At 59.2% G+C, this 57,464-nt stretch carries 51 protein-coding genes (1 of these 51 running past the window's edge); 25 read left to right on the forward strand and 26 right to left on the reverse strand.

Annotated elements, in window-relative coordinates; translation table 11 throughout:
* The first annotated feature begins 991 nt into the window (after positions 1-991).
* Together J1G18_RS23030 and J1G18_RS23035 are read left to right on the forward strand one after the other, a co-directional pair.
* The gene (locus tag J1G18_RS23030) at positions 992-1,351 is read left to right on the forward strand and encodes a DUF6124 family protein (protein WP_223008622.1); all 360 of its coding nucleotides are present in this window, start codon (positions 992-994) and stop codon (positions 1,349-1,351) included.
* Between the two features lie 140 nt (positions 1,352-1,491).
* Positions 1,492-1,851: a DUF6124 family protein gene (locus J1G18_RS23035; RefSeq protein WP_183781754.1), complete on the forward strand. Its 360-nt coding sequence runs from the start codon at positions 1,492-1,494 to the stop codon at positions 1,849-1,851.
* A 194-nt stretch (positions 1,852-2,045) separates the two neighbouring features.
* On the opposite strand, the gene J1G18_RS23040 is transcribed toward J1G18_RS23035, so the two are convergent.
* Positions 2,046-5,201 carry a hypothetical protein gene (locus J1G18_RS23040; RefSeq protein ID WP_223008624.1) on the reverse strand — a complete coding sequence of 1,052 codons (3,156 nt, stop codon included), beginning with the start codon at positions 5,199-5,201 and terminating at the stop codon, positions 2,046-2,048.
* A gap of 498 nt (positions 5,202-5,699) precedes the next feature.
* On the opposite strand from J1G18_RS23040, the gene J1G18_RS23045 reads away from it, so the two are divergent.
* The 3 genes from J1G18_RS23045 to J1G18_RS23055 all read left to right on the forward strand — a co-directional run bounded on the left by J1G18_RS23045 (position 5,700) and on the right by J1G18_RS23055 (position 12,289).
* Positions 5,700-7,649, forward strand: coding sequence for a hypothetical protein (locus J1G18_RS23045; protein WP_167797067.1), 1,950 nt, complete (start codon positions 5,700-5,702; stop codon positions 7,647-7,649).
* Between the two features lie 157 nt (positions 7,650-7,806).
* The gene (locus J1G18_RS23050; RefSeq protein ID WP_223008626.1) at positions 7,807-9,759 is read left to right on the forward strand and encodes a hypothetical protein; all 1,953 of its coding nucleotides are present in this window, start codon (positions 7,807-7,809) and stop codon (positions 9,757-9,759) included.
* 283 nt (positions 9,760-10,042) lie between these two features.
* The gene (locus J1G18_RS23055) at positions 10,043-12,289 is read left to right on the forward strand and encodes an autotransporter outer membrane beta-barrel domain-containing protein (protein WP_262415655.1); all 2,247 of its coding nucleotides are present in this window, start codon (positions 10,043-10,045) and stop codon (positions 12,287-12,289) included.
* 114 nt (positions 12,290-12,403) lie between these two features.
* On the opposite strand, the gene J1G18_RS23060 is transcribed toward J1G18_RS23055, so the two are convergent.
* The 3 genes from J1G18_RS23060 to J1G18_RS23070 all read right to left on the reverse strand — a co-directional run bounded on the left by J1G18_RS23060 (position 12,404) and on the right by J1G18_RS23070 (position 15,114).
* A complete protein-coding gene (locus J1G18_RS23060) occupies positions 12,404-13,897 on the reverse strand; it encodes a hypothetical protein (RefSeq protein ID WP_223008636.1) in 1,494 nt (497 codons plus the stop codon).
* Between the two features lie 223 nt (positions 13,898-14,120).
* Positions 14,121-14,516, reverse strand: a complete 396-nt coding sequence (locus J1G18_RS23065) for a YbaN family protein (protein ID WP_098967773.1) — start codon at positions 14,514-14,516, stop codon at positions 14,121-14,123.
* A gap of 10 nt (positions 14,517-14,526) precedes the next feature.
* Positions 14,527-15,114 carry a YecA family protein gene (locus tag J1G18_RS23070; RefSeq protein ID WP_007962155.1) on the reverse strand — a complete coding sequence of 196 codons (588 nt, stop codon included), beginning with the start codon at positions 15,112-15,114 and terminating at the stop codon, positions 14,527-14,529.
* Positions 15,115-15,510: 396 nt separating this feature from the next.
* On the opposite strand from J1G18_RS23070, the gene recQ reads away from it, so the two are divergent.
* From recQ to J1G18_RS23085, 3 genes are all read left to right on the forward strand, one after another.
* Positions 15,511-17,640, forward strand: a complete 2,130-nt coding sequence (gene recQ, locus J1G18_RS23075; RefSeq protein ID WP_097090179.1) for a DNA helicase RecQ — start codon at positions 15,511-15,513, stop codon at positions 17,638-17,640.
* Positions 17,641-17,773: 133 nt separating this feature from the next.
* Complete coding sequence (locus J1G18_RS23080) at positions 17,774-18,208, forward strand: MarR family transcriptional regulator (protein WP_027613988.1); 435 nt, start codon at positions 17,774-17,776, stop codon at positions 18,206-18,208.
* Positions 18,209-18,336: 128 nt separating this feature from the next.
* Positions 18,337-20,109, forward strand: coding sequence for a FimV/HubP family polar landmark protein (locus tag J1G18_RS23085; protein WP_210557848.1), 1,773 nt, complete (start codon positions 18,337-18,339; stop codon positions 20,107-20,109).
* Between the two features lie 142 nt (positions 20,110-20,251).
* Here the strand turns inward: J1G18_RS23085 and J1G18_RS23090 are convergent, their stop codons facing one another.
* Positions 20,252-22,453 (reverse strand): patatin-like phospholipase family protein, encoded by a 2,202-nt coding sequence (locus tag J1G18_RS23090; RefSeq protein ID WP_223008638.1) that lies wholly within the window; start codon positions 22,451-22,453, stop codon positions 20,252-20,254.
* Between the two features lie 71 nt (positions 22,454-22,524).
* On the opposite strand from J1G18_RS23090, the gene J1G18_RS23095 reads away from it, so the two are divergent.
* Positions 22,525-22,812, forward strand: coding sequence for a SelT/SelW/SelH family protein (locus tag J1G18_RS23095; protein WP_223008640.1), 288 nt, complete (start codon positions 22,525-22,527; stop codon positions 22,810-22,812).
* Here J1G18_RS23095 and J1G18_RS23100 read toward each other — a convergent pair.
* Together J1G18_RS23100 and J1G18_RS23105 are read right to left on the reverse strand one after the other, a co-directional pair.
* The gene (locus J1G18_RS23100) at positions 22,806-23,699 is read right to left on the reverse strand and encodes a DMT family transporter (RefSeq protein WP_210557844.1); all 894 of its coding nucleotides are present in this window, start codon (positions 23,697-23,699) and stop codon (positions 22,806-22,808) included. The two genes, J1G18_RS23095 and J1G18_RS23100, sit on opposite strands and share 7 nt — an antisense overlap.
* 74 nt (positions 23,700-23,773) lie before the next feature.
* Entirely contained in the window at positions 23,774-24,538 is a 765-nt protein-coding gene (locus J1G18_RS23105; RefSeq protein WP_223008643.1) for an AraC family transcriptional regulator, read from the reverse strand.
* Between the two features lie 136 nt (positions 24,539-24,674).
* Here J1G18_RS23105 and J1G18_RS23110 point away from each other — a divergent pair, with 136 nt between their 5' ends.
* Entirely contained in the window at positions 24,675-25,490 is an 816-nt protein-coding gene (locus J1G18_RS23110; protein WP_007966031.1) for a UDP-2,3-diacylglucosamine diphosphatase, read from the forward strand.
* Between the two features lie 120 nt (positions 25,491-25,610).
* Here the strand turns inward: J1G18_RS23110 and J1G18_RS23115 are convergent, their stop codons facing one another.
* Together J1G18_RS23115 and J1G18_RS23120 are read right to left on the reverse strand one after the other, a co-directional pair.
* On the reverse strand, positions 25,611-26,201 hold the full coding sequence (locus J1G18_RS23115) for an HD domain-containing protein (RefSeq protein ID WP_098967777.1): 591 nt from the start codon (positions 26,199-26,201) through the stop codon (positions 25,611-25,613).
* 26 nt (positions 26,202-26,227) lie between these two features.
* Entirely contained in the window at positions 26,228-26,539 is a 312-nt protein-coding gene (locus J1G18_RS23120) for a DUF962 domain-containing protein (RefSeq protein WP_003222750.1), read from the reverse strand.
* Positions 26,540-26,703: 164 nt separating this feature from the next.
* Here J1G18_RS23120 and J1G18_RS23125 point away from each other — a divergent pair, with 164 nt between their 5' ends.
* A complete protein-coding gene (locus J1G18_RS23125; RefSeq protein WP_210557841.1) occupies positions 26,704-27,759 on the forward strand; it encodes an AraC family transcriptional regulator in 1,056 nt (351 codons plus the stop codon).
* On the opposite strand, the gene J1G18_RS23130 is transcribed toward J1G18_RS23125, so the two are convergent.
* On the reverse strand, positions 27,716-29,170 hold the full coding sequence (locus J1G18_RS23130; RefSeq protein WP_097090175.1) for a TrkH family potassium uptake protein: 1,455 nt from the start codon (positions 29,168-29,170) through the stop codon (positions 27,716-27,718). The genes J1G18_RS23125 and J1G18_RS23130 overlap by 44 nt on opposite strands.
* A 121-nt stretch (positions 29,171-29,291) precedes the next feature.
* Between J1G18_RS23130 and J1G18_RS23135 the strand changes: the two genes are divergently transcribed.
* Entirely contained in the window at positions 29,292-29,858 is a 567-nt protein-coding gene (locus J1G18_RS23135) for a nitroreductase family protein (RefSeq protein WP_134785715.1), read from the forward strand.
* 574 nt (positions 29,859-30,432) lie between these two features.
* Here J1G18_RS23135 and J1G18_RS23140 read toward each other — a convergent pair.
* The 6 genes from J1G18_RS23140 to J1G18_RS23165 all read right to left on the reverse strand — a co-directional run bounded on the left by J1G18_RS23140 (position 30,433) and on the right by J1G18_RS23165 (position 34,894).
* Complete coding sequence (locus J1G18_RS23140; protein ID WP_223008645.1) at positions 30,433-31,773, reverse strand: sensor histidine kinase; 1,341 nt, start codon at positions 31,771-31,773, stop codon at positions 30,433-30,435.
* Positions 31,774-31,954: 181 nt separating this feature from the next.
* Positions 31,955-32,404, reverse strand: coding sequence for a Spy/CpxP family protein refolding chaperone (locus J1G18_RS23145; protein WP_223008647.1), 450 nt, complete (start codon positions 32,402-32,404; stop codon positions 31,955-31,957).
* A 199-nt stretch (positions 32,405-32,603) separates the two neighbouring features.
* Positions 32,604-33,281, reverse strand: a complete 678-nt coding sequence (locus J1G18_RS23150) for a response regulator transcription factor (RefSeq protein WP_183781805.1) — start codon at positions 33,279-33,281, stop codon at positions 32,604-32,606.
* Between the two features lie 7 nt (positions 33,282-33,288).
* Positions 33,289-33,699 carry a translation initiation factor 2 gene (locus tag J1G18_RS23155; RefSeq protein ID WP_095139331.1) on the reverse strand — a complete coding sequence of 137 codons (411 nt, stop codon included), beginning with the start codon at positions 33,697-33,699 and terminating at the stop codon, positions 33,289-33,291.
* 297 nt (positions 33,700-33,996) lie between these two features.
* The gene (locus tag J1G18_RS23160; RefSeq protein WP_007966019.1) at positions 33,997-34,296 is read right to left on the reverse strand and encodes a YciI family protein; all 300 of its coding nucleotides are present in this window, start codon (positions 34,294-34,296) and stop codon (positions 33,997-33,999) included.
* A gap of 1 nt (position 34,297) precedes the next feature.
* Complete coding sequence (locus tag J1G18_RS23165) at positions 34,298-34,894, reverse strand: septation protein A (RefSeq protein WP_027613975.1); 597 nt, start codon at positions 34,892-34,894, stop codon at positions 34,298-34,300.
* An 87-nt stretch (positions 34,895-34,981) separates the two neighbouring features.
* Here J1G18_RS23165 and J1G18_RS23170 point away from each other — a divergent pair, with 87 nt between their 5' ends.
* The 6 genes from J1G18_RS23170 to rluB all read left to right on the forward strand — a co-directional run bounded on the left by J1G18_RS23170 (position 34,982) and on the right by rluB (position 39,999).
* Positions 34,982-35,845: a PHP domain-containing protein gene (locus J1G18_RS23170; protein ID WP_098967785.1), complete on the forward strand. Its 864-nt coding sequence runs from the start codon at positions 34,982-34,984 to the stop codon at positions 35,843-35,845.
* A 13-nt stretch (positions 35,846-35,858) separates the two neighbouring features.
* Complete coding sequence (locus J1G18_RS23175; RefSeq protein ID WP_007966016.1) at positions 35,859-36,488, forward strand: L-threonylcarbamoyladenylate synthase; 630 nt, start codon at positions 35,859-35,861, stop codon at positions 36,486-36,488.
* A gap of 123 nt (positions 36,489-36,611) precedes the next feature.
* Positions 36,612-37,310, forward strand: a complete 699-nt coding sequence (locus tag J1G18_RS23180) for a segregation and condensation protein A (protein ID WP_171061841.1) — start codon at positions 36,612-36,614, stop codon at positions 37,308-37,310.
* Positions 37,311-37,321: 11 nt separating this feature from the next.
* The gene (gene scpB, locus J1G18_RS23185) at positions 37,322-38,299 is read left to right on the forward strand and encodes an SMC-Scp complex subunit ScpB (RefSeq protein ID WP_223008649.1); all 978 of its coding nucleotides are present in this window, start codon (positions 37,322-37,324) and stop codon (positions 38,297-38,299) included.
* A gap of 145 nt (positions 38,300-38,444) precedes the next feature.
* Positions 38,445-38,636, forward strand: a complete 192-nt coding sequence (locus J1G18_RS23190) for a DUF1289 domain-containing protein (protein ID WP_047292462.1) — start codon at positions 38,445-38,447, stop codon at positions 38,634-38,636.
* Between the two features lie 142 nt (positions 38,637-38,778).
* Complete coding sequence (rluB, locus tag J1G18_RS23195; RefSeq protein ID WP_095139335.1) at positions 38,779-39,999, forward strand: 23S rRNA pseudouridine(2605) synthase RluB; 1,221 nt, start codon at positions 38,779-38,781, stop codon at positions 39,997-39,999.
* Positions 40,000-40,197: 198 nt separating this feature from the next.
* Here rluB and J1G18_RS23200 read toward each other — a convergent pair whose 3' ends face one another.
* Complete coding sequence (locus J1G18_RS23200; protein WP_223008652.1) at positions 40,198-41,163, reverse strand: leucyl aminopeptidase; 966 nt, start codon at positions 41,161-41,163, stop codon at positions 40,198-40,200.
* Positions 41,164-41,234: 71 nt separating this feature from the next.
* Complete coding sequence (locus tag J1G18_RS23205; RefSeq protein ID WP_003222780.1) at positions 41,235-41,372, reverse strand: hypothetical protein; 138 nt, start codon at positions 41,370-41,372, stop codon at positions 41,235-41,237.
* A gap of 893 nt (positions 41,373-42,265) precedes the next feature.
* Here J1G18_RS23205 and J1G18_RS23210 point away from each other — a divergent pair.
* Positions 42,266-43,687, forward strand: a complete 1,422-nt coding sequence (locus J1G18_RS23210; RefSeq protein ID WP_027613968.1) for an amino acid permease — start codon at positions 42,266-42,268, stop codon at positions 43,685-43,687.
* Between the two features lie 54 nt (positions 43,688-43,741).
* Here J1G18_RS23210 and glyA read toward each other — a convergent pair whose 3' ends face one another.
* On the reverse strand, positions 43,742-45,091 hold the full coding sequence (gene glyA / locus J1G18_RS23215; RefSeq protein WP_223008654.1) for a serine hydroxymethyltransferase: 1,350 nt from the start codon (positions 45,089-45,091) through the stop codon (positions 43,742-43,744).
* 570 nt (positions 45,092-45,661) lie between these two features.
* On the opposite strand from glyA, the gene J1G18_RS23220 reads away from it, so the two are divergent.
* A complete protein-coding gene (locus tag J1G18_RS23220) occupies positions 45,662-46,267 on the forward strand; it encodes a helix-turn-helix transcriptional regulator (RefSeq protein ID WP_098967791.1) in 606 nt (201 codons plus the stop codon).
* Complete coding sequence (locus J1G18_RS23225; protein ID WP_027613965.1) at positions 46,251-47,126, forward strand: queuosine precursor transporter; 876 nt, start codon at positions 46,251-46,253, stop codon at positions 47,124-47,126. The genes J1G18_RS23220 and J1G18_RS23225 overlap by 17 nt, the downstream gene beginning before the upstream one ends.
* A 62-nt stretch (positions 47,127-47,188) precedes the next feature.
* On the opposite strand, the gene queC is transcribed toward J1G18_RS23225, so the two are convergent.
* Positions 47,189-47,887 (reverse strand): 7-cyano-7-deazaguanine synthase QueC, encoded by a 699-nt coding sequence (gene queC / locus J1G18_RS23230; RefSeq protein WP_097090165.1) that lies wholly within the window; start codon positions 47,885-47,887, stop codon positions 47,189-47,191.
* A 146-nt stretch (positions 47,888-48,033) separates the two neighbouring features.
* Between queC and arfB the strand changes: the two genes are divergently transcribed.
* Together arfB and J1G18_RS23240 are read left to right on the forward strand one after the other, a co-directional pair.
* Positions 48,034-48,447, forward strand: coding sequence for an alternative ribosome rescue aminoacyl-tRNA hydrolase ArfB (arfB, locus tag J1G18_RS23235; RefSeq protein WP_098967796.1), 414 nt, complete (start codon positions 48,034-48,036; stop codon positions 48,445-48,447).
* A 200-nt stretch (positions 48,448-48,647) separates the two neighbouring features.
* Positions 48,648-49,946 (forward strand): hypothetical protein, encoded by a 1,299-nt coding sequence (locus tag J1G18_RS23240; protein WP_223008656.1) that lies wholly within the window; start codon positions 48,648-48,650, stop codon positions 49,944-49,946.
* A 62-nt stretch (positions 49,947-50,008) separates the two neighbouring features.
* On the opposite strand, the gene J1G18_RS23245 is transcribed toward J1G18_RS23240, so the two are convergent.
* From J1G18_RS23245 to phhA, 6 genes are all read right to left on the reverse strand, one after another.
* Entirely contained in the window at positions 50,009-51,208 is a 1,200-nt protein-coding gene (locus tag J1G18_RS23245) for an MFS transporter (RefSeq protein WP_223008658.1), read from the reverse strand.
* Between the two features lie 103 nt (positions 51,209-51,311).
* Positions 51,312-51,494 carry a hypothetical protein gene (locus J1G18_RS23250; RefSeq protein ID WP_025113527.1) on the reverse strand — a complete coding sequence of 61 codons (183 nt, stop codon included), beginning with the start codon at positions 51,492-51,494 and terminating at the stop codon, positions 51,312-51,314.
* Between the two features lie 70 nt (positions 51,495-51,564).
* Positions 51,565-51,696 carry a hypothetical protein gene (locus J1G18_RS28120; RefSeq protein WP_262415657.1) on the reverse strand — a complete coding sequence of 44 codons (132 nt, stop codon included), beginning with the start codon at positions 51,694-51,696 and terminating at the stop codon, positions 51,565-51,567.
* Positions 51,697-52,022: 326 nt separating this feature from the next.
* A complete protein-coding gene (locus J1G18_RS23255; RefSeq protein ID WP_223008660.1) occupies positions 52,023-53,216 on the reverse strand; it encodes an amino acid aminotransferase in 1,194 nt (397 codons plus the stop codon).
* A complete protein-coding gene (locus J1G18_RS23260; RefSeq protein WP_003222798.1) occupies positions 53,216-53,572 on the reverse strand; it encodes a 4a-hydroxytetrahydrobiopterin dehydratase in 357 nt (118 codons plus the stop codon). Before J1G18_RS23260 ends, J1G18_RS23255 begins: the two co-directional genes overlap by 1 nt.
* A 118-nt stretch (positions 53,573-53,690) precedes the next feature.
* Positions 53,691-54,482: a phenylalanine 4-monooxygenase gene (phhA, locus tag J1G18_RS23265; RefSeq protein ID WP_007965510.1), complete on the reverse strand. Its 792-nt coding sequence runs from the start codon at positions 54,480-54,482 to the stop codon at positions 53,691-53,693.
* Positions 54,483-54,877: 395 nt separating this feature from the next.
* Here phhA and J1G18_RS23270 point away from each other — a divergent pair, with 395 nt between their 5' ends.
* Together J1G18_RS23270 and J1G18_RS23275 are read left to right on the forward strand one after the other, a co-directional pair.
* Positions 54,878-56,440: a sigma-54-dependent transcriptional regulator gene (locus tag J1G18_RS23270; protein WP_096796287.1), complete on the forward strand. Its 1,563-nt coding sequence runs from the start codon at positions 54,878-54,880 to the stop codon at positions 56,438-56,440.
* A gap of 374 nt (positions 56,441-56,814) precedes the next feature.
* On the forward strand, positions 56,815-57,464 hold the 5' portion of the coding sequence (locus J1G18_RS23275; RefSeq protein WP_007965507.1) for a flagellar basal body rod protein FlgF. It continues 91 nt past the right edge of the window; the window shows 650 of its 741 coding nt (coding positions 1-650); it begins with the start codon at positions 56,815-56,817; its stop codon lies beyond the right edge, outside the window.

A 57,464-nucleotide genomic window follows, 5' to 3' on the forward strand; every position in this document is an offset into this window, starting at 1 on the left:
GGCCTCCCAGCCGACCAACCTCCCACCTGAATGCACGCATTCCAACTGTGGGAGCGAGCCTGCTCGCGAAAGCGGCCTCCCAGCCGACCAACCTCCCACCTGAATGCACGCATTCCAACTGTGGGAGCGAGCCTGCTCGCGAAAGCGGCCTCCCAGCCGACCAATCCCCAACTGAATGCACTCGGTCAAATTGTGGGAGCTGGCTTGCCAGCGATGGCGGCCTACCAGCCGACCAATCCCCACCTGAATGCACGCATTCCAACTGTGGGAGCGGGCTTGCTCGCGAAAGCGGCCTCCCAGCCGACCAACCTCCCACCTGAATGCACGCATTCCAACTGTGGGAGCGAGCCTGCTCGCGAAAGCGGCTCCCAGCCGACCAATCCCCAACTGAATGTACACACTCCAACTGTGGGAGCTGGCTTGCCAACGATGGCGGCCTCCCAGCCGACCAACCTCCCACCTGAATGCACGCATTCCAACTGTGGGAGCGAGCTTGCTCGCGAAAGCGGCCTCCCAGCTGACCAATCCCCAACTGAATGCACTCGGTCAAATTGTGGGAGCTGGCTTGCCAGCGATGGCGGCCTACCAGACAAAATCAAAACAACAGAGCAAACCCCGCAAATAAACATCACCCCGCAACCGCGTTTAAAGTACACGAACCGTTACGCCATACCGGCTACAACGCCTTGCGCCGTTACCTACGCGTACGCCAGAATCCGCCGGCTTACACGGCTATGGGGCGGGCTATATCGTATCCCTGTCACTGAAAATCAGTGATCGGGTTTGGTAGCCCGTCTTAAATTGTCGTTGTTGCGACACCTTCATTGCTGTTTCTTTTTTGAGATATGGCTTTGTATGGTGGGCATGCGTGGGGCTCATTCGTGAGCGCCGGGTTACCCAATTTGACCGGTCTACCAACCCGCGCATGGCCGCCACCCGCCGTTTGGTAGCGAGGGTGATGGCTCCTATTGTTCAAATTGGAGTTTCATTTATGTTCAAAGCCACACCCAACCCCCCGGACACCTCGATCCCATACGACCCAGCCCTCGACCCGCAGAAGATAAAAGCGGCAACCGACCGCGCCATCAACTTCTACCTCAACCCTGGCGCACTGAAGATCTCGATCCCTTCAACCTCGTCCTGTAAGTCCAACAGAATCTTCCTCATCGACCCCACCGTGGACGAAGAAACCTTGCTCGTCGAAGCCTGCGAATCCTTGGCCGCCGCCAGTTACATGGCCCGCGATATCGACAACCCACAGCGCCGGGCGATGCTGATGCTGCATCAGGTGATCATGCTCAGTGAACTGATGGTCAACCGGGTACTGGACGGCCGCCGCGTGCCGAACTAACTGCTCGGTCCCCTGTAGGAGCTGCCGAAGGCTGCGATCTTTTGATGTTGCTTTTAAAAAACAAGATCAAAAGATCGCAGCCTTCGGCAGCTCCTACAGGTCATCATTCTTCCAAAGTGCCTCGATCGGAGTTCCAGCTGATGTCCGAAACCAAGCCCAATCCGCCAATCACAGACCCGCTATCACCCTACGAATCCCTCAACTCCAGAAAACTCCACGAAGCCGCCGAACGCGCCCTCGACCACTACCTCGCACCCGCGCAAATCATGGCCACACCCTACACCCCCAGCAGCATGTTCCTGGTCAATCCACAAACCGACACCGAATCCCTGCTGGCCAACGCCTGCGAGTCCCTGGCCTCGGCCACGGTCATGCTCGGCGATTTCGCCGGAACGCTGGAGGGGCCGAGTCGTAATACGGTGTTGGGCATTGCGCAAGTGGTGATGCTGGGGGAGTTGGCGGTGAATCAGGTGCTGGATAATGTTGTGCCAAAGGAATAGGCGCTGACAGTTCTGGCCTCTTCGCGAGCAAGCCCGCTCCCACAGTGGATCTGCGTTGGTCACTGGTTAAGTGCCCGGCAAGATCCATTGCATGAGCGAGCCTGCTCGCGATTGCCATCAGATAAATCCCTATCCTTATCCGTTGTATTCAGATTGTCCTGAGTAGGTGGCTGTTGCGGGGTATCAAGCCCGGATTACCTGATGCCGTACCCGTTTGCCGTGTCGCCTCCAAAACCCAGATCTCTTAAAGCCTTCGTTTCTCCTGTGGCCGGATAAATCGCCCAGCGTTTGCCAGTGCCGGCCGAATCAGCCGCCCAGCACCATGCACTTTCTGTCGCTAAGCCCGCATAGGTGCTGATATATGAATGCCACTCCGCCAAGGACGGAATTCGCCCACCCTGATTAGCCGCCGCATTGCTGCATTGGGTATAGGTATTGAACGCGCCGGTTCCGAAGATTCGATACACATTCGAGACTGAAACAGGGTAGGACACCGTCTGGTTTGCACTATCTCGAACCGTAACGACAGCGGTACCGTTGCCTTTGGAAATCACCCGACCATTGGTGATATTCACTTCTGCGGCCGCTGAGTTGCTTGATGAGTATTGATAGGGTGGGACGCCCCCACTTGCCTGCCTGTCGACAAAACTGCCACCCGGAGGATTTGTGGGGGTGTGATCGGACCGGAAAATCCAGCCGCCAAGCGATACAGGCTCGGTATTGATAACCAGAGCAAGAGCCGCTTTGATCGTGTAAGTGCGCACAGGGAAGACCACTGCCTCGCTCTCATCCGTGCTCTTGCCGAACGCGGCTTTGAACTCCATGGTCAGCGGGCTGCCATCTTTGAGGTTTCTCAAACCTGCAAAGGCGATGCTCCGCTCGTAATAACCTTGAGTGATCCATTGGTCGCTGACATATGAGCCTGGTGCTTTATGGATCTCAAGGTTGTAGTTGCTGCCATCAGCGTTCGTCCCTTTCAGACGCAGCCAGACATATTGGCCTGTGGCGATCAACGGCCAGACGCCCATGCGATAGGTGGCATTAGCGGTCAATTTACTCACATCGAACTGTGAACCGGCGCCGTTGTTGTCGGCGTCCATGATCACCGGCAGGATCAAGCTTGAGCCCGGCAGGGTGCCGACATTCAACAACAGCGGCAACGAGGTCCGGGGCACAGCGTTGCGGGTCACGGTGTACGTCACGGTGACGGTTTTGCCCAGGTTGAATGCCAGCACGGTGACCGGCAGTTCGATTGTCAGCGTGGTTTCACTGATGGGTCTTGCCGGGGTAGTGTGCGAGCCGCCGGCGGCAGTGCCGGGTGCGCCGGTCCAGGTCACGCTGAGCAGATCGCTGAGCAGCAAGTCTTGCGAATCGATGTTGACGGTCAGGGCTTCCACGGCCTTGATCGGCTGCAAGGTAGTGCCATCGGCCTCGGCCTGCTGAACCTTCGGCCGGGTCAGCAGCACGGCTTCGCCGACAGTGAAATTCAACGTCCGCGAGTAGCTGACACGTTCCGGCGTGGCGCCTGCCGCCACCCTGAGGATTTCATACATCGCGTCCACAGTGCCGCCGCGATTGGGTTCGATGTGGGTCTGGACGAAGGTCGGGTTCAGGGTGAAATCGATGGCTCTACCGGCATTGAGCGAATTGATCGGCACCGAGTCGCTGGTCTTGCCGGTTTTCGAACCGCGCCAGGTATAGGTGACCTTGTCACCCGCTTTGGTGGGTTCGGCGGCAGCCGGGGCGGTCAGTTTGCTCGAACCGCCGGGCAGGTCGTCGGGTTCGAGTGTTCCGCCGGCCTCACCGAGGACGATGGGCGCGACCAGTTCCAGCAGCGGTTCACCCACCCGCAACAGAGCATGGTGCAGTGACTCGCGCTGAATGATGCCTCCATCGCTGCCCTCGGCCATCAGCACGTAGAACAAATCCAGCGTACCGCCCTCGATAGCTTTGAGGTGTTTGCCTTCGACGATGATCGGGATCGGTTCTTTGTCGTCGATATCGCCCTTGCTAAGGGTGTGCCAGTCCAGTTCCGGGTCGTAGACGCTGAAATCCTGGCGGGTGCCGACCCAGCGCAGAACGATGACCATGCCCTCCTGCATCATCGGATCGAAGGGGATGAAGGCGGTGGTGTTAACCAGATCAGGGTCAAGTGCCCCTTGTTGCGCATCCACGGCAATCGGCGCGAGCAGGCGTCGGGTTTCTCCGATGATACTGACGAAGCGCCCCTTGGAGGCGCGATCATCAGACCCGCTGCGTTCCACGCGATAACTGAACACGGCCTGGGTTTTGGCCAGCAAACGTATGTCGGCGCTTGGCAGGGCCAATTCGTAGATGTTGCCCACGCTGGTGAGTGGCTCGCCGCGGACTTCAACGCTGATCGATTCGCCGTCCAGCGTGGTGCCCTTGCCCAGACCGATGACCACATCACCGATCCGGAAGTCGGGTGCGTCGACCAATACCTGCAAGGTCAGCGGCGCATCTCCCAGTTTGTCCATGTCCACAACGCTATTGAAGGCCTCTTTGACCATGGGAGGCGACAGGCGCGTGTTGCCGGTATCGACGGCAATCTCTACTGCGGCGCACCAGTCTTCGGAACGGTTGTCGACAATGTCGTGTACTTCAAAGGCTACGGCCAGGCTGTCGGTATCGCCGGCTTCGAGGATGGTGGCCTTGTCGACATGGATGACCAGTGGATGGCCTTGCGGGTCATCGATGTGATCCTGGGTCACCCGTGGCGAATACAAAAACCAGCCGCCCCAGGTCAATTTGCAGCGGTCACCCTTGGCCATGTTGGGGTAGGGCAACAGGCTGCTACTGCCGGGTTTGGCCTTGATGATGATGTCGAGGCCGGTTTCGGCGATTTCCTTGTCCACGCCATCGTTGATGATCCGCGGATCGATGTACATGTTCAGCTCGGAATGCCCCGGGTCACTGCCGTTTTCATCCTTGCCGCCGGGTTGCTCGAGTTTGACGAAGATATCGACCGGAGGCAGCGAAGTTTCCGGAGACTGGCTGAATACCTTGACCCGATATTGCAGCGTATAGGCCCCGGTCGCGAACTTCCGGGGCGGGACATACAGGGTGACACGCTCGCCGACATCCTCTGGCTTGACGATGGTGGTCTGGTCGACCTGAACACCGTCGAGCAGCAGCTCGATGTAGTCACCTAAACCCATAAGTTGCCAAGGTGGACAATAGACTTTCAGCCCCTTGTCGGGCGCCAGCAACTGCGCAGCGGCAATATTGATCCCCCACACCCCCCCCTCCAGGGCCGGCTGCGTACGGTCGGGTATTTCCAGTTGCCGCAGAGTCTCGGGGGGCGGGAGGCGAGGGGGCTGAATAAGCATCCTGAAGACTCCAGGGCGTGGGAAGCAAAGGCTCTGGGTTATTTAGGGGCAGGTGGCGAGCGTTGGCTACTGTCAGAAATTACAGGTAAGGACGTATTTGCGATGAACGGTCGTGAGGCGGGGTTTGCATGCCTGAAACTGCTTCCCAGTAGGCGCTGCCGCAGGGTAGTCGACTCTGCGGTGAACCCCAACCTATGGCGAGGGAGTCTGCTCCCGCTGAGGCGCGCGGCGAGTTCATCCCCCATTCTGCTCAACAAAAATGCAGCCTCACGCTGAGCTGACTGTTCAGTTGTTTCCAGCGACTTCCCGACAAACGGTAAGCAAACCTAGTATTTCTGACAGTAGTCAGCTTTTTCCGCCAGGCATCTAATTGGGTCACAAACGTTCCACGCCATCGTCAGTCAACGGCCCGTTTTATCTTCACGACTGCCCTGCGCGAGGACACTGTCCGCTCAATTGCCGTGGAGTTTCGCAATGGTGCCCCCAGAAGAGTCGTCGATGAGTCCGCAACACGCGCGCGGCAATGACGAAACAAGTCTTGTGGTTATTCCAGAACCGATTGTTCCGGATATCCTGAAAGACGAAGAGGGTAATGAGAGCCCGGACGGGCTATTACCTCGCGATGTATTGAGTCGCGATTTGAAAATCACGATTCCGGCGTGGGACTTCTCGACAGAGCCGGAATTCGTAAAAGACGTCGTGTTGGTGGGCTTCAGGCGACGGGGGCTTCCCTTTGATGACGACACGGCGGGGGTGTTCCCGTTCGATATTCCCATTGATCCGGGTGACAAGATTGTTTCGGTGCCTCAAAGGGACCTGGCATCTGGCGTTTACGACCTGTCGTACAAGCTCAAGATTGGTGGCAACGACGCGGAATCGCTGAAAAAAACCATCACCGTCGATAGAGTGCCGCCGGATGACGGCCAGGAACCGGCGATGCTGGATCTGCTGGATCTTGAGGGTGACATCACCGATGACTATTTGGACGAGCACGGTCAGGTTCGTTTCAAAGTACGCCTCTATCTGGACGTGAAGGCCCGTGACCGGGCGATTTATTACTGGACGGACACCAACACGCCACCGGACTTCGAAACCGAAATCCGCGAGCAGGCGTTCAGTCAGTTGGATATCGATAACGATCAACTCATCATCACCGTCTACGCAGACGAAATTCGCCTGCGCGGTCATGGGCAGCGATACATCTATTATCGCTTGCGCGACTGGGCCGGAAACCGTGGACCGCGCTCGCGGCCGCTGCCTGTGTTCGTCGATCTGACCCCGGGGGTGCCCATTCACAAGCCTCCGCGCATCCCCCTGTCGGACAGAGGCTTGATCGATCGTCAGCACGCCCGGGAGGGGGCGGTCAACCAAAGGGCGGTAACGGTCGAAATCGATGCCTATGACAATCCGTTGAGCGGCGATCAGGTACTGCTGGACTGGGATGGCACTGTTCTGCCGCCGCAGGATGTCGACCCGGCCAACTTTCCTTGCGTGATCCCTGTGCCGTGGAGTGCGCTCACAGCCAAGGGGCTGGGTCCGGTGAATGCTCGTGTCACTTACCGCGTGCGCACAAGGGGCGTCGATAGCAAACCATCAATGGAAACCCTGGTATCGGTGAACCTGACGGTGGCAGGCCAGGATCACGCCAATGCGCCGGCGTTGTTGAACCCCAAGCTTGCCTTGCTGGAGATCTACGGCGCCAAATCCAAGGTGCTGAACACATTGCTTACCGAAGATTTCGGCGAGGACGCCGACGGCTTCCTGACCTTGTTCGACGCACCTGAACGAGGACACACGATCGAAGTTTATTGGGGGAGCATCAGTACGCCCGTGGCGAGATACATCGTCCAGACCGGTGACGTTGCCGGCAAGAGAGTGCCGTTCAATATTCCATGGTCGGTCATTGACCAGGACCGCCTGAACCCGGCGTTGCCGGTCCATTACACCACCAGCAATGGCGTCAACCAGCAGTTGGCGCCATTCACGCCCGTCAAGGTGTCGATCATCATTATCGAAGGTCTCCAAGAGCCTTCGTTCCCTGACGCTGGCATCAGTGGGACGCTTGACTGCTGTGCGAAACCGCGTCTCTGGGAGCGGGTGCGCGTGAGGATTGAAGGCAACCCGGTGTTTGACGAGAAGGACATCGTGACGTTGTTCTGGCAGGGATGCGCGGGACCGAATGGCACCACGCCCATTCCCAAGGCCGCGGAACGGTTCTCGACCACCTTGAGTGCGGATCAGGCAAGAAACGGTTTTGAAGTGCATGTGACCGATTACGAAAGATTGATAGCGCCGATGCAAAACCGGGGTTCGGCGTTATGTCATTACACCTTGAAAAAGTTTACGGGTGGACGGGGTGTTTCAAAAAAAGATTTCGTGATTATCAATCGAACCATGGCCAGTGGTGCAGTGTGCTCACCCACTAATGAAACCTGTACGGAACCGTAACGGGTATTTGATTAATTAAAGTGCATTAGCCGTTTTTAGTCGGGACAGTCACGAGTATTTATTCGTGGCTGACAGAGAGTGTTGTGCCCGCGTTTTGGGCGTTAGTTGATTGACAAAATTCCGGGCAGATAAAGCCCGTTTCTGAAGGAGCTGAAAAATGGCAAGTCCGAAACCATTGACGCCCGCTGAACAAAGTCGGGTCGATTATCTGAAAGTTCGCCGTGCTGTTACAAAAGCTGATGCACCCGTCATCAAAGTGCATCCAGATAACCCATTTCTAAGCGATACGTCGGATGATGAAGCCAATCAGATTCCGCTGAGCCAGCAGGGAAAGCCTTTCAAGTGTCTGGTTCCGAGACCTGCTGAGGCTGACGACCCGAAAGAGATACCGGGCTTCATTCATCTGACGTTTGACGGAAGTCCGATAGTCTCTACTCGATACGATTATGTTACGCCGCTGAACCCCGATATTCTTGAAATCGAAATGACGTTTCCTGTCGGATACACCGATAGGCCGGGGACACATGAGTTGGGATACTTTATCGATCAAGGCGGTAATGAGAGCAACTCTGAACCGTTGGAGTGCAATGTTGATAGAACTCCTCCACACCCGTTTTTTCCGGTTACTCTTCCGCAGGAAGTGATAGATGAAGGTATTACCAAAAAATATCTGGACGACATTGGTTTCGTAGCTATTAAGATTCCTGATTATGGAGATATGAGGATTGGCGATTTTATAGAGGTGTTATATGGGGACTCGATACCGTTGGCAGAGGTTGTCGATTCGATCACCCGGATTGATACCACCACTGAGATCGAGCTTGAACTTACCGCTGACCAAGTATTCAAGAAAGGTGAAGGGGATCACGCGCTTTTTTTCAGAGTCACCGACCGTAAGGGAAACCCAAGTGCTATTTCTCCATCAGTCCCCGTTACGGTCGTTCTGACAGACCCACCCGAGGGGCTGTTGCCCCTTGATATTCCGCTGTTGGACGGTGTCGGTGACGGTCTGGTCGATCTGGCGGATGCGCAAAACCCTTTGGGCGTGGGAATCGTTGACGAATACACCCACTACTTGCCGGGAGATGAGTTGGTGGTGACCTACGACGACATTCCGCAGATGGCGAAGCCCATCAGCGGGTTCCCGTGCTACGTCGATATTTCGTTCAAAAACGTGTTCAACAACGACCCTGGTGTAAAAACTGTAGCGGCCCGCTACCAAATCAAACGCGGCAGCACCTATTACCCGCCAACTCCGATTTCCAAAGATGTTCTCGTTGATTTGCGAAAGCCCGGTCTGCCGATTGATCCGGAAAATCCAGACCCGACCAATCCAATTCTGGCGTTGGTGACGGTTCAGGGTGATTCCGGAGGCCTAGTCAATACGTTGCGAGAAGCCGACAAAGATGGGGACGTTACTGTTACGGTCAATACCTATGCCGACGCCAAGGAAAATGACACCGTTCAACTTGAATATGCGGGCCAGCTTGTTTCTGAGGCGGATGGTGGCCTCGTTACGATTCCAAACACTATTCCCACATCGCTTGAGTGGAAAGTAAAGTGGGACGTTATTGCGGCGGCAGGTAACGGTGATCCAACGCACCCGATGGCTTACGTCATCGGTCATTCGCTGAACGACAACGTAGATATTTCAAAACCTCGGAATGTGGATGTGGAGATTCAAGTGGACACTGTCCCTGATCCGGCATTTTTACACCTTGATCCTAACTATACTGACTGGCTGAACTGCAAAGCCTTGCGTCTGGATCCCATCGAGGGTGTGGTGGTCGAGGTGCAGGTCCCGGGCGGGGAATTGGCACTGGCGAATCAAGAGCTGACATTCACCTATCAGGGTTATACCGACGACGGCGGTGCAAACCCCAAACCCGGGACAGACAAGGAGGTGCTCTACACACCGACAGATCAGGAGGCCGCGGCCGGCTTCATTGTGAAGATCCCATACGCGCCCTTGCTCGCGACTCTGAATGCGTGGGGTAGCGTCGGTTATACGGCTGTCATTAACGGGCGCGACGTTCCCTCCAAAGAGCATCTGGTCAAGGTGTACCTGGTCAATCCGGGTGATGGCGGAACTTGCCCGTTGCCTACCTGATTCAATGCGTTTCAAAGGAAACACGGGAGGCCGCTACGCCTCCCGTGTCCTCGCTGAAACGGTTGCTGAAACAGGCGGATCATTCCTCGAGCGGGAAAGGACTTTTCCGTCCGGAGCTAGGACTTCTCCTACATTTTTGCTTGACCCGGATAGGTATTGTTCGCGCCTTACAGTCTTTTGGCGTTTCTTCTGAAAGATGTGAGGTGATGAACATTCAGGAAGCCACGTCATGAACAAAAAACATGTTTCGCTGCAAAAAAATGCTGCGGCAGGACTCTTTAAAATGCTGGTCGTGCTGCCAGCATTTTTTTCTACCGGCGGGCATTCTTTTGCCGCCGTTATTGTCGATAACGGCAATACGCTGAATATCGATGCAAGCACACCACAGAGCGATTATCTGGTACGCAACGCAAGTGTGCTGAACATCGCGGGGGCCAGCACCCAGAGTCTGTCTGTCACGTCCGGATCAACGTTGAATATCAACGGCGCAACGGTCAATGCCGACAGTGGGCTGGTGGGTATCCGCATAACCGGCAGCACGGGTGATCTCACTCGCGCCATCGTGACCAGTGACTTTATGGGGCTGGCGGTCAATCGGTCTATCGGCTCGACCCTTAGCTCCAAGGTCACTGCAACCGACAGTCAATTCAAGGGTGGGGAAATCGGTGCTCAGGTCACCGGCTTGAGCACGCTCACGCTCATCAACAGTCAGGTGACGGGCACAGGGGCTGACAGTACCGGCCTGAACATATTGGGGGGGGATGTACGCGCCTCCGCAAACACGGTTATCAGCGGCGACAAGACCGGGGTGACTATGGGCAGGGATCCCTCGGGCCTGGGCAACAATTCACTGCGGCTCGACAACGCCAGTGTGGAAGGCCGCACCGGTGATGCGATTCTTGTGGACAAGGGCATCAATGCCACCCTTGAGGTGTTGAACCAGTCTTCCCTGACGGGGGGCAACGGCAACGTGCTGACGGTGCAGGGCGCTTCCACCGCGGGCATGTCTGTCAGCGACAGCACGCTGCAAGGCAACGTCAACGTCACCGGCAACAGTACCGCCAATCTCACCTTCGATCAGGGCAACATGAAGGGCGATGTGCTGGTCGAAAACGGTTCGACTGCCAACGTCACCCTGCAGAACAACTCGCAACTGACCGGCCGTCTCGACAAGGTCAACGGCGTGACCGTCAACAGCGGTTCTAGCTGGACCCTGACAGGCGCTGACACTGTAGGAACACTCGCCATGAATGGCGGGACGGTGCGCTTTGGTGCGCAGGATGTGCCAGATACGTTCTACCAGTTGAACGTCGGCACGCTGGCCGGCTCTCCGGATGGTTCCAGTACGTTCGAAATGAAGGGCAATTTCGCCACCGGTCAGCACGACTTCCTCAATGTCACGGGGGTAGCCAGCGGGCAATTCGGATTGCTGGTGGCCGCTTCCGGTCTGGACGCGCTGAACCCGCAGCAGTTGACCCTGGTGCACACCGCCGCCGGCGACGCGCAATTTGCCCTGAGAGGCGAGCATGTCGATCTGGGTACCTGGTCTTATAAACTTGATCGGCGAGAAGTGGGGGAGGGCGGAACGGAATGGTTTCTCGACCCGACCACCAAGACCATCAGCCCCGGGGCGAAATCGGTACTGGCGCTGTTCAACGCTCCGGTGACGCTGTTGTATGCCGAGGCGGCAACTTTGCGCAGCCGCATGGGCGAGTTGCGTTTCAATGGGGGTGACACCGGCCTGTGGATGCGCACCTACGGCAACAAGTACAACATCAGCGCCGCTTCCGGCGTGGGTTATCAGCAGACCCAGCAAGGGCTTTCTCTGGGGGCGGATACGCACCTGGGCGACAGTCTGTGGGTGGCCGGGATCATGGGCGGCTACAGCCATACCAACCTGGACGTCGCACAGGGGACTTCGGGTACGGTTGACAGCTACTATCTGGGCCCTTACGTGACCTGGATGAACAAGCAGAGCGGTTACTACTTTGATGCGCTGCTCAAGTTCAACCGCTTTCAGAGCGATACGAAAGTCGGCATGAGCGATGGCACCCGCGCCAAGGGCAGTTATGACAGCTCCGGTGTCAGCGCTTCGGCGGAGTTCGGTCGCCAGATCAAACTGGAGGATGGCTACTTCATCGAGCCGTACGGCAAACTGTCGACGGCGGTGATTCAGGGGCGCAACTTTGATCTGGACAATGGCATGGAGGCCGACGGCGATCGCAGCCGCTCGGTGCTGGGTGAAGCGGGCACCACTGTGGGCCGCAACTTCAACATGGGCAATGGCATGGTCGCCCAGCCTTATGTGCGCGTTGCGGTGCAGCACGAGTTCATCAATAACAACCGCGTGACGGTCAACGCTGATAATCAGTTCAACAACGACCTGTCTGGCACCCGTGGTGTGCTGGGAGCAGGCGTTGCAGTGGTATTGACCAAGGACCTGCAGGTGTATGCCGGTTACGACTACAGCCATGGCAAGTACATCAAGAAGCCGTATGACTTGAATGCCGGAGTGCGCTGGACCTGGTAAACCGCGTCACGATGTGAATACCTGAAAACGCCTCGCACCTGCGGGGCGTTTTTTTGTGCTGGCCTGCCGGGCAACCCGCTGTCCGGGCCGGCGGGTTGACCTGACACCTGCGACTCAGGTGAATCGCAACACGTTGATTTCCTGATGCCCGGACTCATGCGTGCCCCGCCAGTGCGGCCCGTCACGGGACACCTGGTAGAACAGATTCAGTGCACCGTTCTCCAGCACCCGCAGATTTTTTCCCGGCACGTACAAGGTCACGAGATGATTTTCCACGTCCTCCGGGCTGACGATGTGCCGAGCCTCATACAAGTAGGGAATGCCATTGGCCTTGGTGCCCAGCCAGGCCATGTTGACGATATCGTCCGTGGTCATGCCCGGGTACTGAATGTTCACGGTGGCCGATGTGATATCGGCGCTCACCGTATTGCCCGCGGCTTCGCTTAGGACCGGCGCGGGGATCCGGCCTTCCACGCTGGCGAGTTCGTGCCTGGAGGGGAGCGCAGAGCCGTCGTCCTTTTTGTAGCGCACATACGATACGTCTGCGGTTCCCATGGCAATCGCCCGGACCTGCGCATTCGGAATCTGAAATATGAGGATGCTGGGGAAGCTTTCCACCCTCTGGGATTGTCGGTTGGGCAACGGAGCACCGGTGGGTGGTGTGCCTACCCAGGTCATGGTGACGGTGTCACCCACCTCGAAATCGCTGGTGGAGGCGCGAACATGTACGTTGACATCGCGATTGTTCAATTTGTCGAGATCAATGATGCCGTTGACTGACTCCTGGATAATCGGCTCATCCAGCTGCCGGATTCCGGACATGACTTTGACTGGGGTTCTCAGCGACCACTTCTCGGAGTGGTTGAATACCTCGTCATGGATCCCGTAATGCACCACCTGAGCGTTGCCGTCGCCACCGGCCACAATATCGTCCTGGTGTGCGGTGATCTCGATAGGTGCCGTGCCGGCTGCCTCATCGGCGCTGACGGTATGAGGTGGCAAGAAGGCATTGCCCCATTGCACCTGGATAACGTCGCGCACGGCGATGTTCGGGTAGGGAGGAATAACCATCGGCACACCCTTGGCTGCCCAAACCGCATCCACGCCGTTAACGATGACGTCGCGCGGCAGCTGCACGATGTGCAATTTTGCATGTCCGGGCAAATGGGGTTCATCGTCTTTGCCGCCTGGCAGATCCAGCTTCACCAATATTCGCAAGGGCGTGGCGGGCTCGTCGGGGCTGGTGCTGCCTGCGCGGGTCAGTACGTAGTAGACCTCGTCGACCCAGCCGGGAAGGATGTTCGTCACAGGCAGGAAGAAAAACACCGGTTGGTTGCTGCCGTCTTCGTCATCCTGCAGCACCCGGGTAAAGATCTTGTGGTCCTTGCCCCAATAGATATCGAGCGTGTCACCTTTGCGCATGGGTTCGGCGTAGGCATCGACGGCGCAGAACAAACCGTCGGGAAACTGGTAGTAGGTTTTGCAGTTGATACCGCCGTCCCCATCGACGATCGGCTCTATCATCGCCGAAATCCGCAAGGGACGCAGTTTCAGCCCCGGAACTTCAGTCTGCAATCTTGGAAACAGGAAGGAGTGAAAGTGTGTCATGACGAAAAACCTCAGCGAAGGACATGTGGCTCTGCGAGGAAGGCGTTGATTGATTGGGCCTGATATGGCGAATGTTGCCTACTGTCAGAAATAACAGGTAGGAGGTTTTTTCCGACGATCGGTCAGTGCCAAGGCACTTGGATAACTGGCTCGAAACCCAGGAGATAGACAGCATGAGGCGCTGTATCGGGGATAAATGCAGATGTAGCGGGGGCGGCGGTATTCAGGATTTATCCAAAGTCTTTTGCCGAAGGATGTACACCGTCACCAACACCGCGCTGGTCAACATGAACCCCCGTGCCCACGGCAGCGGCACCAGGTAGCACGAGAACAGAATGCTCGCCCACATCAGCCCGATCGCGTAGACCTTGCCCTTGAGCGGAATGCCGTTGCCGTCGAGGTAGTCGCGGATCCATGGCCCGAGCTTCGGGTGCTCGACCAGCCATTGATAGAAACGCGGAGAGCTGCGCGCGAAACAGGCGGCCGCCAGCAAAAGGAAAGGGGTGGTGGGCAGAACCGGCAGGAAAATCCCGATCACCCCCAATGCCACGCTGAGCCAGCCGACGGCCAGCAGGAAGTAGCGCAACATCAGGGAGCGGTTGCCTATGGGGTTGTCCATAGGCCGGATCTTAGTGGTGACGTGGCTTGAGGATCGCCGGTTTTTCGTCTGGCGCCTGGCACAGCAGGTACAGCGCGGTCAGGGCTTCCGGGATCTGCACGATCATGTCGTCCATCAGGTTGGCGTCCTTGGCGATGTCTTCGAACTCTGGCTGCTCGTCGAACAAGCCCGAACCGACCATGATCGGCAGGAGCATTTCGCTGACTTCTTCTTCAGCGGTTTCGAACCAGGCCGCTTCACGCAGGAATACGCCTTCCATGAAGCCGATGCACCAGCCGCGCAGTTCGGAGTCGTCCGGCTCGTCGCCCAGGTCCAGGTCGCACGGCAGTTCGAATTCTTCGTCGGACGCCAGTTGACGGGCGATGTGTGCCTTGAGACCAATCAGCGTGGCTTCGATTTCTTCGCGCTGGGCTTCGCTGCTGTAATGCGGCTCTTCGGCGAACAGGGCGTCGATCCACTCACGCTCCGGTACGTCTTCTGCACAGATTGACAGGGCGGTCAGGTAACCGTGGGCGGCCACGTAATCCAGCGCCTCTTCGTGCAGCTCGTCGGCGTCGAGAAAGACTTGCAGGCGGGTTAGTTGCTCAGCGAAGGACATTACGGGGCTACCTTGGGGGAATAAACAATGCGGGAATTCTAGGCCTTCTTGAGCGCTCAAGCCAGCCGCACGGCAGATTTGCCGCAATTACAGGCAACACGAATATCCCTGTGGGAGCGGGCTTGCTCGCGAATACGGCGTATCAGACACTTTTGCATCGACCGGCACGCCGCCTTCGCGAGCAAGCCCGCTCCCACAGGGTTTTCGTGTTGGCGGCTAGCGGAGTCTTATCAGCGGCACCCTGTGCCGGGGAACGCTCGGGTATACTGCCGCGTTTTGCGCTCCCTGCTCGTATTGCGGCTGTCATTGCAATGCGCTCTTACGTTTTGTTTAAGCAGCTGTGGCTGTCCTGAACCAGCCTGTGCAGGGATGTTTCGGTAGATTTTTGGAGTTTTTATGCTCGAACAGGCTCAACGCGTCCTCAAGGACATCTTCGGCTACGACAGTTTCCGTGGCCGTCAGGGTGCAATCATTGAGCGCGTGGCCAGCGGCGGTGATGCGCTGGTGCTGATGCCTACCGGTGGCGGCAAGTCCTTGTGCTTCCAGGTCCCGGCGTTGCTGCGCGAAGGCCTGGCGGTGGTGGTGTCGCCGTTGATCGCGCTGATGGACGATCAGGTCGCCACCCTCGAAGAGCTGGGCGTGGCCGCTGCGGCGCTGAACTCCACGTTGAGCGCCGAACAGCAGCGCGATCTGGCGGCGCGGATCAAACGCGGTGAAGTGAAGATGCTCTATCTGGCGCCCGAGCGTCTGGTGCAGCCGCGCATGCTGTCGTTCCTGCAAGGCTTGAACATCGCCCTGTTCGCCATCGACGAAGCGCACTGCGTGTCGCAATGGGGCCATGATTTCCGCCCGGAATACCTGCAACTGGGCCAGTTGGCGGAAATGTTCCCCGACGTACCGCGCATCGCCCTGACTGCCACCGCCGACAAGCGTACCCGCGAAGAAATCGTCACCCGCCTGCACTTGCAGAACGCCGAGCGTTTCCTGTCGAGCTTCGACCGCCCGAACATCTTCTACCGCATCGTGCCCAAGGAGCAGCCGCGCAAGCAGTTGCTGGCGTTCCTTGCCGAACGCCGCAGCGATGCCGGCATCGTCTATTGCCTGTCGCGCAAGAAGGTCGAGGAAGTTGCCGCGTTCCTCAGCGAGCAGGGCTTCCCGGCGCTGCCGTATCACGCCGGTCTGCCCAATGATCTGCGCGCCTACCACCAGAAACGCTTCCTCAACGAGGAAGGCCTGATCATGGTCGCCACCGTGGCGTTCGGCATGGGCATCGACAAGCCCAACGTGCGTTTCGTCGCGCACCTCGATCTGCCGAAATCCCTGGAAGCCTATTACCAGGAAACCGGGCGCGGCGGCCGTGATGGCCTGCCGGCGGATGCGTGGATGGCTTACGGTCTGCAAGACGTGGTGATGCTCAAGCAGATGCTGCAGAACTCCGAGGGCGACGAGCGCCACAAGCGTCTGGAGCAGCACAAACTCGACGCGATGCTCTCGCTCTGCGAAGAAACCCGCTGCCGCCGCCAGACCCTGCTGGCGTACTTCGACGAAGACATGCCCGAGCCGTGCGGCCACTGCGACAACTGCGTCGATGGCGTGCAGACCTGGGACGCCACCGAGCCGGCGCGCCAGGCACTGTCGGCGATCTATCGCACCGGCCAGCGCTATGGTGTCGGCCATCTGGTGGACGTGTTGCTGGGCAAGGACAACGAAAAGGTCCGCAGTTTCGGTCATCAGCACCTGTCGGTGTACGGCGTCGGCAAGGCGCTGAGCGAGAGCGAATGGCGCTCGTTGTTCCGGCAACTGGTGGCGCGTGGTCTGGCCGACGTCGATCATGAAGGCTACGGGGGCCTGCGCCTGAGCGACACCTGCCGGCCATTGCTCAAGGGCGAAGTGAGCCTGGAGCTGCGCCGCGACCTCAAGCCGCAAGTCACCGCCAAGACCGCCAGCAAGAGTCCGGCCAGTCAGCTGGTGCGTGGCGAAGAGCGCGAACAGTGGGAAGCCTTGCGTGCACTGCGGCGCAAACTCGCCGAGGAGCATGGCGTGCCACCGTACGTCATCTTCCCCGACTCGACCCTGCTGGAAATGCTCCGCAGCCAGCCGACCTCGCTGGCCGACATGGCGCGGGTCAGCGGCGTTGGTGCGCGCAAGCTGGAACGTTACGGCGAGGCCTTCCTCGAAGTGCTCGGCGGCGAGGCCGAAGCGCCGAAAGTGGTGGCCGACGTGCGCCACGAACTGATCACCCTGGCCCGCGCCGGCATGACCCCGATGCAGATCGCCGGGCAGTTGCAGTGCTCGGAAAAGAACGTCTACACGATGCTCGCCGAGGCCATCGGCAAGCAACAGTTGTCGCTGGAGCAGGCGCTCGACTTGCCTGAAGAACTGATGGGCGAAGTGCAGGACGCGTTCCTCGACGGCGAGGGCGAGTTGCCGTCGGTCGCCGAAGTGGCCGAGCTGTTCGCCGGTCGCGTTCCGGAGGGTGTTCTTTACTGCGTAAGGGCTGCGCTGCAATCTGAATTCGAAATGTAAGACGGCGATTGCGCCAACCGTCAGGCAGTTGTAACGATTCAGTACAGGTCGGCTCTTGCCTATAGCCAAATGTCATGCTTAGCTGACTAATAATTAGTTTTTCTCTATTTGTCAGTCTACTCATGAGTGTTTTATGCCGTTAACCGATCAACACCGCTTTGGCATGCAATTGGCCCAGATGTCTCGTGGCTGGCGTGCCGAACTGGATCGCCGGCTGGCCGGTCTGGGCTTGTCCCAGGCGCGCTGGCTGGTGCTGCTGCATCTGGCGCGTTTCGAAGACGCGCCGACCCAACGCGAGCTGGCGCAAAGCGTCGGTGTCGAAGGGCCGACCCTCGCGCGCTTGCTCGACAGCCTGGAAAGCCAGGGCCTGGTGCAACGTCAGTCGGTGATGGAAGACCGCCGGGCGAAAAAAATCGTGCTCTGCGCTCCGGCGCTGCCGCTGATCGAACAAATCGAAACCATCGCTACACAGTTGCGTCACGAATTGTTCGAAGGCGTCGACGAGGCGGATCTGAAGGTGTGCATGCGCGTTCACGGGCACATTCTGGGCAACCTGGAAAAATCTTGAGGCATAAACCGCGCGCCGGTTTTTTGAGGGATCGCGCAGAGCAGACTATAAGAACTACTGGGCAATATCGTGTTCGTACCGGATGTGCGAACGCATAGAAACCGGTTTTGCTTATTTAAGGGATGCTCATGCTCGCAAGTCGGCACGTTGTACTGCGCGGTGGCGCCAGATGGCTGCTGGTCGCTGGTGTATTCAGCTATTCGACCTGGTCGATGGCGCTGGGGTTGGGGGACATTACCGTCCACTCAGCCCTCAATCAGCCGCTCAAGGCCGACATCGCCCTGGTGGATGCCGCGGGCCTCAGTGCCAGCGACCTCTCGGCCAGCCTGGCCACCGCGGATGAATTCGCCCGGGCCGGGGTCGAGCGGGTGTTCTTCCTCAATGACCTCAAGTTCACCCCGATCCTGCATGGCAATCGCCAGATGATCCGGGTGACCTCGCGCAAACCGGTCAATGAACCCTTTCTGAATTTTCTGGTGCAGCTCGATCAGCCCAATGGCCGCCTGCTGCGCGAGTACACGCTGCTGATCGATCCGCCCGGATCGCCAAGCATCGTGCCGGCCTCCGACGAGCCCGATCCACGTCCGCAATCTTCTGAATTTCCCACCGTCGAACCTGCCACGGCGGCGCCTCAGGCTGCTCAGGGCAAGCGCGACGCCGCCCCTTCAGCGCCACCCCCTCCGGCGACGGCGGCGCCAGCCAACGATGCCGTGGCCGAGCAATTGGCGGCCAGCGCGTTACTCAATCAGCAGCTGCAAAAGACCGTCGAGGAACTCAACACAAAACTGCAGGCGCAGGATATCCAGCTAGCCGACGGCAAAAAGCAGATCAGTGATCTGCAAACGCGTTTGAGCGAACTGCAACAGCCGCCGGCACCGGCCCTCACGCCGCCAACTCCCGCGCCAGTCACCACTGCGCCTGAAGCTGCCGACGATGGTCTCAACTGGCCGCTGCTCGGTGGCTTGCTGATGCTGCTGGGATTATTGGGTGCCGGGCTGTTCGTACGACGTCGGCGGCAACTGGTGGAGGGCGCGGCGCCACTGGCAGCTCTGCCGGCAGATCGGCAAACAGATCCTGAAGACCCGCCAACCACTCAATCGGCGAGCATCCGCGCAGCCACCGAACACCGTGAAGAACCGGCGGCCGGCGATGTGCTGGAGGCGGTGGGGATCTATCTGGCTTATGGTCGTTTGAGTGAGGCGGTCGGGTTGTTGCGCAATGCCATGGACAAGGAGCCCGAGCGCACCGAATTGGGTGTGCAATTGCTCGAAGTGCTGGGGCGGCAGGGCGACAGCGCTGCTTATGAACAACAGGAACACCGCCTGCGTGATGCCGGGGTGGATCCTCAGCAACTGGCTGCGATCCGAGAGCGGCATTCAAAATTGACCGGCGCTGCGCCGATAACCCCGGTGCTGCCAATTGCCGCCGCCGCAGCGGTGGCGCCTGCGCCACCGGCGGCCGAGGATGATTTCGAGTTGAATCTGGGTGAGCTGTCGATGGCGTCCAGTTGGGATCTTGAAGACAGTCGTTCGACACCTGAGCAGCCCGTAGAGCGGACTGCATCGAACTCCGATCTCGAGATCCTGCCGCCGGACTTCGAGCTGCCCGAAACGGTGGCCAGCGAAGAGGCGGAGCTGGAGTGGATCCCCGAACCGGACGCGCAGCCGCTGGACGATGACTTTCTTAACGAATTCGGCGACCCGGGCGAGTTGCTGGCGCTGGAGCCGCTGGATCTAGCGGCGACTGAGCCGGAACACGGCTCGGAGAAACTCGAACAGGCACAGACCTGCATTGATGATGGGGATATCGACAGCGCGATTGCCTTGCTCAATGAGTTGCTCAAGGAAGGGGATGAACCCCTCAGGCAAACGGCACGGACGTTACTCGCGGGTATTCGCTGATGGTTGAGTCACCGGAATTGTGCGGTGACCGGACTATCGCCTTCGCGAGCAAGCCCGCTCCCACAGTTGGAATGCGTTCCAGTGTGGGAGCGGGCTTGCTCGCGAAGGCGGCCTGGCAGGCAATATAGATCCACCTGAATGATCAGAACGTCTGCCCCAGATTCAAATAAACCGCCTGCTCATTCGCATCATTCAAGCCATACGTGAAATTCAACGGCCCCAACGGCGTATCGAAGCCGATGAACACACTGGCGGCATTGATGTAGCCACTGTCGAATTGATTGTCGTTGTTCCACGCCCGGCCACGTTCCAGCGAAGCTCCGGCATACAGCGGGAAGTCCAGCGGCAGATAGGAACGCGGCGTCAACCGGCGGTAATACACCGGGCGCATCAGGCTGACGTTTTGCCCGGAAATAGAATCCTCGCGAAAGCCTGATAACTGCCGCGCACCACCGAGCAGGAAGCTCGACGTCACCACATTGGCATCGTCCAGCGTTCGGCCATAACGGCCGCCGAGAATCAGTGTGTCCGGGCCATGGCTCATGGCTTTATCGAGCTTGAATTCCCACTGCCGGTAGCGCGTGTCCGAGCCGAGGCCCGGTTCGAATTGCATCAGGGTCAGGCTGACGTCCTTGCCCTCGTGGGGGAAGTAGACGTTGTCCAGCGAGTCGAACGAGTACTTCAGCGAGTAGAACCCTTCAGTGAAGTTTTCTCTCGGCAGGTCCTGATCGCCGATGCGCACATCCGCTTTACCCCAGGCCTCGCCGACCCCGAAGCGGATTTCACCGTTATTGCCGATCTGCCGGCCGAAATTGAGGCCGAAACCGTAGCGTTCGACGCGATATTGGGCGATCGGGTCGTTGTCGAGCACCGCATCGACGTTCTGCGCTTCAAACGCAGCATACGGGGCGACGAAGTAGCGCGAGCCGACGTCCAGCGGCTGATAGAACTCGGTGTAGAGCTCCTGTTTGTCGCCGATTTGTGCGCGGGTCAGCCATTCCGCGCCGAGGCGGTTGATGCCGTTGATGCGGTAGCTGGCGCCGAGATTGAAGGCGCTGTCACCGCGCATGTCGTCTGACAGGTTCAGGCCGACCCGCAGGTAATCGGTGCCGCTGCGTTTGCCCCGGGCGCTGATCACTAGCGTGTGATCCTGGCCCTTGTGCACTACGCGGTACTGCACCTGTTCGAAGTAATCCAGGCCGTACAGCGTGCCCATGTCCGAGTGCAGTCGGCCCAGATCCAGCGGCTCGCCGATCGGCTGACGGATGTAATAGCGAATCACCTCATCGCCGACTTTCGAGTCGTTCTCGACCCTGATCGCGGTGATGATCGGCGTGCGCTGGCCTGGGGCGCGGGCCGCATTGAGTTCGGCGTCTTGAGATTGCTGAGGTTTGAGCTGAGCGAGGCGGGCGTCGAGAATCCGCGTGGCGCGGTAACCGGCGTCAATCATCTCCTGGGCCTTGCCGAAATCGGTCACGCCGAATGCCGCCAGCGCCGGCTGGATCAGCACGTCGGTGGGTTTGAGGGCGGCCAGTTGCTCTTCGGAGTTGCGCCGGGTCATCAGGGTGATCGACTGGTTCAGCACATCGACCACGGTCGTCAGTTGTTTGCGGTTGCGCAGCGGCGTACCGATGTCGACCACGATTGCCACGTCGACACCCATCTCCCGCGCGACGTCGAGCGGGATGTTGTCAGTCATGCCACCGTCCACCAGCAGCCGACCGTCCAGTTCGACCGGGGCAAACACCGCCGGAATCGACATGCTGGCGCGGATCACCTGCGGCAAGTGACCTTTGCGGAACACCACTTTTTCGCCATTGGCGATGTCGGTGGCGACGGCGCGGAACGGGATCGGCAGCTTGTCGAAGTCGCGGGTGTCACTGGTGTGCGCCAACAGGCTTTCCAGCATCAGCGCCAGGTTCTGGCCCTGAATCACCCCCAGCGGCAGGCCGAGGCTACCGTCATCGCGAAAACTCAGCTGCTGTTTCACCAGAAAATCGCGGTCGTCCTGCTTGCGGCGAAACGGCACGTCTTCGCGTGGCGGCGCGTCGGACAGCGCCTGCTGCCAGTCGATGTTCAGCGCGAGTTTTTCCAGTTCATCGATCTTGTAGCCCGAGGCATACAGGCCACCGACCACCGCGCCCATGCTGGTGCCGGCAATCGCATCGATCTTGATGCCTTGCTCCTCAAGCGCCTTGAGCACGCCGATGTGCGCCAGGCCACGGGCGGCGCCACCGGACAGCACCAGGCCGACTTTCGGGCGGGGCGCTTCGGCGGCATGCACGGTGACATTAGCAAAGAGGGGCAGGAAGCCAAGCAGCAGGCAGAACAGCAAACGGCGCATGGTGAGTCTCGGGGCAAGCGATAAAGCCGGCTATTATAGCGGCGCCCTCTGTCTCAGGAGTTTCAGCGCACATGAGCGTGAAAAAAGCGGAAGTCGTCATCACCTATTGCACCCAATGCCAGTGGCTGCTTCGCGCCGCGTGGCTGGCGCAGGAACTGCTCAGCACCTTCGGCGATGACCTCGGCAAGGTGTCGCTGGTGCCGGGCACCGGCGGGGTGTTTCACATCAGCTGCGACGACGTGCAGATCTGGGAGCGCAAGGCCGACGGCGGTTTTCCCGAGGCCAAGGCGCTCAAGCAGCGGGTGCGCGATCAGATCGATCCTGCGCGCGACCTCGGCCACAACGACCGCACTCAGTGAGACGCGGCTTCGGCAGCCACGGTTTTCTTGTCGGCGCTGCCTGACATCCGCGCCGAGACCACGATGGCAACGATGATCAGCGCACCACCGATCAGCATGCGCACGGTCGGGTTTTCATCGAACAGCAACCAGGCGACGGTGATTCCGTAGACCGGCTCCATGGCGAATACCACGGCGGCGGTGCGCGCCTTGATCACCGCGAGGCTGGCGACGAACAGGCTGTGGGCGACGCCGGTGCAGAACACCCCGAGCAGGCCGATCCACAGCCAGTCCAGCGCGCGCACTTCACTCAGTTGCGGCGCAGCCACCGGCAGCAGACACAGCGCCACCACCACGTTCTGGCACAGCGCGGCCTGCACCGCCGGGATGCGTCCGGAGCTGGCGCGGTTGGTCAGCGACAGCAGGGCGAACAGCAAGCCCGACAGCACCGCCCAGAGCAACCCGGTGGTGGCGCCGCTGGCCAGATCGAACGCCGGGGTCACCAGCACCAGACCAACGCTGACCAGCACTACCAACACGATTTCATTGGCGCGGATGCGTTCGCGGAAAATCAGCCCTTCGAGAATCACGGTGAACGCCGGGAAGCTGGCAAAACCCAAGGTCGCGATGGCGACGCCAGCGACCTTCACCGCGATGAAAAAACTCACCCAGTGCCCGGCCAGCAACACGCCGCTGAGCGCCAGGCGCCGCCAGTCGACCGCCTGCAGTTTCTGCCAGCCGTGCTGACTGGCGAAGCGGGCGAAAAAGGCCAGGGCGAGCACGGCAAACGCCGCACGCCCGAAGACGATCACCGCCGGCGAGGCGGCCGCGAGTTTGCCGAACACACCGGTCAGGCCGAACATCAGAGCGCCAATGTGCAGGGCGCCGAGGGCGGTACGCGGAGTCATTGCAATCCTTAATCCGAACACAGTTTCAATGTTGCCCATTGAAACGTGTTGCGGCGCAGAAGTCTGTCGGCGAACTAGCGTTTTTTGTCGCAGGAGTCGCGACGCAATTGCCCCGGTGAGGCGCCGAACTCGCGCAGCACCGCCGCCGCGAACGCGCTCTGCGAGCTGTAACCGACCCGACTGGCGATCTCGCCGATCGGCAGCGCGCTCTCGCGCAGCAGGCAGACTGCCTTGTGCAGGCGCCGGCTGCGAATGTATTCCATCGGCGTCTGCCCGCATTCCGCCATGAACCGCGCGTGCAGCCGGGCGCTGGACAGCCCGGCGATCTGCGCCAGATCGGCCACTTGCAGCGGGTAGGCGGCGTATTGTTCGATGTGCGCATCCAGCGCCGCGTAGGGCAGGCGCCGCGCCGAATGTTCGGCAGGTCTGGCGTGATTCAGGCTGGCCAGCAGCAACACCGCGCCTTGCTGGGCGATCAGCGGATCCGTGACCGGGCTGTTCGCCAGCCAGTGGACCAATTGGCTTTGCCCGGCATCAAGCGACAACCGTGCAGGCTGGTCGAGCAAGCGCTGACTGGCGTCGGCGTGCTCGCCCAGCGAATCGTTCAGCCATGGCCCGTCGGGTACGTCCAGCACCAGACAACGGCTGCCATCCGGGCTGCCGCAGGCGTGATGCGCGCCGCCGGGGACGACCACGAAACTCTGCTGGCGCACCTGGCTGCCCTGACCCTCGACTTCGAAATCCAGCGCGCCGGACAGCCCGAACACCAGTTGCGCGTGGTCGTGGCTGTGGACGATCAGGTCGTGGGTGTATTGGCGCAGAGTGAGGATCGGGCGCATGGAAGAAGTCTCCGAAGTGAGCGCCAGTCTACACCGGGGCGACGGGCTTGCGCGCTGTCACACGACTGACGCCTGTCTGTCATGGTCGATTCACCCGGCACGTGCACAGTGGCGAAAACATCGCAGAGGGTTGCCCATGACCAGCGCCGAGCTCGCCAAACCCAGCCGCAAACAACGGGTGCGTACCTTGTGGATTTCCGACGTGCACCTGGGCACGCGGGATTGCCAGGCCGAGCACTTGTCGCAATTTCTCAAGGGCTACCACGCCGACAAGATCTATCTGGTCGGTGACATCATCGACGGCTGGAAGCTGCGCGGTGGCATGTACTGGCCGCAGGCGCACACCAACGTGATCCGTCGCCTGCTGACCATGAGCAAGCGCGGCACCGAGGTGATCTACGTCACCGGCAACCACGACGAATTCCTGCGCCGTTATTCGAAGCTGATCCTCGGCAACATCCAGTTGGTCGACGAGGCCGTTCACGTCACGGCGGATGGCCGGCACCTGCTGGTGATCCATGGAGACCAGTTCGACGTGATCACCCGCTACCACCGCTGGCTGGCCTTCCTCGGCGACTCGGCCTACGAATTCACCCTGACCCTCAACCGCTGGCTCAATCACTGGCGAGCGCGTTATGGCTACGGCTACTGGTCGTTGTCGGCGTACCTGAAACACAAGGTGAAGACGGCAGTGAGCTTCATCAGCGACTTCGAAGAAGCCATCGCCCACGAATGCGTGAAGCGCGAATTGCACGGCGTGGTCTGCGGGCACATTCACCATGCCGAGATCCGCAAGGTCGGCGAGGTGGACTACCTCAATTGCGGCGATTGGGTGGAATCGTGCACAGCATTGATCGAGCACTGGGATGGCACGATCGAGCTGTATCGCCTGGCGGATGCACAGGCGCGGGAGGCACAGCTCAAGGCCGCCAAGGTTGCCGAGATTGCCTAGACCCCAGATATCTCCTGTGGGAGGGGGCTTGCTCCCGAATGCGGTGTATCAGTAAGTACATGTTTGTCTGACACACCGCCTTCGGGAGCAAGCCCCCTCCCACATTGATCTGTGGTGTTCTCAGGCCGGGCTGTGTTCTTCCATCGCCGCCTTGTAGATCGAGTGCTTCGGCTGGGCAAACAACCGCTCCATCATCGGCTCGAAGAAGCTCAGCGGCAGGGTTTCATAGGCCGGGTCGAACGCCGCCGCATCGTACCTGGCGCAAAATTCCGCCGTGGCCTGATACTGCGGATGCGCGGCGAATTGCTCGCGCAGATGCCGATCCATGCCCAGGTGATGGAAGAAGTAATAACCCTGAAAGATCCCGTGCTTCTCGACCATCCACAGATTCTCGGCACTGACGAACGGTTTGAGAATCGCCGCCGCGATGTCCGGGTGGTTGTAGGAGCCGAGGGTGTCGCCAATGTCATGCAGCAGCGCACAGACCACGTATTCCTCGTCACGCCCGTCGCGATAGGCGCGGGTTGCGGTTTGCAGCGAATGGGTCAGGCGATCCACCGGGAAGCCGCCGAAATCGCCTTCGAGCAACTTCAGGTGCGCGATGATCCGCGACGGCAATTGCCGAGCGTAGGCGCTGAAGTCCGCGGCGATGATCGCCCAGTCTTCCTGTGTGCCGTCTTTCATGTGGGTGAAGCGGGCATTGGCGTTCATCGGCAAGCCTCCGGGTGTGTCGGGATTCAGAACGCCACGCGGCCGAGGATCATGTCGCGGTACATGACGAAATCGCCGAGCAGGCTGTACAGCGGATGCTGGAAAGTCGCCGGACGGTTCTTTTCAAAGAAGAAATGGCCGACCCAGGCGAAGCTGTAACCGGCCAGCGGCAGGGCCAGCAACAGCAGCCAGGCGCCTTTGGCGATGGTCATGGCCAGAATGAAAATCACCAGCGTGGTGCCGATGAAATGCAATCGTCGGCAGGTACTGTTGGCGTGTTCGCTGAGGTAATACGGGTAGAACTCGGCGAAAGTGTTGAATTGCTTGATGTTTTCCACGACTGCGATCTCTGTGGTTATTGTTCTGACGGCAAGTTGTTCGGCGGGTAGCTTATTTGAGTCTAGAGTGAACACTGGCATCAGCCAGTGACAATGGGCGCCACTTTAGTATCCTTCGCAAATCGGGTCGTAACATGCGATCCATCATGTAAAAGAATAACGCCATGAGCGAACGAACGACTTCTGCAAGCTGGGCGATGGGGATTGTCAAAGCATTGGAGATGGACGGCCTGGATTGCCGGGTACTGTTCAAGCAACTGGGGCTCGATTACGCGGCCCTGGATGATCCGGATGCGCGCTTCCCGCAAGATTCCATGACCCGCCTCTGGCAACGGGCGGTCGAGCTGTCCGGCAACCCGGCGATCGGCCTGAACATGGGCAAGGTGGTACGCCCGGCGTCGTTCCACGTTGCCGGCTATGCCTTGATGTCGAGCAACACCCTGGCCGAAGGCTTTCAACGCCTGGTGCGTTATCAGCGGATTATCGCCGAGAGCGCCGACCTGAGTTTTCGTCTGCTCGAAGAAGGCTATGCGCTGATTCTGACGGTGCATGGCGATCACCTGCCGCCAACCCGGCAGAGCGCCGAAGCCTCGCTGGCCTGTGCGCTTGGCCTGTGCGGCTGGTTGACCGGACGCACCCTGCACCCGGTCAAAGTGCTGTTTCAGGGTGACGAACCCGCAGACCTGCAACCCTACCGACAAGCCTTCCACGCGCCGCTGATGTTCAACGCGCCGTACGATGCGCTGATTTTCGAACGCGCCGACATGGAAGCACCGCTGCCCACCGCCAACGAAGCCATGGCGCTGCTGCACGACCGGTTTGCCGGGGAGTATCTGGCGCGGTTTTCTGAAAGTCGCGTGACCCACAAAGCGCGCCAGGTGTTGTGCCGTTTACTGCCGCAGGGCGAACCCAAGCGCGATACCGTGGCGCAGACCCTGCATCTGTCGCAGCGCACCTTGCAGCGCCGTTTGCAGGAGGAGGGCACCAGTTTTCAGCAGTTGCTCGACGACACCCGCCGCGAACTGGCCGAGCAGTATCTGGCGCAGCCGAGCATGACCTTGCTGGAGATTGCCTATCTGCTGGGGTTTGCCGATCCGAGCAACTTCTTCCGTGCGTTCCGCCGCTGGTTCGACACCACGCCCGGCGATTACCGGGCGCGGCTGTTGCAGGCGCCGGTCAGTGACGCCAAAAGGCCGGAATACACAGCACAAACACCGTAATGATCTCCAGTCGGCCGAGCAGCATGCCGAATGACAGAATCCACTTCGCGGCATCCGGCAAGGTGGCAAAGTTGCCCGCCGGGCCGATGGTCTCGCCCAGGCCCGGGCCGACGCCGGACACGGTGCTGGCAGCGCCGGTCAACGCGGTCATCCAGTCGACGCCGAGCAGCGACAGCAGCAGGGCGATCACGCAGATGGTGATGGCGAAGAAGAACGAAAAGGTCAGGATCGAACGCACGATCTCTTCGTCGAGACGGTGGCCGTTGTACTTTTGCTTGATCACCGCGCGCGGGTGAATCAGCTGGTTAAGGTTGGCCTTGAGCAGGATGTAGGCGACCTGGAAACGGAAGATCTTGATCCCGCCCGCCGTCGAGCCGGAGCAGCCGCCGACAAAGCCCAGATAGAAAAACAGCATCAGCGAGAAATTGCCCCACAGGCTGTAGTCGCCGAGGGCAAAACCGGTGGTGGTGACCACCGACGTTACGTTCAGCGCCACGTGCCGCAGCGCTTCCAGCCAGTGCAGCTTGGTGGTCCACCAATACCAGGTGCCGAGCACCAGCCAGGTCACCAGCAACATGCCGAGCAAACCCTGCACTTGCTGATCCTTGATCAGTGCCCGACGGTTGCCGCGCATGGTCGCCACATACAGGGTGAACGGCAGGCTGCCGAGAATCATCACGACCACCGCGACCCAGTGCACCGCCGGTTGCGTCCACTTCGCCAGGGACTGGTCGGAGGTCGAGAAACCGCCGGTGGAAATCGCCGACATCGCGTGGTTGATCGCATCGAACGGGCTCATCCCGGCCCACCAGAACGCCAGGCTGCCGAGGATGGTGATACCGACGTAGGCCGCCACAATCAGGCGCGCCACCATGTGCGAGCGCGGCATGACCTTTTCCGAGCGGTCGGATGATTCGGTCTGGAACAGGCGCATGCCACCGATGCGCAGCAACGGCAGAATCGCTACCGCCATGCCGATGAAGCCGATACCGCCGAGCCAGTGCAGCAGCGAGCGCCACATCAGAATCCCCGGGGACATGGTGTCGAGCCCGCTGAGCACGGTCGAGCCGGTGGCGGTGATGCCGGACATGCTTTCGAAGAACGAATCGGTGTAGCTGATGTGCTGGGTCAGCAAAAACGGCAGCGCGGCGAAAATGCACACCACCAGCCAGCTGCTGACGGTCAGCAGGTACATGTCGCGCGGGCGCAGGTGAATGTGCTCCGGGCGGCCCGGAATTACCAGTGCGAGGCCGGCGAGGAAAGTGATCATGCTCGCCCAGAGGAACGACGGCAGATCGCCGGTGCGCTCGAAAATCACCAGGGTGGCCATGGGCACAACCATGGCGATGGCCAGGGTGATCAGGAAGATGCCGATGATGAAACCAATGATCCGTAAGGTCGGCAACGCCATGAAGTCCGCTCGGGCTGATGTAGGAAGGGCGCCATTCTACCCGTGGGGCAGGGCATGTAAACCGGCACCCTATTGCCGGATACCGCTAGAATAGCCGCACATTTTTCTCAGGAGGTGGCCGATGCAGGCTCTCGACGCTTTGCTCAACCGTGTTTCCGTTCCACGCCTGGTCGAACCGGCCCCTACCGCCGAGCAGCGCGAAGCCCTGTTTGGCGCAGCCCTGCGCGCACCGGATCACGGCCACTTGCAGCCGTACCGTTTCCTCACCGTCGAAGGCGCGGCACGTGAGCAAATGGGCGAGTTGCTGGCCGAAGCGGCGCAGATGCAGGAAGGCGAAGTCACTGAAGCGATGATCGACAAGGCGCGCAACGGCCCGCTGCGGGCGCCGCTGGTGGTCGTGGTGATCGCGAAACTGCAGGATCACGTCAAGTATCCGAAGGCCGAGCAGTTGTTGGCGGCGGGGTGTGCGGCTCACGGGATTCTGCTGGCGGCGTATGCGCAGGGGATCGGGGCGGTGTGGCGCACCGGTGATCTGGCTTATTCGGCGCACGTGGCCAAGGGGCTGGGCCTGGCTGATGACGAGCAGGTAATTGCCTTCCTGTACCTCGGCACGCCGCAGAAAGAGCCGCGTGTGGCGGAGAAGGTTGATCTGACTGAATTCGTCAGCGCCTGGCCTTCCAAGGCCTGAACATCAAAAGCCCCTCACCCTAACCCTCTCCCGGAGGGAGAGGGGATTGATTGGGGAATGCGCCAGGGATGCGCCGAGCGGAGCGATCTTCACTGAATCCATATCGACACGGTTTGCCAGGTCGATGCACTTCGCATAACAACTCGGTCGGCTCCCTCTCCTCAAGGGAGAGGGATTGATTGGCATGTTCCAGGGATGCGCCGGGCGGAGCGATCTTCACTGAATCCATAATCGACACGGTTTGCCAGGTCGATGCACTTCGCATAACACCTCGGTCGGCTCCCTCTCCCGGAGGGAGAGGGATTGATTGGCATGCTCCAGGGATGCGCCGGGCGGAGCGATCTTCACTGAATCCATATCGACACGGTTTGCCAGGTCGATGCACTTCGCATAACACCTCGGTCGGCTCCCTCTCCCCAAGGGAGAGGGGATTGATTGGCATGCTCCAGAGATGCGCCGGGCGGAGCGATCTTCACTGAATCCATAATCGACACGGTTTGCCAGGTCGATGCACTTCGTATAACACCTCGGTCGGCTCCCTCTCCCTCCGGGAGAGGGCTGGGGTGAGGGGCTTTTAAGGCTGGACAATTGCCCCTGGCACCAACGGCAATTCCAGGCTGGCGACAAACCCGCCCTCAGGATGATTGGCCAGCAGCAGACTCCCGCCATGCCGCTCCGCCGCGCGCTTGGCAATCGCCAGGCCCAGACCATGCCCGGCCGCCGTCTGCCCCGGCGCCCGGTAGAACGGCTCGCCCAACTGGCTCAGATGCTCGGCCTGCACGCCCGGCCCGTGGTCGCGCACACTCACCACAATTCGTTCGCCCTGACGTGTGGCCTGCAATTCGATTGCCTGCCCCACCGGGTTGAAGCGTTGGGCGTTGCGCAAAAGGTTATCGACGGCGCGCTCGATCATGGTCGGCCAGCCGGTCAGCGTCAGGTGTGGTTCGGCATCCAGGCGCACGGTCTGCTCCGGCGAGCCAAGTTGCGCGTCTTTCTGCAAGGTGCCGAGCAGGGCGTTCAGGTCTACCGCTTCGGCACTGGCGTTGTCGGCATCGACCCGTGCCAGCACCAGAATCTCGCTGATCAGTGCTTCCAGCCGATCACATTCGCGGGTCAGGCGTGGCCAGAGCTTTTCCCGTTCTTCCGGGTTGGCCCGTTCCGCCAGTGCCAGCGCAATCCGCAGTCGCGCCAAAGGTGAGCGCAGTTCGTGGGACACATCGCGCAGCAACTGGCGCTGACTGCCGATCAGGCTTTGCAGGCGCGCGCCCATGCGGTTGAAGTCGTTGGCCAGCACGCCGAACTCATCGCGACGGTTGGCCAGTTTCGCCAGGCTGTTCTGCTGATAGGTGGTCTGCCCCAGATCATGCACCGCACCGCGTAAACGACTGAGCGGGCGGGTGATGGAGAAGGTCACCAGCAGGCTGAACAGGGTCAGCACCACCAGCGCAATGCCCAGCGCACTGAGCGGCCAGAGCAGGCTTTCGCGGTGCCAGGCGTCGAGCTCCGGGTGCGGGATGCGGAAGATGAACAGATAGGTGTCGCCGGTTTTTTCGCTGGTGAATTCGTCGGTCAGGCGCCGCCAGGGCAGGCGTCGGTCATCGTTGTTCTGCCGGGCTTCGAAGGCGGCGGCGCGACGCGGGAAGGTGCCACGCACCACCGGGTCGCCGCTTTCGTTCAGCACCTGGACATCGATGTGATATTGGCGTTTGCGCTGTTCGAGGATGTCCTGCGCGGCTTCTTCGCCCTGGGCTTCGTAGGTTTGCGTCCATTCGGCGGCCAGGGTGTTGAGGCCGGGATGGCGGCTGAGGATCCACGCGTCCTGGTTGAGCATGTGCCCGAGCAGAATCGACAGCCCCGCCACCAGAGCAATGGCCAGCCAGAAGCTCGCGAGAATACGCCAGAACAATGAACGCACAGAAAATCCTCAATCAAACAAAAAACTCAACAATGTGGGAACGGGCTTGCTCGCGAATGCGGTGTGTCAGTCAACATTACTTTGTCTGATACACCGCATTCGCGAGCAAGCCCGCTCCCACATTTGGATTGAGTGGCAACAGAACCGACGGCGCTTAGCCGTCGGATCCGAGGTTATCGCATTATTGCGCTTTTTGCGGTTGTTGCGCTTTCCACGCTTTGAACTCGGCCCATTCGGCGCGGCGTTCAGCCTGTTTCTTCTGGATCTCGTCGAATTTCTTCTGTTGATCCGGTTTCAGCAGGTTGCGTACGTCAGCTTCGGCTTTCTTGTGGTTGGCGGCCATCTCGTCTTTCATTGCTTTCTGGTCAGCCGGCGAGAGTTTTTCCAGGTACTTCTCGACTACCTGGCGACGCTCATGCATCTGCTCGCCCATGATCTTGCGGATCTGATCACGTTGTTCACGGGACAGGTCGAGTTGGCTGTACGGGCCTTTGCCGTGCTCGACGTGCATCTGACCGCCGTGGCGTGGGCCGTCGAGCGGGCCACCCATCGGGCCACCATCCTGTGGCATGGCCATGGCGACGGTTGGCAGAGCGGCAGCGAACATCAGAGCGATAAGAGTCTTGCGCATGGTGTATCTCCTTGTCTCGTTCCCGGTACGTTCCGGATGAGTTCAGATTACGGAGATCAAGGTCAGCGGCGGTCAGCGCTGCGTAAAGCTTGGGTAAAGACGCTTCGTACCCTGCCTGACAAATATCACTGGCACTCCGCCTGTGGCGAGGGAGCAAGCTCCCTCGCCACATATAGCATTCAGGCAGGTATTTCCCGATTTACAGGCTGTAGTAGTAACCACGGCTGCGCAGGGCGACGATTCGTGGGCGACCGTCGGGGTGGGGGCCGATCTTCTTGCGCAGGTTGCTGACGTGCATGTCGAGGCTGCGGTCGTACAGGGTCAGTTTGCGGCCGAGGGCCAGTTGCGCCAGTTCCTGTTTGTCCAGCGGCTCGCCGGGCTGCTTGAGCAGGGCTTCGAGCAAACGACTTTCGGAAACGGTGAGAGTCAGTTCTTTCTCGTCGATGCTGACCACGCCGCGCACCGGGCTGAAGCTCAGGTCGCCCAGTTCGAGCTGGGTCGACACGGCAGCCGGGTGACTGCGGCGCAATACGGCGCGCAGGCGCGCGGTGAGTTCGCGTGGATCGCAGGGTTTGGCCAGGTAATCGTCGGCGCCCAGCTCCAGACCGAGGATGCGGTCGAGCGGTTCGCCACGGGCCGAGAGCATCAGCACCGGCAGCTCCGCGTGTTCGCTGCGCAATTGCTTGAGCAGTTCCAGACCGCTGCCGTCGGGCAGCATCACGTCCAGCACCACAGCGGCAGGCGCCGATTCGGCCAGCGCCTTGCGCGCGCTCTGGCCATCGTGGCAGGCGCGTACCTGGAAGCCTTCCTGGCTCAGCCAGCTACTCAGGAGTTCGCACAACTCCTGGTCATCATCAATCAGTAACAGCTCGCTCATGACTCACTCAATTTAGCCATTGCCGACGTTTTCGGCTTGCTCCACTGGCAAAGATACCGCACAGCAGCGCCAATAGCGCTACCCCGGCGCCGGTGACGAACCATTGCTGCTGTTCGGTCAACAGACGTGGCACCGGGCTGGCCTGGGCTTCCTTGAGTTGCAGCTTCAGGCGCTGGTTCTCCTGGCGCAACCGGGCGAGCTGGGCGCTTTCGCGGGTGTTGTCGGCATTTTGCAGTTGTTTGCTCAGTTCTTCCCGCTGCTGTTCGCTGGCCTTCAGGCGCTGCTGCAACTCGGTAATCTGGCTGCCGGCACTTAATGACAATGGCGTGGAGCTGCCGCTTTCGGTGGTTTCCTCACCATGGGCGGGCGCCATGATCGACAACGTGACCCACATCAGACACAACGGACCTTTGCGCATTGCGATTCCTGCTTGCAAATGGATATTGGGCAGGTTGTCGGCAGGCAAACGAGAATAATGAGCGATTGAGAGCGGTTAGAACCGGGAAGGTTCAGTGCTTGGAGTGGGTTGAGTGTGGCGAGAGAGCTGTTGTGGTGAGGGGATTCAGCGAAACGTCGCACCGCCCCGATGGGCTGCGAAGCAGACCTGAAATGGGAGCATGCGGTGTGTCAGGCACACCGCATTGGATGGCTTTGGGTTGCTGCGCAACCATCGGGGATAAATCCCCTCGCCACAGAGTCCCTCGATATTCCTTGGTTACGGCAAAACCTGCTTGAACGGCTTGACGATCACATTGGCGTACACGCCGGCGGCGATGTACGGATCGGCGTCGGCCCAGGCCTGGGCGGCGCTGAGGGAGTCGAATTCGGCGACGATCAGGCTGCCGGTGAAACCCGCAGCGCCCGGATCATTGCTGTCGACCGCCGGGTGCGGGCCGGCCAGTACGATGCGGCCTTCGCCCTTGAGCACTTGCAGGCGTTCGAGGTGGGCCGGGCGCGCGGCGAGGCGGGCTTCGAGCGAGTTGGCGACGTCGGTGGCAATGATTGCGTAGAGCATGTCAGTCCTCGGTTTTTGGTGTTGTGGTATCGGCGTCATGCAGGTGGCGGGACAGGTAGATGCCCTGACCGACCAGGAACAGCACGGTCATGCCCAGGCTGCCGAACACCTTGAAGTCGACCCAGATGCTCTGGAAGGTGAACGCCACGAACAGGTTGGCAGCGCCGCAGAACAGGAAAAAGGCGATCCAGGCGATGTTCAGGCGGGTCCAGACCGGATCCGGCAGGGTCAGCGCGTGGCCCATGATGCGTTTGATCAGCAGGCGGTCACCGATGAAGTGGCTGCCGATGAAGGCCAGGGCGAACAGCCAGTTGACCACCGGGGCTTTCCATTTGAGGAAGGTCTCGCTGTGGAAGGCCAGGGTCAGGCTGCCGAACACCAGGCAGGCGATCAGGGTCAGCCATTGGCTCTTCTCCAGCTTGCGCTGTTTGATGAACAACGCGCCGTAGACCACCAGGGAGCTGATGATCAGCATCGCCGTGGCGCTGTAAATACCGCCTACAGTGACCTCGTGGCCGGCGATATCGACAACCCGTGGATCAAGTTTGTAAACGATGAAGAACAGCAGAAGCGGGATGAAATCGATGAATTGTTTCACAGTGAGAGCCAGAAGCTGGATGTGGCGGCATAATAACAAACATATGGGCGCGCGATAGCGCCAGCTGATTTGAGGTTACAACTCCCCGTGAATGTTGATTTGCACTGCCACAGCACGGCCTCCGATGGCGCCCTGGCGCCGGCGGTTCTGGTTGCGCGTGCGTTCGAAAACGGCGTGCGAGTCCTGGCGTTGACCGATCACGACACCCTCGAAGGCCTCGCCGAAGCGCGCAGCGCCGCCGAAGAACTGGGCATGCAACTGGTCAATGGCGTCGAACTGTCCTGCACCTGGGGCGGCGCGACCATCCACGTGCTGGGCTACGGTTTCGACGTCAACGCCGGGCCACTGGTCGAGGCGATCGCCCGATTGCACGATGGCCGCTGGCTGCGGTCGGAAGAAATAAGCCGCAAGCTCGGCCTCAAAGGTATGCCCGGTGCCCTCGACGGCGCCCGGCAGATCCAGCAGGAGCTGGGCGACAGCGGCAACGCCCCGGCCCGTCCGCATTTTGCCGACTGGATGGTGCGTGAAGGTTTTGTAAAGGATCGCGCCGAGGCGTTCCGTAAATGGCTCGGCGCCGGCAAGCTGGGTGACGTCAAGCAACACTGGCCGACGCTGGAAGACACCGTCGGCACCCTGCGCGCCGCCGGAGCGTGGGTCAGTCTGGCGCATCCATGGCACTACGATTTCACCCGCAGCAAGCGCCGAAAGCTGATTGCCGACTATATTCAAGCGGGCGGGCATGCAATCGAAGTGGTCAATGGCCATCAGCCCGCGGAACAGGTCGGCAGCCTGGCAATCCTTGCCCGCGAGTTCGGTCTGCTGGTCAGCGCCGGCAGTGATTTCCATGGCCCTGGAGGCTGGTCCGAGATTGGCCAGTACCGGCCGGTTCCCGAGGACCTTCCACCCCTGTGGTGTCGGTTCAAACATGACACAGATATTGCCGCCGTCTGAACAGGTAGAAAACGTGAGTCAATTTTTCCAGATCCATCCGGAAAACCCGCAAGCGCGCCTGATCAAACAGGCGGTCGAGATCATCCGCAAGGGCGGGGTGGTGATTTATCCCACAGACTCTTCCTACGCCATCGGTTGCCAGATCGGCGACAAGACCGCGATCGAGCGCGTGCGCCGGCTGCGTCAGCTCGACGAAAAGCACAACTTTGCGCTGATCTGCAGCGACCTGTCGCAACTGGGCAACTACGCCAAGATCGACACCGGCACCTTCCGCATTCTCAAGGCGCATCTGCCGGGGCCTTACACTTTTATCCTCAACGCCACCCGTGAAGTGCCGCGCCTGTTGCTGCATCCGAAAAAACGCACCATTGGCCTGCGGGTGCCGAGCCATCCGATTGCCCTGGCGTTGCTGGCCGAACTCGGCGAGCCGCTGATGAGCGTGACCCTGATCATGCCCGGCGATGAAGATCCGCTGAGCGATCCGTACGAAATGCGTCAATTGCTCGAACATCAGGTGGATCTGATCATCGACGGCGGTTTTGGCGGGATCAAGGCGTCCACCGTGATTGACCTGACCGGCGACGACCCGGAAGTGATCCGCGTCGGTTGCGGCGACCCCGCGCCGTTCATGGTCGAGGCCTGAATGTCCGCAGTGGAAACCGTTGTCGATCCCCAGGCCGGCGCCCAGCAGGAACTGCCGTTTGCCATGGTCTATGGCCAGGCGGTCACGGAAATGCCGCTGGACCTGTACATCCCGCCGGATGCGCTGGAAGTGTTTCTCGAAGCCTTTGAAGGCCCGCTCGACTTGCTGCTGTACCTGATCCGCAAACAGAACATCAACATCCTCGACATCCCGGTGGCGGAAATCACCCGCCAGTACATGGGCTATGTCGAATTGATGCAGTCGGTGCGCCTGGAGCTGGCTGCCGAGTATCTGGTGATGGCGGCGATGCTGGCCGAGATCAAGTCACGGATGCTCCTGCCGCGCGCCGAAACCGTCGAAGACGAAGAGGACGACCCGCGCGCCGAACTGATCCGTCGCCTGCAGGAATACGAGCGCTTCAAGGCTGCCGCCGAAGGCATCGACGGCCTGAGCCGGGTCGGTCGCGATGTGGTCGTGCCCAAGCTCGACGCCCCGGAAGCCCGGGCGCGCAAGCTGTTGCCGGATGTCGCGCTGGAAGAGATTCTGATGTCCATGGCCGAAGTGCTGCGCCGGGGCGACATGTTCGAGAGCCACCAGGTCAGCCGCGAGGCACTGTCGACCCGCGAGCGCATGAGCGATGTGCTGGAACGGCTCAAGGGCGGCGGCTTTGTGCCGTTCGTCGAGCTGTTCACCGCCGAGGAAGGTCGCCTCGGCGTGGTGGTGACCTTTATGGCGATCCTTGAACTGGTCAAGGAATCCTTGGTCGAGCTGGTGCAGAATGAGCCGTTCGCCGCGATCCACGTGCGAGCCCGAGCCGAATAACGAGTCGAAACATGAACCTGACTGAACCCCGCGAGCTGGCGCCCCTGCTTGAAGCCTTTCTGTTGGCCTCGGGAAAACCGCAATCGCTTGAGCGCCTTTACGAACTGTTCGAAGAAGGCGAACGACCGGAACCTGCGGTCTTCAAGAAAGCCCTGAGCCTGCTGGCCAAGTCCTGCGAGGGCCGCGCGTTCGAGCTCAAGGAAGTCGCCTCCGGCTACCGCCTGCAGATCCGCGAGAAGTTTTCGCCGTGGGTCGGACGTTTGTGGGAAGAGCGGCCGCAGCGCTATTCCCGGGCGCTGCTGGAAACCATGGCGCTGATTGCCTATCGCCAGCCGATCACCCGCGGCGAGATTGAAGACGTGCGGGGTGTGGCGGTCAATACCAACATCGTCAAGACGCTGATCGAGCGCGAGTGGATCCGCATCGTCGGTTACCGCGACGTGCCGGGCAAACCGGCGATGTTCGCCACTACCAAGGCGTTTCTCGATCACTTCAACCTGAAGAACCTCGAAGACCTGCCACCGCTGGCTGAGCTGCGCGAGATGGAAACCGAGCCAGTCCTCGATTTTGACGACGCACCGGTACCGCAGGGCCTGCAGGAACAGGCCGACGCCAGCGCCGAGCCGGAAGAACCGAAGGAAGAAACCAGTTTCCACACGCTGTTGCTGGAGCTGGACAGCATGGAGGAGGGGATCAAGACCGACTTCGACGATCTGTTGCGCAATGCTGCGGATGGTGAAGCGTCGACGACTGAGCCGGAAGCCGAGACCGTCGAACCGGCGATTGACGTTGAACTTGAGGCCGAGCCTGAAGCCGAACCGGAAGAGGACGTGCTGGGCGTTGCCGAGGCCCGGGAAAAACTCCTGGCCGCCGTCGCCGCCCTCGAACAACCGGTGCCAGAACCTGAACCCGAGCTGAGCGAAGAAGAAGCCGAAGCCCGTGCGCTGGCGGAAGCCATCGAGGCCGAACGCCGCGAGTTCGAGGACTGACCCGGTTTTCAGGATCACTGGTCAACCCCTGTGGGAGCGGGCTTGCTCGCGAATGCGGTGTGTCAGCCATTCATGTATTGCCTGACACACTGCATTCGCGAGCAAGCCCGCTCCCACAGGGTCAAGTGTCGTTCTGGAGTATTCGATGAGTTCCACCAAAGACCCGTGCATCAGCCTGTGCAAGTTCAGCGACGACATCTGTCTCGGCTGTGGCCGCAGCAAGCGCGAGATCCGTGCCTGGAAGAAACTCGACAAAGACGACAAGCGCACGGTGCTGGCCGAAGCCGCGCTGCGCCTGATCAAGCTCGGTGGCGCCGGTCGGCGGAAAAAGAAATAACTGTCGTTCGATCAGCTAGTCTCTGATGCGCGATGGCGCACATCCGCGTATGATTCGCGACCCTTCGGCGATCCCTTCGCCCGAAAACCAGATTTCAATGCTTCAGGCGTCGCCTGAACAGACCACACCGGGAGGTGCCCAGATGAGTGACATCAATCAGCAAGACGACCAGGAAATCGGCCCAGCAGGCGAAAAACTGCAGAAAGTCCTCGCCCGTATCGGCGTTGGCTCGCGCCGTGACGTCGAAGCCTGGATCAGCCAGGGCCGGATCAAGGTCAATGGCAAAGACGCCACCCTCGGCCTGCGCGTCGACATGCACGACGCCATCACCATCGATGGCAAGGTGATCAAGCGCGAAGAGGCTGCCGAGTCGGTACGCCGCGTGATCATGTACAACAAGCCCGATGGCGAGATCTGCACCCGTGACGACCCGGAAGGCCGTCCGACCGTGTTCGACAAGCTGCCGCGTCCGAAAGAAGGCCGCTGGATCAACATCGGTCGTCTCGACATCAACACCACTGGTCTGCTGATGTTCACCACCGACGGTGAACTGGCCAACCGTCTGATGCACCCATCCTACGAGATGGACCGTGAGTACGCCGTGCGTGTACGCGGTGAAGTCGACGACGAGATGATCGAGCGCCTGAAAGCGGGCGTGGTGCTGGAAGACGGCCCGGCGCGTTTCACCGACATTCAACAGGCACCGGGCGGCGAAGGCTTCAACCACTGGTATCACTGCGTGGTGATGGAAGGCCGTAACCGTGAGGTTCGTCGTCTGTGGGAATCTCAAGGGCTGGTGGTTAGCCGTCTGAAGCGCGTGCGTTTCGGTCCGGTGTTCCTCAACTCTGATCTGCCAATGGGCCGCTGGCGCGAAATGAGCCAGTACGAAGTCGATGTACTGAGTGCTGAAGTCGGCCTGACGCCAGTAGCGATGCCGCAACTCAACGCCAAGAGCAAGGACAAGCTGGAACGTATGCAGCGCAAATCGTCGCGGCCGATGGCCAAGACCGAGCGCGTGCGTACCCTGCGTCCAGCCGCTGGCGCGCCGACCGGTCCGCGTCCGAGCCGTGAGCCGCAGATCGAAGGCGAGCGTCCGGGTCGCAAGCCAGTGGCCCGTGATGGCGAGCGCGCACCGCGTCCGGCCAACGGTCGCACCGAACGTGGCGAAGGTCGTGCGCCGGCCGGCCGTGGTACGCCGGTCGCTGATCGTCCTGCCGACACCACCAACAAGCGTCCGGCCAAGCCTGCACCGAAGCGTCCGGGGATCAAACTGGTCGACGGCGACAAGCCGTCGGGCAAGCGTCGTGGTGCTCCGGCCGGTTCCGGTCAGCGTCCGGGTTTCGGGCGCAAGAAGCCGGAGTGATCGGCTTTAGCGTCTGAATGAAAAACGCCAACCGCAGGGTTGGCGTTTTTTTTCGTCTGGCGAAAGAGTTGCATTGGCTGAACCGGCCTCTTCGCGAGCAAGCTCGCTCCCACAGTGGATCTGCGTCGTACACAAATCCTACTGTGGGAGCGGGCTTGCTCGCGAAGAGGCCAGTGGCTTCAATAAAGAAAAATCAGGCTAGAACACAAACCGCCCATCAAACACCGGCTTGTCATCCAGCGCCAACACTCCGCCGGAGAAGATCAGGTCCAGGTGATGACTGCCCTTGGCCCCACCGCCCAGTCCCAGATGCAACCCACAATGCCGCTCTTCGAACCCGGCATTGCGCGCATACAGATCTTTTACCCCTTCGTTGGTGCCAATCCCCAGTTCCTCGATGCGCCGGTTCGACGGGTTGGCGTCCAGGTATTTGTTGAAATCATGCTCCAGCCCCGGCACGTCGGTGGCGATGCGGCTGATGGTCGAATTCTCGATCCACAGTTCCAGTGGCGACTCCAGCACGCCGTACTTGCGCGCAAACGGGATGGTGCTGAGGAACGTGCCCTTGAATTTCACATGGCCGTTGATGGCTTCGCTGTGGGTGGCGATTTCGCCGGGGGCCAGGTCGAAGTTGCCGACACCGTTGATGTCGGTCCACTTCTTGATGCTGCTCAGCGGCGTTTCAAACCAGGAGCCGTGGTCGTCCTTGAAGCTCAGCGTCGTCGCTTGAGACATGCGCTGGATCAAGTGGCTGTTGAGCCCGGCGATGCGCTGCGGGGTGACGCTGAAAGTGTCGTAGAAATAGTCGCCGTAATCCTTGAACAGCAGCGACTTCTTCCAGTTTTCCGTCATCACGCCCTGCAGGGCGCGAACGAACTCCGGGCCGTCGGGGCGCGGGTTGGGCAGGGTGGAAGAGTCGTAGAAGAAAATGTACAGATCGCTGTCGGCAATCGCCGCGGTCAGCGTTGCGGTGCTTTCCAGGTCCAGGCGACGGGCACTGAACGTGAAGCGGGGATGATCGCCGGCCTGTTCGGCGATGGCGCCGGTCAGGGCTTCGTAATCGGCGGTATGGCCGAGCAGTACCTTCGCCGAATCGAGACCGGCAAGGGCAGGGTGATGTTCGAGGTAGTAAAGGAAATGCGAGATCGCGCGGGGCTTATCCATGAGTCCTCCCTGACTGACCGTGAAGAAAGCGGCAGGCACGACCGGCCGGATCGTGCCTGCCCGGGGATGTCTTACAGAGGCCACATCGCCGTGCCGAACGGAACCACCGCGTCGGCTTGCATCATTTCCACGGCCGCCTCATGGGTTGGTGCTTCAAACCATTCGTCCAGTTGCAGTTCGGTATCCAAGTCTTTTTCCAGTGCTTGCATGGTCGATCTCCTAGATGACTTTCACGGTTGTGACTGGCCGGTCGAGTTGGCCGGCAAGACGTGAAGAACCTAGTTCAGGGAGTTTTGTAATGCAAAAAATTATTTATTTAAAATTTAAATAAACTTTTTATTCTGTTTTTAAACGACGGTTTTCTTATTTGAAAACAAAAAACTAAACGGCAACTTTTATTAGCAAGCTTGCTACCGTCAATTTGCAGACGTCCTACAGAATTTTCCGAAATGGAAAATCTGCGTTACGCCTCGTAAAGAAAAGTTTACGAAAACCCCGGTAAAGCCCAGTGGATTTACCCCTCTGCCGAGGCTGTAAGGAAAACCTGCCGAAGCCCGGCTGCAAAGGCGTCGCGCAGGGCTCTGGCGCGCTTGTTTCAGCGCTGTTTGCAGGGTGAGATGCGCCTCATGCCTGTCGTGCAGGTGCATAACAAGAAGGAGGCGCAATGAACGCCGTGATCGATCTCCACTTCTCTGCGCGGGACGTTTTTTTCCTCGTCCCCGTCGATGGCCAGCAAAGGCCTGACTCAATTTTTGCAGCCGCCCGAGTGTCTCGAGGCGGACCCACGCAATCCCGGCAAGCGCCACGCTGATCCAGCGGGGTCTGGCAGCAGGGGGTTAGCGGTGTACAATGCGCCGCGTTTTAACTGTGACCCTCTGCGTAATCGCGCAAACCTCAAGGTTATCCGCCTTGTTCACTCCGCCACGTCACAAGCGTGTCGGGTTCGATTTCGTCACAGATAAAAACAAACAGGTGACGCATGACCGTTGTAAAAACGCTGAATTCCTGGTGCTTGCGCTGGGGTTTGATCGGGGTTGTCTGAAATCGCAACCTTGCAGCAACGTCTACTGAACATCATCAAACCTTGCGTGGGACCTTTTTCATGAGTGGACAAAACTCGCAATCAGGCGAGCTGAAACGCGGCCTGAAAAATCGCCATATTCAACTGATCGCCCTCGGTGGCGCGATCGGTACCGGATTGTTCCTCGGCTCGGCCGGGGTCCTGAAATCCGCCGGCCCGTCGATGATCCTCGGCTACGCCATCTGCGGCTTCATCGCCTTCATGATCATGCGCCAGCTCGGCGAGATGATCGTCGAAGAGCCGGTGGCCGGTTCCTTCAGTCATTTCGCGCACAAGTACTGGGGCGGTTTTGCCGGTTTCCTGTCGGGCTGGAACTGCTGGATTCTGTACATTCTGGTGGGCATGTCGGAGCTGACCGCGGTCGGCAAGTACATCCACTACTGGGCGCCGGACATCCCGACCTGGGTCACCGCCGCCGCCTTCTTCGTGCTGATCAACGCGATCAACCTGGCCAACGTCAAAGTCTTCGGGGAGGCCGAATTCTGGTTCGCGATCATCAAAGTCGTGGCGATCGTCGGCATGATTGCGCTGGGCAGCTACCTGCTGGTCAGCGGCCATGGCGGCCCGCAGGCCTCGGTCAGCAACCTGTGGTCGCACGGCGGGTTCTTCCCCAACGGCGTCAGCGGTCTGGTGATGGCGATGGCGATCATCATGTTCTCCTTCGGTGGCCTGGAAATGCTCGGTTTCACTGCAGCCGAAGCCGACAAGCCGAAAACCGTGATCCCGAAAGCGATCAACCAGGTGATCTACCGCATCCTGATTTTCTACATCGGCGCGCTGGTGATCCTGCTGTCGCTGACTCCTTGGGACAGCCTGCTGGCAACCCTCAACGCGTCCGGCGATTCGTACAGCGGCAGCCCGTTCGTGCAGGTGTTCTCGATGCTCGGCAGCAACACCGCTGCGCACATCCTCAACTTCGTGGTGCTGACCGCGGCGCTGTCGGTGTACAACAGCGGCACCTACTGCAACAGCCGCATGCTGCTGGGCATGGCCGAGCAGGGCGATGCGCCGAAAGGTCTGGCGAAGATCGACAAGCGCGGCGTGCCGGTGCGTTCGATCCTGGCTTCCGCAGCGGTGACGCTGGTGGCGGTGCTGCTCAACTATCTGATCCCGCAGCAGGCGCTGGAACTGCTGATGTCGCTGGTGGTTGCAACGCTGGTGATCAACTGGGCGATGATCAGCTTCTCGCACTTCAAGTTCCGTCAGCACATGAACAAGACGCAGCAGACACCACTGTTCAAGGCGCTGTGGTACCCGTACGGCAACTACATCTGCCTGGCGTTCGTGGTGTTCATCCTTGGCGTGATGCTGCTGATCCCGGGCATCCAGATCTCGGTGTATGCGATTCCGGTGTGGGTCGTGTTCATGTGGGTCTGCTACGTGATCAAGAACAAGCGTGGAGCGCAGCAGGCGCTGCACGCGGCGGGTTCTGCCGCGAAGTAAGCCAGACGCAGAAAGTGAGAAACCCGGCCAATGTGCCGGGTTTTTTATTGGTCGTCAGACGTATTCGGCGATGGGATGGGCTGTGCAGAACGCTTCGGTCTGCAACCGGAATTGCTCGCGCAAGGCCGGTTCCAGCAGGTAATCCTGCTCGCTGATCGGTCTCACACTGTCGAGGATCCGGCAGATCAGATCGACGATCTGGCGACATCCCTGCGGATCGATTCTGCGCTGCGCGATGGAGCCCGTGCCGATGCGCAGACCGCTGGTAATGAGTGAAGGGCGTGTCTCGCCCGGTACACGATATTTGTCCACGATAATTGCGCAACGCTCCAGCGCCGACTCGGCAATGGCGCCGGTGATGCCGCCACGCAACCGAATCAATACCGTATGGTTTTCACTGCCCCCGCCGACGACTTCGTAGTCGTGAGCCTGAAAGGCGCTGGCGAACTCGTCAGCCGTGCTACGAACCCGCCCCATGCTTCTGTCGAACTCCGTGGACTTTGCGTAAGCCAGAGCCGCCGCCTTCGCAGCGATCATGTTGACGGCAGGCGCGCCCTGCATTCGCGGATAAACGGCCTGGTCGAGGGCGCGGCTGAATGTCGTCCTCAAGCCGGGCACCTTGGTTTTCGCCGCTTGACCCGAAAGGATCAGACCGCCGCGCGGGCCCATGAGTTGTTTGTGGGTGCAGGTGGTGGTGACGTGTGCGACGTCGATCGGACTGGGATGCCGCCCTGTGGCAACCAGTCCGGCGATATGCGAAATATCGGCGAGCAGGATGGCGCCGGCTTCATCGGCAATCTCGCGAAATCGTTGGAAATCGATGACCCGTGAGTACGCCGTCGCGCCGCACATGATGATGCGTGGGCGATGGGCGAGCGCCAGTTTGCGCACCTGGTCGTAATCGATGACCCCCGCTGAAGTCGTGCCGTACCGAATCGCCTTGTAGTAAATGCCGGCGAATGAGGTGGAACTGCCATGGGTGTGATGGCCGCCGTATTTGACGCCCATTCCCAGCAAGGTATCGCCTGGTTCGAGCAGGGCGGTCAGCACGTGGTAATTGGCGTTTGATGCCGAATGCGATTGCACGCTTGCGTACTGGGCATCGAACAGTTCCCGCGCTCTGCGAATGGCAAGCGCTTCGACCAGATCGACGTTTTCGCACCCGCCGCCGTAACGTCTGCCGGGCAACCCCTCGGCCGTCACATTGACCAGTGCCGAAGCGGAGGCGGCCAGGGTCATGGGCGTGACGGCGCAAGAGGAGGAGACCAGCGACAGCACCTGGTGCTGACGGGCAACTTCCGCGTCGAGGATCCCTGCCAGTTCGGCGTCTTGCGCCCACAGATCCGCCAGGCCCCGTTGCAGCAGATCAGCCTGGTTCATGAGCGGTTCGGTATGGACTGCCATTGTCTGTATTCCTTCCCTGTGTGCAGCGCGCTGCGAACGAGCGCGACTTCCTTGGTTTTACCGGAGGGTGCGTGCGTTTCTGCCCTTGCCCGACCGGATACAGCGGATTCCTTGTTTTCGCGGCAGTGCGCGCAAACTAATCTCTGTATCGACGGCCCGTTTTCTGCTGACTGCGGTCGCTGCCGACAGCCCGGTTGCCCGACGCATCATAGGTTTTTCACGGCGGAACACCAGAAAATTAATCAGAAAAATGAACATTGTTCAAATAAAATGATTCTTTTCTTCGGGCCTCAGGGTGTAAAACTGCAGGCGGGAAGGATCGCTTTTCACGAGATTCTGCTGGCCGATAAGCAGAACTGACGGGTCAGTACAGAATTCGAATTGTTCTTTTTGGTTCACACCAGCGGTGTTGTTCACACTGTGTTTATGCCGAAATCAGGGAGGGGGAATGCTATGATCTGCCGCGGCTCTAATACCCGTATAACTATTTCCTAGTGGGCCTGTTGAGTCCCTGAATGATGATTCGAGGGGTATTTTCAAATTGCCTTTATAAAAGACGGTAAGCATTCCATGCACAGAAGAGAACGATCGGAGAATCTGAAGAACAATATCAAGTACCTGATAAAGAGTCGTGGGGAAACGCAGCTGTCGTTATGTAATTCCAGTGGACTGACCCGAACCACGATCTACAACATTCTTGAAGGTAAAGTGGTCAACGTACAGCAGTCCACTGTGCGCAAGATTTCCGACTTTTTCGGAGTGTCCTACGAAGAGATAGAGACGATCTCGTTTGAAGAAAAGGAAATCATCGACAGCAGCATCTCGCCGCAGGGCAACATGAACCCGGCGGCAGTGCCTGTCATCAAGGAAAGTCTGCTTCTGCAGAATCTGGATAAGCGAATCGGCGAGTTGGCGACGATTTTTCCACTGACTTACTATTTTGGAACGTCCTTCAATTTGATAGGCGTCCTGCTGGAAAATGAAGTCAGTGGCATGAATGAACCGGGCGACCTGCTGATCGTGCAGAAGGGCGCGGCAAGTATCGACAAGGAAAAACTGGTGTATGACAAAGTCAGCAAAAGGTTATTCATAACGACTGATGTTGATCTTGCGCTGGAGAGTGTTTGTGTGGTCGGGGATATAATCGAGGAACGATTTAATGGATTGCAGCGTTGAAAGGGAAAACACCAAGTATAAGTTGTTGGGGTTCGAAAACGGAAAAAGCCTGGCGGTGATCATGGTCATTGCGACAGGCAAGATAATTAAAATAAAGCTGAGTGAAGTGTTGAATAGTGAGATTATGGATAATCTGAACAAGATAGAAGTAAAGAATCTGTACAAGAAATTCTACTCCCAGGGAGGGTCGCTTACCGCTTATGAAATAAATGATCGCCACGAGAGTTCCTGGATGATTTATATCATTCTGAACCTGATGCTGTTCACGCTTTATATTTTTACCAGCATTGCGGCGACCAAACCTATCTATCTGGAATATTTTGATATTGTCGTAACGCCGGGTACTTTCCTGTATCCGCTGACGTTTTTGATCGTCGACTTGCTGAATGAAACCTTCGGCCTCCGGTTGGCGCGCAAGGCGATACTCTTCGCGTTCATCAGTAATGCGGCCATTATCATTTTGCTGGCCATGACTACGTACCTTCCCGGGCTACCCGGGTGGAAACTCGACGGGCCTTACAATGATGTGATCAGTCAGTTGTCGTCGGTGCTGGTAGCTTCGTCTGTATCGTTTCTGGTGTCGGAAAATATAAACTCTTATCTGTTGTGCAAAATCAAAGAACTGACCAACTCCCGATTTCTCTTCTTGCGGGTGTTTCTGAGTACTTTGTTTGCGGTGATAATCGACAGTTTTCTTTTCTGCTACATCGCCTTTTACGGGACGATGGAGAACAGCGCGATACTCAGCATGATTTACGTCCAGATCGCGATAAAGGTCGGTTTTGCGTTCTTCAATATCATGCCGGCATACGGTGCCAGGTCATTGTTCAAGAGGTATCTGACGGGTAGTCAGGCTTGATGGATTAAATAATGCGCTCACTCGAAATTTTCAAGTGAGCGCATTTTTATATGCTGGGTGCTTTATTGCAGATTCAGCTTCGTTTTCAAGCTGTTCATCACCTCATCCTTGTTTTCCAAAAACTCATTGAGGCCTTTTGCGCGAAGATTGCAAGCGTCGCAATTTGCACATCCGCTACCGGTTATGCCGTTGTAGCAGGTCAGTGTCTGGTGGCGAACCAAATCAAGCTGATGGTGATGATCGGCCAGCGCCCAGGTTTCCGCCTTGTTCAGCCACATCAGCGGAGTATCAAGTTTCAATGGGTAATCCATGCCCAGCTCAAGGGCTTTGTTCAGTGCCTTGACGAACTCGTCCCGGCAATCCGGATAGCCCGAGAAGTCCGTTTCGCAAACCCCGGTGATGACCGTTCTGGCTTGTACCTGATAGGCGTAAATAGAGGCGAGGGTCAAAAACAGGATGTTTCTTCCCGGCACAAAGGTGCTTGGCAGACTTTCGCCAGAACTATTAACCGTCGGAACCGGGATGTTGTCGCGAGTCAGGCTGCTGATGGCCAGCTCATTCAGCAAAGATACATCCATCACTTTATGCACGGTCACGCCGAGCTGTTTGGCCAGTTGCTGCGCGACTTCGATTTCCGCGCGATGACGCTGACCATAGTCAAACGTGATGCAATGAATTTCGTCATAGTGGCTCAGTGCATGGATCAAACAGGTCGTCGAGTCCTGTCCGCCACTAAAAACGATAACTGCTTTATTGCTCATGCTTATGCTTCCTGCATTGAACTGGTAAATTTTCGCTGGGGATCATAACGCGAAACGATTGATGCAAGAAGTTGCGCATGGCCGCAGGAGACCTGCTTTGTGGCTAATCGCGGTATCCTGCACGCTCTGAATTCGGACTTTTTTCCATGCTGGTGATTTCCAACAACGTGCATCTGCCGGATGCCGAGATCGAATTGACAGCCATCCGCGCGCAAGGCGCCGGTGGGCAGAACGTCAACAAGGTCTCCAGCGCCGTGCACCTGCGCTTCGACATTCCGGCCTCGTCCTTGCCCGAGTTCTACAAGGAACGGCTGCTGGCGCTGCGTGACAGTCGCATCACCAGCGATGGTGTGCTGATCATCAAGGCTCAGCAGTACCGCACGCAGGAAGCCAACCGGACCGATGCGCTGGAGCGCCTGACCGAGTTGATCCTCAGCGCCACCAAGGTTGAAAAGAAACGCCGCCCGACCAAACCAACCCTCGGCTCGAAGAAGCGCCGGCTCGAATCCAAGACCAAGCGCGGCAGCATCAAGGCTGGGCGCGGCAAGGTGGATTTTTAAGAATTGGCGTCTTGAAATTGTTCCATTTCAGCAGGCGCGAGCAATGTATCCATTACGCGCCACTCAATTTAAATCAATTTCCGGATATCGAACGACTCTCTTATTGCTAATTGGTCTACCTGACTGTCATATCTGACAGGTGTGCCGGATTGCTGTTACACGTTTACTGAGCTCTCTTTTTATTGATTGAGCAAAAGCAAATGAGTAACTTAAATGTTGTGCGTGGTACTCCTGATACTGATTTTGGTGTACGCGGTGAGGTCGTTTTATATGGAAAAGAACATCAGAGACTTCAATCTCGGGTCGTCACCCTTCTCTCAGAACCGAACAGGATTCTTTGCGCCGCAACTGACGAGGAGCGGCAAGAGATTTACCTGTGCATGCTTGATGAGGAAGGAGGTATCGACGAGAGTTTCGGAAAAGCGGGTAGTGTTTTTTTCAAACTCTCGGAGTTTTTTCCTGGGTGGGATTTGCCGCAGCCCTATAGCGTGAAGTTTGATAGTGTTCATGGCAAGTATGTGTTGGGGTTCTTCGCTCGTAAAGACGGCTTTAATCGTGCTACCGGTCTGGCTCGATTCGATTTGAATGGGGGACTTGATGAAGGGTTTGGTAGCAAAGGAGTCATGTTGTGGAGTCTAGATGTGAAAGAGGTTGTTCCTGCAAGTTCAGATGTTCCAAAGGTGAAGCAACCTCTGGCGGATAAGGGGCGCGACTACCACGGAACTATGGAATTATTGGACGATGGCGGCGTTTTGCTTCTGACCACGCTTGATGAAAGAGGACTTTTCGATAGTGCGATCCTGGTCAAGTTAAAAAATAACGGTAGTTTGGACGGAGCGTTCGGTAATGGTGGGTACCGATTGGTTTTTCGAGGTCCGTCTGTTTTAGTCATAGGACAGGATATGTTTCGCCAAGGCGATGGTTATATTGTCGCCGCTTCAGAGGGCCTGCGTGATAAACGTTGGTTTGTTGGCCGGTATGATGCCCGTGGTGATCTTGACGCCAGTTTTGGGGTCGGAGGATATTATGATGGAGCACCTTCGGTTAAAAACTTCATTCTGAAACGCGACGATCGTTCTCAGTTTTATATTATAGGTACTTCGGATAATGGAGCTCGGCAGTATCTGTTTCTCCAGCTTCAACGTCGCGGGCTCAAAGGCGAGGAGGATCCACTTTTTGGCAAACAAGGGTGGGGAGGATTTATCACTGATGATTTCAGCGATATCTATATGACGAAAGCAGCACTCTATAATTTGAAATCAACCGTTGTGGTAGCAGGTTATGCTTATTTGCGTGTTGGGTCGGATAGTCAGGCATTTATTGCCAGTCTTGAACAAGACATGGGTTGGGACGAGGGGTTTGGTGTTGCTGGAAAGGTTGTATTTCCAAAAGACCAGATTATTCACGATCTCGCTGTTCAGGAAGATCGAAAAATTGTGTTTGTATCCAGTAAAAATAGAGAAAACGGTAGCTTCGCCATTTTCCGTTTGCATGGTTAGCTTATAAAAACCGCGGTTGTGCATTGGCCATTCGGAACCAATGAATGGCCAATATTGGACGATCAATGAAAGTGGTGTTTTGGTTTAATGCGGTACAAATACACACTCAGGATCAGGCCGCTCAGTGAGGCAATGGCGGCAAACAGAAAGATCGAAGCAAAACCGAAACCGGCCGCAATTGCCCCGGCCAACGGTCCGGTGATCCCCAGCGACAAGTCGATGAACAGCGAGTACGCGCCGACCGCCGCACCACGGCTGGAGGCTGGCACCAGATTCACCGCTTCCACGCCCAGCGCCGGGAACACCAGCGAGAAGCCGAAGCCGCTCAACGCCGCCCCGGCCAGCGCCCAATGTGCATCCGGCGCCAGCCACAGCAGCAACAGGCCGAGGGTTTCCACCGAGAGGCAGGCGATCGCTATGCGGAAGCCGCCGAGGCGGTTGATCAGGTTGCCGAACAGCAGTCGCGCGCCGATGAAGCTGGCGCCGAACAGGCTCAGGCACAGCACCGCGTTGTCCCAGTGCCGGGTGGCGTAATACAGGGTGATGAAGGTGGCGATGGTGCCGAAACCAATCGAGCCCAGCGCCAGGCCGCAGCCGTGGGGGAACACGCGACCGAGCACATGCATGAATGGCAGGCGCTCACCGGCGACAATCGGCGCCGCGGTTTTCGGCCAGGCCAGCAGCAGGCCCAGCGCTGCCAGCAGAATGATGCTGACGCCCATGCTCCACAATCCCAGCTGGCCGACCAGCCAGACCCCGAACGGCGCGCCGACCGCGAGCGCGCCGTAACTGGCGATGCCGTTCCAAGAGATGACTTTGGCGGTGTTCGCCGCGCCAACGCGGCCGATGCCCCAGCCGATCGAACCGGAGCCCACCAGACTTTCCGCGCTGCCCAGCACCAGACGGCCGATCAACAGGCTGATCAGGCTGAACATCGGCAAGTTGGGTGTCCACGCCGAAATCAGCATAAACACACCACTCAAGCCGCATCCGGCCAGACCGATCATCACCGCGCGCTTGCTGCCCTGGTTGTCGATGATCTTGCCGGCGTACGGGCGGCTGAGCAGGGTGGCGAGGTATTGCACGCTGATCACCAGCCCCGCGATCACCGCGCCAAAGCCCAGATCGCTGTGGACGTAACCCGGCAGCACGGCGAGCGGAATGCCGATGTTCAGGTAGCCGATGAAGGTGAAGAGGACGATGGACACGACTTGCAGCGTGACCGCCAGGGGGCGCTGGGGTTGTGGCATAGAGGACGACATGAGAAACGATCCACGGCAAAGCAGGATTAGATAGGCTGCTTATGATACCGGCGCGGACGCGTCAGGGGCGGGGAAAAGTAAAACTATTTGCCGCAGGGCAGATTCATGACTTGGCCGGGGCGACCAGTTGTGTCGTGACGAGGGCGGCGAGGGCATTTTCTTCGCTGCCGAAACGGGCGAGCAGGGCGGCCTGTTTTTCCGGGGAGAGGCGGTTCCAGATCTCGATCATTTTCTCGGTGGCGCCGATCAGGACGGCGGCTTGGCTTTCAGAAAATTCGTCGGTCATGGCGGGCTCGGTTTCAGGCAGTGTGGAAAGCGCATCTTAGCGCTTTCCACACGGTCTGTACGGCGGGGTTTTACTCTTCGTTGTCGGCCTGGCGGCTCTCAACGGCTTCTTTCGGCTCGGGCTGTTGGGCACCGGCTTGTTGCGTGGTCGTCTGCTCAGGTACGTGCAGGCTTGGGAAGGGGAGATTAGGAATCTCGTGCATGGTTGCGCTCCTCGCTAAGTCTGTTGATAGATCTGGTAGATCCGCGCTTCTTGAAAGCCTGCGCAGGATACAGCAGGAAAAATGACAATCAGACTTTTAATTGAAAATAATGCGACAGATGGCCGCAGGGGAGGGCGTATTCCAAGTGTGGGTGTGAATGAACCTGTGGCGAGGGGATTTATCCCCGATCGGCTGCGAAGCAGTCGTAAAACAATTGCACGCGCCATGTCAGACATTTCGCGATTGCAGTGCTGGGGCCGCTTCGCTGCCCATCGGGGATAAATCCCCTCACCACAGGGCTCACTCCTACAAGGGGGGGCGCGGGGTTATTTGCAGGCGTTGGCGATGGCCTCGGCCAGCAGTGCCAGGCGCGTGGCGTCGATCCCGGCGACGTTGGCCCGACCCGAGCTGACCATGTACACGCTGTGCTGCTCACGCAGTTGCTTGACCTGCTCCGGCGACAGCCCGGTGTAGGAGAACATTCCGCGTTGCACGCCAATGTGCGCAAAGCGCTCGCGCAGACCGTGTGGTTCCAGTGCTTCGACCAGACCGCTGCGCAATTGGGCGATGCGCAAACGCATGGCTTCTACTTCATCGGCCCAGCGCGCTTTCAGCTCCGGGTCGGCGAGGATGGTCGCCACCACGGCCGCGCCGTGATCCGGTGGCGTCGACCACAGGTTGCGGGCGATGTTGGCCAGTTGGCTGCGGATGTCGATCAGCTTGTCGGCGGTTTTCGCGCAGACAATCAGCGCGCCGGTACGGTCGCGGTACAGGCCGAAGTTCTTCGAGCAGGAGCTGGTGATCAGCAGCTCTGGCACCTCGGCGGCGAACAGTCGGGTCGACCACGCGTCCTGTTCCAGTCCGTCGCCAAAGCCCTGGTAGGCAAAGTCGATCAGCGGCAGCAGGTCACGGCGGCGCACGACGTCGAGCACACGCTGCCAGTCGTCATGGTTCAGGTCGAAACCGGTCGGGTTGTGGCAGCAGGCATGCAGTAGCACCACGTCGCCGTGCGGCACTTCGTTAAGCACGGCGAGCATCGCATCGACGTCGAGGCGGTTGTCGCTGCCCACGTAGGGGTAGTGACTGACCTTGACCCCGGCCGCAGCAAAGATAGTTTCGTGGATCGGCCAGGTCGGGTTGCTCAGCCACACGCCTTTGCCCGGCAGGCACTGGGCGATGAAGTCGGCCGCCAGACGCAGGGCACCGGTGCCGCCAGGAGTCTGGGTGGCGCCGGCGCGCTGTTCGGCGATCAGCTTCGAGTCGGCGCCAAGCACCAGTTCATTGATGACTTTGCCGAACAGCGGATTGCCGTGACCACCGATGTAGGTCTTGGTGTCCTGGCTTTCGACCAGTCGCGCCTCGGCGATTTTCACCGCTTCGGGGATCGGCGTCAGGCCCTGGGCATCCTTGTAGACGCCAACGCCGAGGTCGAATTTGCGCGGGTTAGTGTCCTGCGCATAGGCCTCCATCAAACCGAGGATCGGGTCGCCGGGTACCCGGCCGATGGCGTCGAAGTGCATTACTTGCGTCCTTCTGCGGTCTTGGCCACTTCGTCAGTGCGCGCGGCCATGATGAAGTCGTTGCGGTGCAGGCCTTTGATCGAGTGGCTCCACCAGGTCACGGTGACTTTGCCCCACTCGGTCAGCAGACCCGGGTGGTGACCTTCGGCCTCGGAGATCTCGCCGACGGCGTTGGTGAACGCCAGCGCATGCTTGAAGTTCTTGAACAGGAAAACTTTCTCCAACTGCATGATGCTGTCGCGTACTTCGATGTTCCAGTCCGGGATCTGCTTGATCAGGATCGGCAGTTCTTCGTCGCTGACTTGTGGCGCATCGGCACGGCAGGCTTCGCAGTGGGCTTGGTTCAAAGTGGACATGGTGTGATTCCTGAAATCGAGTGTGTTTTTTTTATAGAAGCTATCGGCCCGTCAATGCCGTCACGCTAAACCAAAGTGACGGCGACTGACAGACTCAATTCTCAGCAAAAGTCGCGGATCACGCGGCTTTCGGTTTTGGCGGAAACTTCGGTGCGTGCAACCCCAGCTGCATGCCTTGGCGAACCATGGCCATGATGTCTTCATGGGCGACGTCGAACAGGCGCTTGAGGTTCGGCAGGACAAAGTACAGCGGCTGCAGAATGTCGATGCGATACGGTGTGCGCATGGCTTCCAGCGGATCGAAGGCCTGATGCTCGGGCTCGTCCGACAGCGAGTAAACGGTTTCCTTCGGCGAGGACAGGATGCCGCCGCCGTAGATGCGTTTGCCTTGCGGGGTGTCGACCAGGCCGAACTCGATGGTCATCCAGTACAGGCGCGCCAGATACACGCGCTCTTCCTTCGTGGCCTGCAGGCCGAGTTTGCCGTAGGTGTGGGTGAATTCGGCGAACCACGGGTTGGTCAGCAGCGGGCAGTGACCGAAGATCTCGTGAAAAATGTCCGGCTCTTGCAGGTAGTCCAATTCTTCGCGGGTACGAATGAACGTGGCCACCGGAAACTGTTTGCTGGCGAGCAATTCGAAGAAGGTCTGGAAGGGGATCAGTGCCGGGACGCGGGCAACCTGCCAACCGGTGGTCTCACCGAGCACCTTGTTGATCTCGCCCAGCTGCGGAATGCGGTCGTGGGGCAGACCGAGTTTTTCGATACCGTCCAGGTACTCCTGGCACGCCCGACCCTCGATCACTTTCAGCTGGCGAGTGATCAGCGTGTTCCACACCGCATGCTCTTCGGCGGGGTAGTCGATAAAACCTTGCGCATCGGGCTCGCGGGCCACGTATTGCGTCTGCTTCATACTGCTCTCCTGCTAGGGGAATTCGTTCTTGTTATGTCCAGCGATGAGCTCAGGATTACCCGAGTGCGGGGTTGGATGCAGCAGGTTGAGCGGTCTCTACGTAGGAAAATTCGCTGCATTTCGTAAATAAATCGTTACGCTTTGGCCGGTATCTCGCATTTGCGGTGATTTGCAGGTTTGAAAAGGGTCGTGGCTGTCACATAATCTTGACAACTATCTGCGCGCCTCGACAGAAAAGTCAGGCAAAACCGCAGCGCAAATCTCTTGTGGGAGCGGGCTTGCTCGCGAAAGCGGTGTGTCAGCTGAATGAATGGCGACTGACACACCGCCTTCGCGAGCAAGCCCGCTCCCACAGGGATTGTGTTTAACCCCTCACCCTCGTCGGGCCTCTTTATATGCGTATCAAAGTCCACTGCCAAAACCGCATCGGCATCCTGCGCGACATCCTCAACCTGCTGGTGGAGTACGGGATCAACGTTGCACGCGGCGAGGTCGGCGGTGAGCATGGCAATGCGATCTACCTGCACTGCCCGAACCTCATCAACATTCAGTTCCAGGCGCTGCGACCGAAGTTTGAGGCGATTGCCGGGGTGTTCGGCGTCAAACGCGTCGGGCTGATGCCCAGCGAGCGTCGGCACATGGAGTTGAACGCGTTGCTTGGCGCGCTGGAATTCCCGGTGCTGTCGATCGACATGGGCGGCTCGATCGTTGCGGCCAACCGCGCGGCGGCGCAGTTGCTCGGAGTGCGCGTGGATGAAGTGCCGGGGATTCCGCTGTCGCGCTATGCCGAGGATTTCGATTTGCCGGAACTGGTGCGCGCCAACAAGTCGCGAATCAACGGCATGCGCGTCAAGGTCAAGGGCGACATCTTTCTCGCCGACATCGCGCCGCTGCAATCGGAGCACGACGATAGCGAAGCCATGGCCGGTGCGGTACTGACCTTGCACCGCGCCGACCGCGTCGGTGAGCGCATCTATAACGTGCGCAAACAGGAATTGCGTGGCTTCGACAGTATCTTCCAGAGCTCGAAAGTGATGGCCGCTGTCGTGCGTGAAGCGCGGCGCATGGCGCCGCTGGATGCGCCGCTATTGATCGAAGGCGAAACCGGCACCGGTAAAGAGTTGCTGGCCCGTGCCTGTCACCTCGCCAGTCCGCGCGGGCAGTCGCCGCTGATGGCGCTTAATTGCGCAGGGCTGCCGGAGTCGATGGCCGAGACCGAACTGTTCGGCTACGGCCCCGGTGCCTTTGAGGGCGCGCGCGCCGAAGGCAAGCTCGGCCTGCTGGAACTGACGGCGGGCGGTACGCTGTTCCTCGATGGCGTCGGTGAAATGAGCCCGCGCTTGCAAGTGAAGTTGCTGCGCTTTCTGCAGGACGGCTGTTTCCGCCGGGTCGGCAGTGATGAAGAGGTGTATCTGGATGTGCGGGTGATCTGTGCCACTCAGGTCGACTTGTCCGAGCTGTGCGCGCGCGGCGAGTTTCGTCAGGATCTGTATCACCGCTTGAACGTGTTGTCGCTGCACATCCCGCCACTGCGCGAATGCCTCGACGGTTTGACCCCGCTGGTCGAGCACTTCCTCGATCAGGCCAGCCGCCAGATCGGTTGTTCGCTGCCGAAACTGGCGCCGGCAGCAATGGATCGCCTCAGTCATTACCACTGGCCGGGCAACGTGCGGCAGCTGGAGAACGTACTGTTCCAGGCGGTTTCACTGTGCGAGGGCGGCACGGTCAAGGTCGAACACATCCGCCTGCCGGACTACGGCGTGCGTCAGCCGCTTGGCGATTTCTCGCTGGAGGGCGGGCTGGACGAGATCGTCGGACGTTTTGAAAAAGCGGTGCTGGAGAGACTGTATTCCGAGCATCCGAGCAGTCGGCAATTGGGCAAGCGGTTGGGGGTTTCGCATACCACCATCGCTAATAAGCTCCGCCAATACGAAGTTGGTAAAGACCCCGAGAGTTAACAGCAACACTGTGGTGAAAAGAGCTTTTGTAGTGAGGGGATTCATCCCCGAAGGGTGGCGAAGCCGCCCCAAACCAGCGAATGCGGTTCATCTGTTACACCACCATGTATGGATTGGGGGGCTGCTGCGCAGCCCATCGGGGATAAATCCCCTCACCACAGGTTCTTTTTCCATCTGCAACAATCGGGATTGCCGCCCAGCGGCATAACACCGCCGGTTTTTCGACTTCGATACATTTCCAATTTCCCCGCAAAACCCCGCAAGTCCTTTGTTTACCGGGCCGCAAGCCGCCAGAAAAAAGTTGGTCTGCAAATTGCTTATGGCTCAGCAGTACAGCGGTGGGCGGCAAACGTCCGGCATGCAGAGGAAAGAGTGTGGACAAGTACCTTTATGTGGCAATGACCGGCGCCAGTCAGAACGCACTGGCGCAAAAGGCCCATGCCAACAACCTGGCGAACATCTCCACCAATGGTTTTCAGCGCGATCTGGAGCAGGCGCGTTCGATGCCGGTGTTCGGTGACAGCTTTCCGGCGCGTGCGTTTGCCATGAGCGAACGGCCCGCCACCGACTTCACCGCCGGTTCGCTGGTGCAGACCGGGCGTGACCTCGACGTCGCCGTGACCGGCAACGGTTTTATTGCCGTGCAGAACCCTAACGGTGGCGAAAGCTACGTGCGCACCGGCAGCCTGAACATCGACGCCCTCGGCGTATTGCGCGCCGGCAACGGCATGCCGGTACTCGGCAATGGCGGTCCGATCGCCGTGCCGCCGGAGCAGCAGGTCGAAGTCGGTGAAGACGGCACCATCAGTATTCGTGCGATGGGCGAAGGCCCGCGCGTCATGGCGGAAGTCGACCGGATCAAACTGGTCAACCCGGACATCAAGAACCTCAACAAAGGCCTCGACGGCTCGATCTACACCAAGGACGGCCAGCCGGCGCCGGCCGATGCCAACGTCAAACTGGTGTCGGGTTTCCTTGAGTCGAGCAACGTCAACGCCGTGGAAGAAATGACCTCGGTGCTGGC

The sequence above is a fragment of the Pseudomonas sp. MIS38 genome (assembly GCF_019891575.1).
In the GTDB taxonomy this organism is placed as follows: domain Bacteria; phylum Pseudomonadota; class Gammaproteobacteria; order Pseudomonadales; family Pseudomonadaceae; genus Aquipseudomonas; species Aquipseudomonas putida_A.

Bases quoted from the DNA above. Each gene is read 5' to 3' on its own strand.
- glyA (WP_223008654.1), bottom strand. From the start codon at position 45,091: ATGGCAGTCCATACCGAACCGCTCATGAACCAGGCTGATCTGCTGCAA.
- J1G18_RS23065 (WP_098967773.1), bottom strand. From the start codon at position 14,516: ATGGACAACCCCATAGGCAACCGCTCCCTGATGTTGCGCTACTTCCTG.
- queC (WP_097090165.1), bottom strand. From the start codon at position 47,887: ATGAGCAATAAAGCAGTTATCGTTTTTAGTGGCGGACAGGACTCGACG.
- J1G18_RS23040 (WP_223008624.1), bottom strand. From the start codon at position 5,201: ATGCTTATTCAGCCCCCTCGCCTCCCGCCCCCCGAGACTCTGCGGCAA.
- J1G18_RS23225 (WP_027613965.1), top strand. From the start codon at position 46,251: ATGGATTGCAGCGTTGAAAGGGAAAACACCAAGTATAAGTTGTTGGGG.
- J1G18_RS23080 (WP_027613988.1), top strand. From the start codon at position 17,774: ATGCCGTTAACCGATCAACACCGCTTTGGCATGCAATTGGCCCAGATG.
- J1G18_RS23160 (WP_007966019.1), bottom strand. From the start codon at position 34,296: ATGCTCTACGCAATCATTGCCACCGACGTCGCCAACTCGCTCGAAGCC.
- J1G18_RS23220 (WP_098967791.1), top strand. From the start codon at position 45,662: ATGCACAGAAGAGAACGATCGGAGAATCTGAAGAACAATATCAAGTAC.
- J1G18_RS23135 (WP_134785715.1), top strand. From the start codon at position 29,292: ATGCAGGCTCTCGACGCTTTGCTCAACCGTGTTTCCGTTCCACGCCTG.
- J1G18_RS23035 (WP_183781754.1), top strand. From the start codon at position 1,492: ATGTCCGAAACCAAGCCCAATCCGCCAATCACAGACCCGCTATCACCC.
- scpB (WP_223008649.1), top strand. From the start codon at position 37,322: ATGAACCTGACTGAACCCCGCGAGCTGGCGCCCCTGCTTGAAGCCTTT.
- J1G18_RS23030 (WP_223008622.1), top strand. From the start codon at position 992: ATGTTCAAAGCCACACCCAACCCCCCGGACACCTCGATCCCATACGAC.
- arfB (WP_098967796.1), top strand. From the start codon at position 48,034: ATGCTGGTGATTTCCAACAACGTGCATCTGCCGGATGCCGAGATCGAA.
- J1G18_RS28120 (WP_262415657.1), bottom strand. From the start codon at position 51,696: ATGCACGAGATTCCTAATCTCCCCTTCCCAAGCCTGCACGTACCTGAG.
- phhA (WP_007965510.1), bottom strand. From the start codon at position 54,482: ATGAAGCAGACGCAATACGTGGCCCGCGAGCCCGATGCGCAAGGTTTT.
- J1G18_RS23115 (WP_098967777.1), bottom strand. From the start codon at position 26,201: ATGAACGCCAATGCCCGCTTCACCCACATGAAAGACGGCACACAGGAA.
- J1G18_RS23270 (WP_096796287.1), top strand. From the start codon at position 54,878: ATGCGTATCAAAGTCCACTGCCAAAACCGCATCGGCATCCTGCGCGAC.
- J1G18_RS23240 (WP_223008656.1), top strand. From the start codon at position 48,648: ATGAGTAACTTAAATGTTGTGCGTGGTACTCCTGATACTGATTTTGGT.
- J1G18_RS23100 (WP_210557844.1), bottom strand. From the start codon at position 23,699: ATGACTCCGCGTACCGCCCTCGGCGCCCTGCACATTGGCGCTCTGATG.
- recQ (WP_097090179.1), top strand. From the start codon at position 15,511: ATGCTCGAACAGGCTCAACGCGTCCTCAAGGACATCTTCGGCTACGAC.
- J1G18_RS23255 (WP_223008660.1), bottom strand. From the start codon at position 53,216: ATGCACTTCGACGCCATCGGCCGGGTACCCGGCGACCCGATCCTCGGT.
- J1G18_RS23045 (WP_167797067.1), top strand. From the start codon at position 5,700: ATGAGTCCGCAACACGCGCGCGGCAATGACGAAACAAGTCTTGTGGTT.
- J1G18_RS23145 (WP_223008647.1), bottom strand. From the start codon at position 32,404: ATGCGCAAGACTCTTATCGCTCTGATGTTCGCTGCCGCTCTGCCAACC.
- J1G18_RS23245 (WP_223008658.1), bottom strand. From the start codon at position 51,208: ATGTCGTCCTCTATGCCACAACCCCAGCGCCCCCTGGCGGTCACGCTG.
- J1G18_RS23150 (WP_183781805.1), bottom strand. From the start codon at position 33,281: ATGAGCGAGCTGTTACTGATTGATGATGACCAGGAGTTGTGCGAACTC.
- J1G18_RS23105 (WP_223008643.1), bottom strand. From the start codon at position 24,538: ATGCGCCCGATCCTCACTCTGCGCCAATACACCCACGACCTGATCGTC.
- J1G18_RS23110 (WP_007966031.1), top strand. From the start codon at position 24,675: ATGACCAGCGCCGAGCTCGCCAAACCCAGCCGCAAACAACGGGTGCGT.
- J1G18_RS23125 (WP_210557841.1), top strand. From the start codon at position 26,704: ATGAGCGAACGAACGACTTCTGCAAGCTGGGCGATGGGGATTGTCAAA.
- J1G18_RS23090 (WP_223008638.1), bottom strand. From the start codon at position 22,453: ATGCGCCGTTTGCTGTTCTGCCTGCTGCTTGGCTTCCTGCCCCTCTTT.
- J1G18_RS23050 (WP_223008626.1), top strand. From the start codon at position 7,807: ATGGCAAGTCCGAAACCATTGACGCCCGCTGAACAAAGTCGGGTCGAT.
- J1G18_RS23095 (WP_223008640.1), top strand. From the start codon at position 22,525: ATGAGCGTGAAAAAAGCGGAAGTCGTCATCACCTATTGCACCCAATGC.
- J1G18_RS23155 (WP_095139331.1), bottom strand. From the start codon at position 33,699: ATGCGCAAAGGTCCGTTGTGTCTGATGTGGGTCACGTTGTCGATCATG.
- J1G18_RS23070 (WP_007962155.1), bottom strand. From the start codon at position 15,114: ATGTCCTTCGCTGAGCAACTAACCCGCCTGCAAGTCTTTCTCGACGCC.
- J1G18_RS23190 (WP_047292462.1), top strand. From the start codon at position 38,445: ATGAGTTCCACCAAAGACCCGTGCATCAGCCTGTGCAAGTTCAGCGAC.
- rluB (WP_095139335.1), top strand. From the start codon at position 38,779: ATGAGTGACATCAATCAGCAAGACGACCAGGAAATCGGCCCAGCAGGC.
- J1G18_RS23250 (WP_025113527.1), bottom strand. From the start codon at position 51,494: ATGACCGACGAATTTTCTGAAAGCCAAGCCGCCGTCCTGATCGGCGCC.
- J1G18_RS23055 (WP_262415655.1), top strand. From the start codon at position 10,043: ATGCTGGTCGTGCTGCCAGCATTTTTTTCTACCGGCGGGCATTCTTTT.
- J1G18_RS23205 (WP_003222780.1), bottom strand. From the start codon at position 41,372: ATGCAAGCACTGGAAAAAGACTTGGATACCGAACTGCAACTGGACGAA.
- J1G18_RS23130 (WP_097090175.1), bottom strand. From the start codon at position 29,170: ATGGCGTTGCCGACCTTACGGATCATTGGTTTCATCATCGGCATCTTC.
- J1G18_RS23210 (WP_027613968.1), top strand. From the start codon at position 42,266: ATGAGTGGACAAAACTCGCAATCAGGCGAGCTGAAACGCGGCCTGAAA.
- J1G18_RS23085 (WP_210557848.1), top strand. From the start codon at position 18,337: ATGCTCGCAAGTCGGCACGTTGTACTGCGCGGTGGCGCCAGATGGCTG.
- J1G18_RS23060 (WP_223008636.1), bottom strand. From the start codon at position 13,897: ATGACACACTTTCACTCCTTCCTGTTTCCAAGATTGCAGACTGAAGTT.
- J1G18_RS23260 (WP_003222798.1), bottom strand. From the start codon at position 53,572: ATGTCCACTTTGAACCAAGCCCACTGCGAAGCCTGCCGTGCCGATGCG.
- J1G18_RS23200 (WP_223008652.1), bottom strand. From the start codon at position 41,163: ATGGATAAGCCCCGCGCGATCTCGCATTTCCTTTACTACCTCGAACAT.